Source organism: Streptomyces pseudoechinosporeus (assembly GCF_054783935.1).
The window spans coordinates 40,249-96,252 of sequence record NZ_BAAGPS010000090.1 but is presented as its reverse complement, the minus strand read 5'-3'; the positions used below and the strand labels follow the sequence as shown (position 1 = coordinate 96,252).

Annotated in this window: 51 protein-coding genes, 1 tRNA gene, 3 pseudogenes and 1 riboswitch (1 of these 56 only partly in view); of the genes and pseudogenes, 42 read left to right on the top strand and 13 right to left on the bottom strand. The window is 69.6% G+C overall.

Going from position 1 to position 56,004, the window contains the following annotated elements:
• Positions 1–508: the 5' portion of an SCO6745 family protein gene (locus ACYVO6_RS46540; protein ID WP_461072567.1), read on the bottom strand. 359 nt of this gene lie to the left of the window's left edge; the window shows 508 of its 867 coding nt (coding positions 1–508); the start codon lies at positions 506–508; the stop codon falls past the left edge of the window.
• A 149-nt stretch (positions 509–657) separates the two neighbouring features.
• On the opposite strand from ACYVO6_RS46540, the gene ACYVO6_RS46535 reads away from it, so the two are divergent.
• Positions 658–1,617, top strand: a complete 960-nt coding sequence (locus tag ACYVO6_RS46535; protein WP_461072565.1) for a GlxA family transcriptional regulator — start codon at positions 658–660, stop codon at positions 1,615–1,617.
• A gap of 84 nt (positions 1,618–1,701) precedes the next feature.
• Positions 1,702–2,337: a DJ-1/PfpI family protein gene (locus ACYVO6_RS46530; RefSeq protein WP_461072563.1), complete on the top strand. Its 636-nt coding sequence runs from the start codon at positions 1,702–1,704 to the stop codon at positions 2,335–2,337.
• On the opposite strand, the gene ACYVO6_RS46525 is transcribed toward ACYVO6_RS46530, so the two are convergent.
• Positions 2,324–3,088, bottom strand: coding sequence for an enoyl-CoA hydratase/isomerase family protein (locus ACYVO6_RS46525; RefSeq protein WP_461072561.1), 765 nt, complete (start codon positions 3,086–3,088; stop codon positions 2,324–2,326). The genes ACYVO6_RS46530 and ACYVO6_RS46525 overlap by 14 nt on opposite strands.
• 212 nt (positions 3,089–3,300) lie before the next feature.
• Here ACYVO6_RS46525 and ACYVO6_RS46520 point away from each other — a divergent pair, with 212 nt between their 5' ends.
• On the top strand, positions 3,301–3,810 hold the full coding sequence (locus ACYVO6_RS46520) for an ATP-binding protein (RefSeq protein WP_461072691.1): 510 nt from the start codon (positions 3,301–3,303) through the stop codon (positions 3,808–3,810).
• Between the two features lie 174 nt (positions 3,811–3,984).
• Here the strand turns inward: ACYVO6_RS46520 and idi are convergent, their stop codons facing one another.
• Together idi and galE are read right to left on the bottom strand one after the other, a co-directional pair.
• Positions 3,985–4,578, bottom strand: coding sequence for an isopentenyl-diphosphate Delta-isomerase (idi, locus tag ACYVO6_RS46515; protein WP_461072559.1), 594 nt, complete (start codon positions 4,576–4,578; stop codon positions 3,985–3,987).
• A gap of 363 nt (positions 4,579–4,941) precedes the next feature.
• Complete coding sequence (gene galE / locus ACYVO6_RS46510) at positions 4,942–5,913, bottom strand: UDP-glucose 4-epimerase GalE (RefSeq protein ID WP_461072557.1); 972 nt, start codon at positions 5,911–5,913, stop codon at positions 4,942–4,944.
• A gap of 291 nt (positions 5,914–6,204) precedes the next feature.
• Here galE and ACYVO6_RS46505 point away from each other — a divergent pair, with 291 nt between their 5' ends.
• The 18 genes from ACYVO6_RS46505 (at position 6,205) to ACYVO6_RS46420 (ending at position 26,478) form a co-directional block, all read left to right on the top strand.
• Positions 6,205–8,013: a DUF5941 domain-containing protein gene (locus ACYVO6_RS46505; RefSeq protein WP_461072689.1), complete on the top strand. Its 1,809-nt coding sequence runs from the start codon at positions 6,205–6,207 to the stop codon at positions 8,011–8,013.
• Complete coding sequence (locus ACYVO6_RS46500; RefSeq protein WP_461072555.1) at positions 8,010–8,762, top strand: phosphocholine cytidylyltransferase family protein; 753 nt, start codon at positions 8,010–8,012, stop codon at positions 8,760–8,762. The genes ACYVO6_RS46505 and ACYVO6_RS46500 overlap by 4 nt, the downstream gene beginning before the upstream one ends.
• Positions 8,750–9,814, top strand: coding sequence for an iron-containing alcohol dehydrogenase family protein (locus ACYVO6_RS46495; RefSeq protein ID WP_461072553.1), 1,065 nt, complete (start codon positions 8,750–8,752; stop codon positions 9,812–9,814). Before ACYVO6_RS46500 ends, ACYVO6_RS46495 begins: the two co-directional genes overlap by 13 nt.
• Positions 9,792–10,571 carry a CDP-alcohol phosphatidyltransferase family protein gene (locus ACYVO6_RS46490; protein ID WP_461072551.1) on the top strand — a complete coding sequence of 260 codons (780 nt, stop codon included), beginning with the start codon at positions 9,792–9,794 and terminating at the stop codon, positions 10,569–10,571. Before ACYVO6_RS46495 ends, ACYVO6_RS46490 begins: the two co-directional genes overlap by 23 nt.
• A complete protein-coding gene (locus ACYVO6_RS46485; RefSeq protein WP_461072549.1) occupies positions 10,568–11,452 on the top strand; it encodes a glycosyltransferase family 2 protein in 885 nt (294 codons plus the stop codon). The genes ACYVO6_RS46490 and ACYVO6_RS46485 overlap by 4 nt, the downstream gene beginning before the upstream one ends.
• 95 nt (positions 11,453–11,547) lie before the next feature.
• Positions 11,548–12,477 (top strand): ABC transporter permease, encoded by a 930-nt coding sequence (locus tag ACYVO6_RS46480; protein ID WP_461072547.1) that lies wholly within the window; start codon positions 11,548–11,550, stop codon positions 12,475–12,477.
• Positions 12,470–13,252: an ABC transporter ATP-binding protein gene (locus ACYVO6_RS46475; RefSeq protein ID WP_461072545.1), complete on the top strand. Its 783-nt coding sequence runs from the start codon at positions 12,470–12,472 to the stop codon at positions 13,250–13,252. The genes ACYVO6_RS46480 and ACYVO6_RS46475 overlap by 8 nt, the downstream gene beginning before the upstream one ends.
• 391 nt (positions 13,253–13,643) lie before the next feature.
• Positions 13,644–14,528 (top strand): squalene synthase HpnC, encoded by an 885-nt coding sequence (gene hpnC, locus ACYVO6_RS46470; RefSeq protein ID WP_461072543.1) that lies wholly within the window; start codon positions 13,644–13,646, stop codon positions 14,526–14,528.
• Positions 14,525–15,475: a presqualene diphosphate synthase HpnD gene (gene hpnD / locus ACYVO6_RS46465; protein WP_461072541.1), complete on the top strand. Its 951-nt coding sequence runs from the start codon at positions 14,525–14,527 to the stop codon at positions 15,473–15,475. Before hpnC ends, hpnD begins: the two co-directional genes overlap by 4 nt.
• The gene (locus ACYVO6_RS46460; RefSeq protein WP_352368468.1) at positions 15,475–15,615 is read left to right on the top strand and encodes a DUF6380 family protein; all 141 of its coding nucleotides are present in this window, start codon (positions 15,475–15,477) and stop codon (positions 15,613–15,615) included. The genes hpnD and ACYVO6_RS46460 overlap by 1 nt, the downstream gene beginning before the upstream one ends.
• Positions 15,612–17,039, top strand: coding sequence for a hydroxysqualene dehydroxylase HpnE (gene hpnE, locus ACYVO6_RS46455; protein WP_461072539.1), 1,428 nt, complete (start codon positions 15,612–15,614; stop codon positions 17,037–17,039). Before ACYVO6_RS46460 ends, hpnE begins: the two co-directional genes overlap by 4 nt.
• A gap of 59 nt (positions 17,040–17,098) precedes the next feature.
• A complete protein-coding gene (locus ACYVO6_RS46450; protein WP_461072537.1) occupies positions 17,099–18,172 on the top strand; it encodes a polyprenyl synthetase family protein in 1,074 nt (357 codons plus the stop codon).
• A 111-nt stretch (positions 18,173–18,283) separates the two neighbouring features.
• Positions 18,284–20,290 carry a squalene--hopene cyclase gene (shc, locus tag ACYVO6_RS46445; RefSeq protein WP_461072535.1) on the top strand — a complete coding sequence of 669 codons (2,007 nt, stop codon included), beginning with the start codon at positions 18,284–18,286 and terminating at the stop codon, positions 20,288–20,290.
• Positions 20,290–20,919: a phosphorylase family protein gene (locus ACYVO6_RS46440; RefSeq protein WP_461072533.1), complete on the top strand. Its 630-nt coding sequence runs from the start codon at positions 20,290–20,292 to the stop codon at positions 20,917–20,919. Before shc ends, ACYVO6_RS46440 begins: the two co-directional genes overlap by 1 nt.
• A gap of 5 nt (positions 20,920–20,924) precedes the next feature.
• Positions 20,925–21,947: an adenosyl-hopene transferase HpnH gene (hpnH, locus tag ACYVO6_RS46435; RefSeq protein ID WP_189324563.1), complete on the top strand. Its 1,023-nt coding sequence runs from the start codon at positions 20,925–20,927 to the stop codon at positions 21,945–21,947.
• 4 nt (positions 21,948–21,951) lie between these two features.
• The gene (gene ispG / locus ACYVO6_RS46430; RefSeq protein ID WP_461072531.1) at positions 21,952–23,109 is read left to right on the top strand and encodes a flavodoxin-dependent (E)-4-hydroxy-3-methylbut-2-enyl-diphosphate synthase; all 1,158 of its coding nucleotides are present in this window, start codon (positions 21,952–21,954) and stop codon (positions 23,107–23,109) included.
• Positions 23,110–23,137: 28 nt separating this feature from the next.
• Positions 23,138–25,075, top strand: a complete 1,938-nt coding sequence (dxs, locus tag ACYVO6_RS46425; protein ID WP_461072529.1) for a 1-deoxy-D-xylulose-5-phosphate synthase — start codon at positions 23,138–23,140, stop codon at positions 25,073–25,075.
• Positions 25,072–26,478: an aspartate aminotransferase family protein gene (locus tag ACYVO6_RS46420; protein ID WP_461072527.1), complete on the top strand. Its 1,407-nt coding sequence runs from the start codon at positions 25,072–25,074 to the stop codon at positions 26,476–26,478. The genes dxs and ACYVO6_RS46420 overlap by 4 nt, the downstream gene beginning before the upstream one ends.
• A 15-nt stretch (positions 26,479–26,493) precedes the next feature.
• On the opposite strand, the gene ACYVO6_RS46415 is transcribed toward ACYVO6_RS46420, so the two are convergent.
• A complete protein-coding gene (locus tag ACYVO6_RS46415) occupies positions 26,494–27,291 on the bottom strand; it encodes a tyrosine-protein phosphatase (RefSeq protein ID WP_461072525.1) in 798 nt (265 codons plus the stop codon).
• Positions 27,292–27,483: 192 nt separating this feature from the next.
• On the opposite strand from ACYVO6_RS46415, the gene ACYVO6_RS46410 reads away from it, so the two are divergent.
• The 4 genes from ACYVO6_RS46410 to ACYVO6_RS46395 all read left to right on the top strand — a co-directional run bounded on the left by ACYVO6_RS46410 (position 27,484) and on the right by ACYVO6_RS46395 (position 32,806).
• Entirely contained in the window at positions 27,484–29,583 is a 2,100-nt protein-coding gene (locus tag ACYVO6_RS46410) for an alpha-galactosidase (RefSeq protein WP_461072687.1), read from the top strand.
• Positions 29,584–29,884: 301 nt separating this feature from the next.
• Positions 29,885–30,048, top strand: a riboswitch (cyclic di-AMP (ydaO/yuaA leader).
• A gap of 2 nt (positions 30,049–30,050) precedes the next feature.
• Entirely contained in the window at positions 30,051–30,977 is a 927-nt protein-coding gene (locus ACYVO6_RS46405) for a M23 family metallopeptidase (protein ID WP_461072523.1), read from the top strand.
• 204 nt (positions 30,978–31,181) lie between these two features.
• A complete protein-coding gene (locus ACYVO6_RS46400) occupies positions 31,182–31,898 on the top strand; it encodes a DUF6250 domain-containing protein (RefSeq protein WP_461072521.1) in 717 nt (238 codons plus the stop codon).
• Between the two features lie 122 nt (positions 31,899–32,020).
• Positions 32,021–32,806, top strand: coding sequence for an SGNH/GDSL hydrolase family protein (locus tag ACYVO6_RS46395; RefSeq protein ID WP_461072519.1), 786 nt, complete (start codon positions 32,021–32,023; stop codon positions 32,804–32,806).
• Positions 32,807–33,224: 418 nt separating this feature from the next.
• Here the strand turns inward: ACYVO6_RS46395 and ACYVO6_RS46390 are convergent, their stop codons facing one another.
• The gene (locus ACYVO6_RS46390; RefSeq protein ID WP_461072517.1) at positions 33,225–33,845 is read right to left on the bottom strand and encodes a TetR/AcrR family transcriptional regulator; all 621 of its coding nucleotides are present in this window, start codon (positions 33,843–33,845) and stop codon (positions 33,225–33,227) included.
• A 40-nt stretch (positions 33,846–33,885) separates the two neighbouring features.
• Positions 33,886–35,079 carry a glutamate dehydrogenase gene (locus ACYVO6_RS46385; RefSeq protein ID WP_461072515.1) on the bottom strand — a complete coding sequence of 398 codons (1,194 nt, stop codon included), beginning with the start codon at positions 35,077–35,079 and terminating at the stop codon, positions 33,886–33,888.
• Positions 35,080–35,393: 314 nt separating this feature from the next.
• Between ACYVO6_RS46385 and ACYVO6_RS46380 the strand changes: the two genes are divergently transcribed.
• From ACYVO6_RS46380 to ACYVO6_RS46355, 6 genes are all read left to right on the top strand, one after another.
• Entirely contained in the window at positions 35,394–36,608 is a 1,215-nt protein-coding gene (locus ACYVO6_RS46380) for an MBL fold metallo-hydrolase (RefSeq protein WP_461072513.1), read from the top strand.
• Positions 36,609–36,963: 355 nt separating this feature from the next.
• Positions 36,964–38,991 carry a sensor histidine kinase gene (locus tag ACYVO6_RS46375; protein WP_461072511.1) on the top strand — a complete coding sequence of 676 codons (2,028 nt, stop codon included), beginning with the start codon at positions 36,964–36,966 and terminating at the stop codon, positions 38,989–38,991.
• Positions 38,992–39,068: 77 nt separating this feature from the next.
• Complete coding sequence (locus ACYVO6_RS46370) at positions 39,069–39,518, top strand: roadblock/LC7 domain-containing protein (RefSeq protein WP_461072509.1); 450 nt, start codon at positions 39,069–39,071, stop codon at positions 39,516–39,518.
• 2 nt (positions 39,519–39,520) lie between these two features.
• Positions 39,521–39,892: a DUF742 domain-containing protein gene (locus tag ACYVO6_RS46365; protein ID WP_033326991.1), complete on the top strand. Its 372-nt coding sequence runs from the start codon at positions 39,521–39,523 to the stop codon at positions 39,890–39,892.
• On the top strand, positions 39,870–40,469 hold the full coding sequence (locus ACYVO6_RS46360) for a GTP-binding protein (protein WP_461072507.1): 600 nt from the start codon (positions 39,870–39,872) through the stop codon (positions 40,467–40,469). The genes ACYVO6_RS46365 and ACYVO6_RS46360 overlap by 23 nt, the downstream gene beginning before the upstream one ends.
• The gene (locus ACYVO6_RS46355) at positions 40,466–41,074 is read left to right on the top strand and encodes a GAF domain-containing protein (RefSeq protein ID WP_461072505.1); all 609 of its coding nucleotides are present in this window, start codon (positions 40,466–40,468) and stop codon (positions 41,072–41,074) included. Before ACYVO6_RS46360 ends, ACYVO6_RS46355 begins: the two co-directional genes overlap by 4 nt.
• A gap of 40 nt (positions 41,075–41,114) precedes the next feature.
• Here ACYVO6_RS46355 and ACYVO6_RS46350 read toward each other — a convergent pair whose 3' ends face one another.
• The gene (locus tag ACYVO6_RS46350) at positions 41,115–42,998 is read right to left on the bottom strand and encodes a DUF2264 domain-containing protein (RefSeq protein WP_461072503.1); all 1,884 of its coding nucleotides are present in this window, start codon (positions 42,996–42,998) and stop codon (positions 41,115–41,117) included.
• 197 nt (positions 42,999–43,195) lie between these two features.
• Between ACYVO6_RS46350 and ACYVO6_RS46345 the strand changes: the two genes are divergently transcribed.
• Positions 43,196–43,555: an MmcQ/YjbR family DNA-binding protein gene (locus ACYVO6_RS46345; protein WP_461072501.1), complete on the top strand. Its 360-nt coding sequence runs from the start codon at positions 43,196–43,198 to the stop codon at positions 43,553–43,555.
• 18 nt (positions 43,556–43,573) lie between these two features.
• On the opposite strand, the gene ACYVO6_RS46340 is transcribed toward ACYVO6_RS46345, so the two are convergent.
• Both ACYVO6_RS46340 and ACYVO6_RS46335 read right to left on the bottom strand, forming a co-directional pair.
• Positions 43,574–44,491, bottom strand: a complete 918-nt coding sequence (locus tag ACYVO6_RS46340; protein WP_461072499.1) for a transketolase family protein — start codon at positions 44,489–44,491, stop codon at positions 43,574–43,576.
• 65 nt (positions 44,492–44,556) lie between these two features.
• Entirely contained in the window at positions 44,557–45,258 is a 702-nt protein-coding gene (locus ACYVO6_RS46335; protein WP_461072497.1) for a transketolase, read from the bottom strand.
• A 138-nt stretch (positions 45,259–45,396) separates the two neighbouring features.
• Between ACYVO6_RS46335 and ACYVO6_RS46330 the strand changes: the two genes are divergently transcribed.
• From ACYVO6_RS46330 to ACYVO6_RS46320, 3 genes are all read left to right on the top strand, one after another.
• Positions 45,397–45,470: transfer RNA gene (locus ACYVO6_RS46330), tRNA-Pro, on the top strand.
• A 1,327-nt stretch (positions 45,471–46,797) separates the two neighbouring features.
• A complete protein-coding gene (locus tag ACYVO6_RS46325) occupies positions 46,798–47,334 on the top strand; it encodes a DUF2637 domain-containing protein (RefSeq protein ID WP_461072495.1) in 537 nt (178 codons plus the stop codon).
• A 536-nt stretch (positions 47,335–47,870) separates the two neighbouring features.
• Positions 47,871–48,749 carry an FAD-dependent oxidoreductase gene (locus ACYVO6_RS46320; protein WP_461072493.1) on the top strand — a complete coding sequence of 293 codons (879 nt, stop codon included), beginning with the start codon at positions 47,871–47,873 and terminating at the stop codon, positions 48,747–48,749.
• Here the strand turns inward: ACYVO6_RS46320 and ACYVO6_RS46315 are convergent.
• Positions 48,718–49,446 (bottom strand): GNAT family N-acetyltransferase, encoded by a 729-nt coding sequence (locus tag ACYVO6_RS46315; RefSeq protein ID WP_461072491.1) that lies wholly within the window; start codon positions 49,444–49,446, stop codon positions 48,718–48,720. The two genes, ACYVO6_RS46320 and ACYVO6_RS46315, sit on opposite strands and share 32 nt — an antisense overlap.
• A gap of 508 nt (positions 49,447–49,954) precedes the next feature.
• Here ACYVO6_RS46315 and ACYVO6_RS46310 point away from each other — a divergent pair.
• From ACYVO6_RS46310 to ACYVO6_RS46295, 4 genes and pseudogenes are all read left to right on the top strand, one after another.
• On the top strand, positions 49,955–50,188 hold the full coding sequence (locus ACYVO6_RS46310; protein WP_461072489.1) for a hypothetical protein: 234 nt from the start codon (positions 49,955–49,957) through the stop codon (positions 50,186–50,188).
• A gap of 23 nt (positions 50,189–50,211) precedes the next feature.
• Positions 50,212–50,466, top strand: a pseudogene (locus tag ACYVO6_RS46305) (serine hydrolase); the annotation flags it as partial.
• A 457-nt stretch (positions 50,467–50,923) separates the two neighbouring features.
• Positions 50,924–53,170, top strand: a complete 2,247-nt coding sequence (locus tag ACYVO6_RS46300; protein ID WP_461072487.1) for a xanthine dehydrogenase family protein molybdopterin-binding subunit — start codon at positions 50,924–50,926, stop codon at positions 53,168–53,170.
• A gap of 45 nt (positions 53,171–53,215) precedes the next feature.
• Positions 53,216–53,712: pseudogene (locus ACYVO6_RS46295) on the top strand ((2Fe-2S)-binding protein).
• Here ACYVO6_RS46295 and ACYVO6_RS46290 read toward each other — a convergent pair.
• Together ACYVO6_RS46290 and ACYVO6_RS46285 are read right to left on the bottom strand one after the other, a co-directional pair.
• Positions 53,681–53,800, bottom strand: a pseudogene (locus ACYVO6_RS46290) (MASE1 domain-containing protein); the annotation flags it as partial. The pseudogenes ACYVO6_RS46295 and ACYVO6_RS46290 sit on opposite strands and share 32 nt — an antisense overlap.
• A 46-nt stretch (positions 53,801–53,846) precedes the next feature.
• Positions 53,847–54,368 (bottom strand): ISAs1 family transposase, encoded by a 522-nt coding sequence (locus ACYVO6_RS46285; protein ID WP_461072485.1) that lies wholly within the window; start codon positions 54,366–54,368, stop codon positions 53,847–53,849.
• Between the two features lie 105 nt (positions 54,369–54,473).
• Here ACYVO6_RS46285 and ACYVO6_RS46280 point away from each other — a divergent pair, with 105 nt between their 5' ends.
• From ACYVO6_RS46280 to ACYVO6_RS46270, 3 genes are all read left to right on the top strand, one after another.
• Positions 54,474–54,920 (top strand): YybH family protein, encoded by a 447-nt coding sequence (locus ACYVO6_RS46280; RefSeq protein ID WP_461072685.1) that lies wholly within the window; start codon positions 54,474–54,476, stop codon positions 54,918–54,920.
• Positions 54,917–55,876 carry an alpha/beta hydrolase gene (locus ACYVO6_RS46275; RefSeq protein WP_461072483.1) on the top strand — a complete coding sequence of 320 codons (960 nt, stop codon included), beginning with the start codon at positions 54,917–54,919 and terminating at the stop codon, positions 55,874–55,876. Before ACYVO6_RS46280 ends, ACYVO6_RS46275 begins: the two co-directional genes overlap by 4 nt.
• A 25-nt stretch (positions 55,877–55,901) precedes the next feature.
• On the top strand, positions 55,902–56,004 hold a 103-nt coding region (locus tag ACYVO6_RS46270; RefSeq protein ID WP_461072683.1), incomplete at its 3' end, for a hypothetical protein.

The window sequence follows — 56,004 nt, the reverse complement described above, 5'->3', positions numbered from 1 at the left end:
GGTGCCCGTCTCCGCGGTGCTCGCGCAGCAGCGTGGCCGCGTGCCACAGGGCGAGGTGCGGTTCGTCGGGCACGGGCAGGTCCGCGTGCGCCGCGTACAACGGGCGCGCGGTTCGTACGCAGGCCTCGGTCGCCCGCAGCGCGAGCTGAGCCGCCTCGGCCATCTCCCGGGACCCGATCGCCTCGTCACCGAGCAGCCGCCGCAACGTCGCGTCGGCGGCACGCGCGCGTGCCGCGAGCACGTCCTGCGGCGACGCAGTGCGCCACACCTCGGGTACGTGCTTCGCCACCAGCTCGTGGCGGAAGTTGTAGAACGTCGCGGTCACCACACCCGCACCCACCGTCCCCATGGCCGCGGCCCGTGCCGCGAAGTACGCGGCATCGCGGTCGGCGACGCCGAGAGCGGCCAGTTCCCGCCCCAGGTCCGGCGAGAAGTAGTGCGCGGAGTGAAGCGGATTGAGGACGTTGTGGCAGCGCCGCCCGGCGCGCTCCTGCAGAGCACTGGTCATGGGCCGCAGGGTACCGACTGGTCGGTACAAACGGAATGCGGGGCGTCGATCCCCGTCGGCCGACTCGGTCGGCAAGGCCCTTCGACATGGCAGGAAAGGTGGGGTGCTCGTCATTGCGGCCGTCGCATCGCAGGCCAAGAATCGAGCACATGGCACCCCGAACCGTTCTCGTCGTCCTCTTCGAGGGCATCCAGAGTCTCGATGTCACGGGCCCCGTGGAGGTCTTCGCGGGCGCCGAGACCGGCCGCCCCGGGACGTACCGCATCCGCACGGCCACTCTGGACGGCGCCCCCGTGCGCGCCACGAGCGGCCTCACCCTGGTCCCGGACCACGCCCTCGCCGACGCACCCGTCCCGCACACCCTGCTCGTCCCGGGCGGCAACGGCACCCGGAACCCGGACCCGGACCTCGTCGCCTGGCTGCGTGAACACGGCCCGCGCGCGGAACGCCTGGTGTCCGTCTGCACCGGCGCGCTCCTGCTCGCCGCCGCGGGCCTCCTGGACGGCCGCCGGGCGACGACTCACTGGGCGTCCTGCGACGCGCTCGCCCGCGACCACCCGGCGATCGACGTCGACCCGGACCCCATCTTCGTACGCGACGGGAACGTGGCCACCTCGGCGGGAGTCACCTCCGGCATCGACCTCGCCCTCGCGCTCGTCGAGGAGGACCTCGGCCGGAAGACCGCCCTGGCCATCGCCCGCCATCTGGTCGTGTTCCTCCGACGCCCGGGAAACCAGGCGCAGTTCAGCGCCCAGCTCGCCGCGCAGACCGCCCAGCGCCAACCGCTCCGCGATGTCCAGCAGTGGATCAGCGAGCACCCCGGCGAGCAACTGACCGTCGAGTCGCTCGCCGCCCGCGCCAACCTCTCCCCGCGCCACTTCGCTCGCGCCTTCCAGACGGAGACGGGCATGACCCCGGGCCGGTACGTCGACCGCGTCCGCCTCGAACACGCCCGGCGTCTCCTGGAGGACACCGCCGACGGCATCGAGGAGATCTCCCGCACCTGCGGCTACGGCACCCCGGAGGCGATGCGCCGCGCCTTCCTACGGACCCTCGGTGCGGCCCCGGCGGAGTACCGCCGCCGCTTCCGCCCCGTGCCCGCCGACTGAAGCCACCGGCTGAGCTGACTCACTGAGCTCACCGGCCAACTCGTCGAACCCGACAGCCCGATCGACCCGACCGAAAGGACTCCGATGCAGATCGCCATCGTTCTCTTCGACCGCTTCACCGCCTTGGACGCCGTCGGCCCGTACGAGACCCTCGGCCGCCTCCCCGACGCGGAGACCGTCTTCGTGGCCGAGCAGACGGGCCCCATCCGCACCGACACGGGCGCCCTCGCGATCACCGCCGACAAGACCCTCGCCGAGGTTCCGAGCCCCGACATCGTCGTGGTCCCCGGAGGGCCGGGCCAGTTCTCGCAGATGGAGAACGAGACGCTCCTCGACTGGCTGCGCACCACCGACGCCACCAGCACCTGGACGACGTCCGTGTGCAGCGGCTCCCTGCTGCTGGCCGCGGCCGGACTGCTCGACGGCCGCCGCGCCACCTCCCACTGGCTGGTCCTCGACTTCCTCAAGCAGTACGGCGCCGAGCCGACGGGGGACAGGGTCGTGATCGACGGGAAGTACGTCACCGCGGCCGGGGTCTCCTCCGGCATCGACATGGGGCTCACCCTGGTCGGCAGGATCGCGGGCGACGAACACGCCCAGGCCGTACAGCTGTTGACGGAGTACGACCCGCAGCCGCCCTACGACGCGGGGTCCCCGCAGAAGGCGCCCGCGCATCTCGTCGAGGAGTTCCGCACCAACAGCCGCTTCAGCCTGGTGTAGTTCGGCCTGAGGCAGTCCAAGTGAAGTCCGGCTGACGGCGCTCCAGAAAAGCGGCGACGCCCTCCGCGGTGTCGCCGCTGCCGCGCGCCTGCTCGGCCCAGTACGCCTCCCGGTCCATGCGGCCGTCCGCGAACTCCTTCGCCGCGGCCTGCGTCAGCTGCGAGCGCGTGGCCAGTACGCGCGTGAACTCCGCGACCCGCTTGCCGAGTTCGCCCTCCGGCAGCACCTCGTCCACCAGGCCGGTCCGCAGCGCCCGCTCCGCATCGATCAACTCGCCCGAGAACAACAGGTACTTGGCGGTGGCGGGCCCCACCAGCGACACCAACCGCCGCGTGGACGAAGCCGCGTACACGATCCCCAGCTTCGCCGGAGTGATCCCGAACAGCGCGCCCTCGTCCACGAACCGCAGATCGCACGCCGCCGCGAGCTGGCATCCGCCGCCCACGCAGTGGCCGCGCACCGCGGCGAGCGTCGGCTTGGGAAAGGCGGCGAGCGCGTCCTCGGCGCGTACCGCCAGCCCTTGCGCCTTGTCGGCGGAGCCCCGCAGCGTCGAGATGTCGGCCCCGGCGCAGAAGGTCCCGCCTTCACCGGTGAGCACGAGCGCCCGTACGGCGGGATCGGCGGCCAGTGCGTCGAGCAGCGGTGGCAGCGCCGCCCACATGCCGGCCGTCATGGCATTGCGCTTCGCCGGATGGTGGATCACGACGGTGGCGACCCCGTCGGTGACGCTGTGCAACAACTGCGGCTCCATACGCCGGATGCTATCCGTACGCGTACAACCCGAAGAGTTCCGAATTCGGCACAAGAAGGGCAGGGAGCTGTCGCGCGGACCGTCGGTGTCGTACGAGGTCGGTCAGGAAACGCCGATTTTCGCTGACTTCTGTTCAGCTCTTGGGTATGCACCGCTGCGTTACCAACACTCGACATGTGGTGACAATCGAGCGCAAGGGTGGCGACCGGACGATGGACGACCATGGGCGGGGGCCCGGCCCACGCCCTGAAGGCGGCGGGGACACGAACGCCGGCAGAAGGCCGCCCGAGCCGCTGCCGTACGAGGGAGTCTGGCGGTTCACCGCTCCCTCCGTCGACGCCTCGGTGCCGCAGGCGCGGCACGCCGTCCGCGATCTGCTGGCCCGCCAGGGCGTGCCGGCCTCGGACGACCTCGTCCAGGGGCTATTGCTGATCGTCTCCGAGCTGGTGTCCAACGTGGTGCGGCACGCGGCGCTGCTCTCGCCGATGCTCGCCGTGGAGGTCGCCGTCGGCGCCGAGTGGGTGCGGGTCTCCGTCGAGGACAACCACCCCTACCGCCCGACCGCCCTGGAGGCCGACCACGCCCAGACCGGCGGCCGGGGCCTGCTCCTGGTGACCGAGATCACCAAGGAGGCGGGCGGCGTGTGCGACGTCGAACACACCGCGACCGGCGGCAAGGTCATCTGGGCCGCCCTGCCTCTCAAACCCGCGCCGGTGAGCTAAGCGGGTTTGCCGAAATCCGCTGCAGTACCGCACCCCGTCAGGGGCGCGGGGCGGTATCAATGTGCGGCTCCGCCGCGATGGGGGTCCCCCCGCTCGAGCGCAGCCGAGAGTGGGGGAGCGACCAGCCACCGACGGCCCGCACCTTTCGAACCGCATTTCCAGCGGAGCGTTTTGTCACCAGCCCGCGGTCGGGCCCGTCATCTCCCTTACCGCCGGGCGGGCCGCGTCCAGGACCGTCATGAACCAGGCGGAGAACGGGTCCCTGGCGTGCCGTTCCGTCAGCTCGGCGGCCGTCACGAAGGCTGTCGTGCCGACCTCCTCCGGGTCCGGCCGTGGCGGCGACTGGATCATGCCGACGAAGAGGTGGTTGAACTCCTGCTCCACCAGACCGGAGTGCGGGTCCGGGTGGTTGTAGCGGACCGTGCCCGCCTCGGCGAGCAGTGACGGCGAGACACCGAGTTCCTCGTGCGTGCGTCGCGCAGCCGCCGCGAAGGGCGCCTCACCGGGATAGGGGTGGCCGCAGCAGGTGTTGGACCAGACGCCGGGGGAGTGGTACTTGCCGAGCGCGCGCTGCTGCAACAGCAGCCGGCCCCGCTCGTCGAACAGGAACACCGAGAACGCCCGGTGCAGCTTCCCGGGCGGCTGATGCGCGGCGAGCTTCTCCGCGGTACCGATCGTCGTGCCGTCCTCGTCGACCAGTTCCAACAGGATCGCTTCGGGGGAGCCGTTCGGCGAGGTGTGCGTCGCGGTGCCACGTGTGATCGGCATACCCATCCTTCGCATCGGTCTACGAGCCCCAAGTCTGCCGTACTGAACCGGCACTCCTGACACCACGCGGTGTCCCGCTTGTCCGGTTCCGCCGCGCGGTCGAACTAAAGCGCTCCGCTGGAAATGCGGTACGAAGCTGCGGGTCCGTTGTGGCTGGTCGCTCCCCCACTCTCGGCTGCGCTCGAGCGGGGGGACCCCCATCGCGGCGGAGCCGCAAATTGATACAGCCCCGCGCCCCTGNNNGCGCCCCTGGAAGGGGCGCGGTACGGCACCAACCGCTCCCCACGCGCGCGTGCCGCCTCCAGCACAGCACGTACGACGGCCGCTCCGGCGCCCTGCTGCGCGAGTAGCCGGAGTGCGTAATCAGCCGCCGTGGCGGAGCCGCCAGCCCTGCCACGCCGACTCCACCATCTCGTGCACCCCGCGCCGCGCCGTCCAGCCCAGTTCCTCGGCGGCCAGCGCGGCCGAGGCCACCGCGCGCGGGGCGTCGCCCGGGCGGCGCGGCTCGACGATCGCGGGGCGGGTGTCGCCGGCGACCTCGCCGATGAGCGTCACGAGCTCGCGTACCGAAACACCCTCACCGCGGCCGATGTTCACCGTCAGATCGCCCGCCGCGCCGGCCTCGGCCAGCCGCCGGGCCGCCGCGAGGTGTGCCTCGGCGAGATCGGCGACGTGGATGTAGTCACGTACGCAGGTGCCGTCCGACGTCGGATAGTCGGCGCCGAAGATCCGCGGGGCCTCGTCGCGGGTGAGCCGGTCGAAGACCATCGGGACGACGTTGAAGACGCCGGTGTCGGCCAGTTCGGGTGCCGCCGCGCCCGCCACGTTGAAGTAGCGCAGGCACACGGTCGCGATGCCGTGCGCCCGGCCCGCCGCGCGCACCAGCCACTCACCGGTGAGCTTCGTCTCGCCGTACGGGCTCATCGGGGCGCAGGGGGTGTCCTCCGTGATGAGGTCCACATCCGGGTTGCCGTAGACCGCCGCGGACGAGGAGAAGAGGAAGCGCTCGATGCCCGCCTCGGCGACCGCTTCGAGGAGGGTGGCGAGGCCGCCGACGTTCTCCTGGTAGTAGCGCGTGGGCTGGGCCATGGACTCGCCAACCTGTTTGCGGGCGGCGAGATGCACCACTCCCGTCACCGTGTGTTCAGCGAACGTCCGCTTCAGTAGCTCGCCGTCGAGCGATGAGCCCTGAATGAGAGGGATGTCCGACGGTAGCCGGTGGGGAACGCCGGCCGAGAGATCGTCGAGCGCGATGACCCGCTCTCCCGCATCGGCCATGATCCGCGCCACATGCGCACCGATATAGCCGGCTCCGCCGGTAATCAGCCATGTCATGGTCCTTCACCCTATGCCGGACGGATCGGCTCCGGTGCGGGCCGGGATTCTTGCCCTGAAAAGCGCCGTTCTGGGACCGTGATTTGGGGTGCGGGGCCCTGATCCTTGATGATGATCGCAGCGGACGCGGCATACAGATCATGCTGATCGGGCCGTGAACAGGCGGTGAACGGCAGCTTCCCATCATCCGATAGCCTCTGCCGACACGCCGCCCGGGGCCCCGCCCGGGGCGCCCCCATCGCGCACATGCCCGGCGCCACGGACGCGTCGGAACCCAGGGAGTGAGTTCGTCTGTCGACCGCCATCCTCACCGGTCAGCCGGTCCCCGGATCGTCGCTCGAGGGCGATCTGCGGTCGCTCGGCTTCGACGTGCGGGTCGCCTCCGACGCGGCCGGCGCCGAGACGCTCCTCGCCGCCGTACCCGCTGACCAGCGGGTCGCCGTCGTCGACGCCCGCTTCGTGGGCCACGTCCACGCGCTGCGCCTCGGGCTCACCGACCCCCGTTTCGCCGCCGCCGCGATCCCCGGCGCGGTGACCGTCCGCCCCGCCGCCCGTCCCGCGCTGGACCGCGCGCTGCGCACGGCCGCCGGTGACGCCTCGAACGGCTCCGTGGTCGTCGGCATCGTCGCCGACCGCGTCGCCGAGCTGCTCGACACCGAACTGCACCGCCCCGAACTCGGCGAACTCGTCGCCGAGGTCCCCCGCGACCCGCAGGCCCGCAACGAAGCCCGGCAGGCCGTGGCCGCCCTCGACGACGAGGCGATCAGGCTGCGTACGGCTGTGAAGTCCCGCGACGGCTTCTTCACCACGTACTTCATCAGCCCGTACTCCCGCTATCTCGCCCGCTGGTGCGCCCGCCGCGGTCTGACCCCGAACCAGGTCACCACGGCCTCACTGCTCACCGCGCTCATCGCGGCGGGCTGTGCGGCGACAGGTACCCGCGCCGGCTTCGTCACCGCCGGACTGCTGCTGCTCTTCTCCTTCGTCCTGGACTGCACGGACGGACAGCTCGCCCGCTATTCGCTGCAGTACTCGACGCTGGGCGCCTGGCTCGACGCGACCTTCGACCGCGCCAAGGAGTACGCCTACTACGCGGGCCTCGCGCTCGGCGCGGCCCGCGGCGGTGATGACGTATGGGCCCTCGCCCTCGGCGCGATGGTTTTGCAGACCTGTCGACATGTCGTCGACTTCTCCTTCAACGAGGCGAATCACGACGCCACCGCCAACACCAGCCCCACAGCAGCCCTTTCGGGTCGGCTCGACAGCGTCGGCTGGACCGTCTGGCTGCGCCGGATGATCGTCCTGCCGATCGGCGAGCGCTGGGCGATGATCGCCGTCCTCACGGCGGTCACCACTCCGCGTATCACCTTCTACGCGCTGCTCATCGGGTGCGCGTTCGCGGCGACTTACACCACGGCGGGCCGCGTTCTGCGGTCCCTGACGCGCAAAGCCCACCGCACCGACCGGGCGGCGCGGGCGCTGGCGGACCTTGCGGACAGCGGCGCGGTCGCCGAGCTGCTGGCAGGGCTGTTGAAGAAGCTGCCCGCCAAGCCGCCGTTCGGAGCGCGTGTTCTCGTCGCGCTGCCCGGCGCTGTGATCCTCGTCGCCGCCGCCTGGCTTGAGCCGTACGGCAGTTGGCTGCCCGTCCTCGCCGCCGGCCTCTACACGCTGACCTCGGCCGCGGCCGTCGCCCTGCCCCTCAAGGGCGCCCTCGACTGGCTTGTTCCACCCGTGTTCCGTGCGGCCGAATACGTCACCGTCCTGGTACTGGCAGCCAAAGCCGAAGTAAACGGAGTCCTTCCAGCGGCTTTCGGGCTGGTGGGCGCCGTCGCCTACCATCACTACGACACGGTGTACCGCATCCGCGGCAATGCCGGCGCGCCGCCGAACTGGCTGGTGCGGGCGATCGGCGGGCACGAAGGCAGGACGCTGCTGGTCACCGTTCTGGCCGCGCTGCTCGCCGCCACTGATTTCAAGGTCGCGCTCACGGCGCTCGCCGTGGCCGTGGCCCTCGTGGTGCTCGCCGAGAGCATCCGCTTCTGGGTGACCGCCCACAAACTTGGCGCACCCGCCGTACACGATGAAGGAGAACCCGCATGATCGGCCTCGTGCTGGCGGCTGGCGCCGGACGGCGTCTGCGCCCCTATACGGACACCCTGCCCAAGGCGCTGGTGCCGGTGGGCCCGGAAGGCAACGAGGACAGCATCACCGTGCTCGACCTCACCCTCGGCAACTTCGCCGAGATCGGCCTGACCGAGGTCGCGATCATCGTCGGCTACCGCAAGGAGGCCGTCTACGAGCGCCGCGAGGCCCTCGAGCAGAAGTACGGCGTCAAGATCACCCTCATCGACAACGACAAGGCCGAGGAGTGGAACAACGCCTACTCCCTGTGGTGCGGCCGTGACGCCATCAAGCACTCGGTGATCCTCGCCAACGGCGACACCGTGCACCCGGTCTCCGTCGAGAAGACCCTGCTCGCCGCCCGCGGCGACGGCAAGAAGATCATCCTCGCCCTCGACACGGTGAAGTCCCTCGCCGACGAGGAGATGAAGGTCGTCGTCGGCCCCGAGGGCGGCATGACGAAGATCACCAAGCTGATGGACCCGGCCGAGGCGACCGGTGAGTACATCGGCGTCACCCTCATCGAGGGCGAGGCCGCCGACGAGCTGGCCGACGCCCTGAAGACGGTCTTCGAGACCGACCCGCAGCAGTTCTACGAGCACGGCTACCAGGAGCTCGTGAACCGCGGTTTCCGCATCGACGTCGCCCCCATCGGCGACGTCAAGTGGGTCGAGATCGACAACCACGAGGACCTTGCCAAGGGGCGTGTGATCGCGTGCCAGTACTGACGAGGCTCATTCCTTCGCCCGTCGTCGTCGACATCAACGCCGGTGCCCTGGACGACCTGGCGGTCGTGCTGGCCGATCAGCGGATCTCCGCCTCCGGCAAGCTGGCGATCGCCATAAGCGGGGGTTCGGGACAGGCGCTGCGCGAGCGGCTCGAGCCGGTCCTGCCCGGAGCCGACTGGTACCCCGTCGCCGACGGCACCATCGATTCGGCGGTGAAGCTTGCCGACGACATCAAGGGCAAGCAGCGCTACGACGCCGTGGTGGGACTCGGCGGCGGAAAGATCATCGATGTGGCGAAGTACGCGGCGGCACGAGTCGGGCTGCCCATGGTGGCCGTGGCCACCAACCTTTCCCACGACGGACTGTGCTCGCCGGTGTCCATCCTGGACAACGACAACGGCCGCGGCTCCTACGGAGTACCGACGCCGATCGCGATGGTGATCGACCTCGACATCATCCGCGAGGCTCCCATCCGCTTCGTACGCTCCGGCGTCGGCGACGCGATCTCCAACATCTCGGCGATCGCCGACTGGGAGCTCTCGCACAAGATCCATGGGGAGCCCGTGGACGGGCTGGCGGCGGCGATGGCCCGGACCGCCGGCGAGTCGGTGCTGCGACACCCGGGCGGCGCCGGGGACGACGAGTTCCTCACGGTGCTGGCCGAGGCCCTGGTGCTCTCCGGCATCGCGATGTCGATCAGCGGTGACACCCGGCCCTCCTCCGGGGCCTGCCATGAGATCAGCCACGCCTTCGACCTGCTCTACCCGAAGCGGGCCGCGAGCCACGGCGAGCAGGTTGGTCTGGGAGCTGCCTTCGCCATGCACCTGCGCGGCGCCCACGAGCAGTCCGGCTACTTCGCCCAGGTACTGCGCAGGCACGGTCTGCCGGTGCTGCCGGAGGAAATCGGGTTCAGCGTGGACGAGTTCGTCAGGGCCGTCGAATACGCGCCGCAGACCCGGCCGGGCCGTTTCACGATCCTCGAGCACCTCGACCTGTCCACCGACCAGATCAGGGACGCATACGCCGACTATGCAAAAGCCATCGGTAGCTGAGCTCCGGCCGGTCGTGCACCCCCCGGGTGTGAAGGACCGGCGGAGCGGCGAGCACTGGGCCGGCCGGCTCTATATGCGCGAGCTGTCGCTGCGTATCGACCGGCACCTGGTGAACACGCGGGTCACGCCCAACCAGCTGACCTACCTGATGACCGTCTTCGGCGTCCTCGCCGCCCCGGCCCTGCTGGTGCCGGGCATCCCGGGCGCAGTGCTCGGCGTGCTGATGGTGCAGCTCTACCTGCTGTTCGACTGCGTCGACGGCGAGATCGCCCGCTGGCGGAAGCAGTACTCGATCGCCGGGGTCTACGTGGACCGCGTCGGCGCCTACCTGTGCGATGCCGCGGTCCTTGTCGGCTTCGGACTGCGCGCCGCCGACCTGTGGGGCTCCGGGCGGATCGACTGGCTGTGGGCCTTCCTCGGCACCCTCGCCGCCCTCGGCGCGATCCTGATCAAGGCCGAGACCGACCTCGTAGGCGTCGCCCGGCACCAGACTGGCAAGCCGCCGGTCCAGGAGTCGGCCGCCGAGCCGCGTTCCTCCGGGATGGCGCTGGCCCGTAAGGCCGCCGCCGCGCTGAAGTTCCACCGGCTCGTCCTCGGCGTCGAGGCGTCCCTGCTGATCCTGGTCCTGGCGGTCCTGGACACGGTCAGGGACGACCTGTTCTTCTCGCGGCTCGGCGTCGCCGTGCTGGCCGGCATCGCGATCCTGCAGACCCTGCTGCACCTGGTGTCCATCCTGGCGTCGAGCAGGCTGAAGTGACGTCCGCCATGAAGGTCGGCGCGGTGATCATCACCATGGGCAACCGCCCCGACGAACTCCGCGCCCTCCTCGACTCGGTCGCCAAGCAGGACGGCGACCCGGTCGAGGTGGTCGTGATCGGCAACGGCTCCCCGGTCCCGGAGGTCCCCGAGGGCGTCCGTACCGTCGAGCTGCCCGAGAACCTCGGCATCCCCGGCGGCCGCAACGTCGGCATCGAGGCCTTCGGCCCCGGCGGCACGGATGTCGACATCCTGCTCTTCCTGGACGACGACGGCCTGCTCGCCCGCAACGACACCGCCGAGCTGTGCCGCCAGGCCTTCGAGGCCGACCCGAAGCTCGGGATCATCAGCTTCCGCATCGCCGACCCCGACACCGGCTCCACCCAGCGCCGCCACGTCCCGCGCCTGCGCGCCGCCGACCCGATGCGCAACTCCCGCGTCACCACCTTCCTCGGCGGCGCCAACGCGGTCCGTACGAAGGTCTTCGCCGAGGTCGGCGGGCTGCCCGACGAGTTCTTCTACGCCCATGAGGAGACCGACCTCGCCTGGCGCGCCCTCGACGCCGGCTGGATGATCGACTACCGCGCGGACATGGTGCTCCACCACCCCACGACCGCCCCCTCCCGGCATGCCGTCTACCACCGCATGGTGGCCCGCAACCGCGTCTGGCTCGCCCGCCGCAATCTGCCCGCCCCGCTGGTCCCCGTATACCTCGGCGTCTGGATGCTGCTCACCCTCGCCCGCCGCCCCTCGCGACCTGCGCTGAAGGCCTGGTTCGGCGGCTTCAAGGAGGGCTGGACCACCGCCTGCGGCCCCCGGCACCCCATGAAGTGGCGTACGGTATGGCGCCTGACTCGACTGGGCCGCCCACCCGTCATCTGACAAGCTCGGTATCTGAGAGCATTCGGCGGTACCCGGCCCTGGCTCCTGCCTCGGCCCGACCAGGCTGCGCACATTGAGGACGAAAGTTTCCATCTGTGAGTGAGACAACGCATGACGGGTCAGTCGCGGTGAGTGCCCCCCCGTCGCCCGATGACGGGCTTTCCGCGGCGGACCTCGCCGCCAAGTACGGGCTCTCCGTGAGCGGTGCCCGGCCCGGACTCGTCGAGTACGTCCGCCAGCTCTGGGGACGGCGTCACTTCATCCTCGCCTTCTCCCAGGCGAAGCTCACCGCCCAGTACAGCCAGGCGAAGCTCGGCCAGCTGTGGCAGGTGGCGACGCCCCTGCTGAACGCGCTCGTGTACTTCCTGGTCTTCGGGCTGATCCTGGGGGCCGACCGCGGCATGGGCCGTGACGTCTACATCCCGTTCCTGGTGACCGGAGTCTTCGTCTTCACCTTCACCCAGAGCTCGGTGATGGCCGGAGTGCGGGCGATCGCCGGAAACCTCGGCCTTGTCCGTGCGCTGCACTTCCCGCGCGCCGCGCTGCCCGTCTCCTTCTCGCTGCAGCAGCTCCAGCAACTGCTCTTCTCGATGATCGTGCTGTTCGCGGTGGCGATCGGATTCGGCAGCTACCCGAGACTGTCCTGGGTGCTGATCCTCCCGGTCCTTGTCCTGCAGTTCCTCTTCAACACCGGTCTCGCGATGATCATGGCCCGGATGGGATCCAAGACCCCGGACCTCGCGCAGCTGATGCCGTTCGTGATGCGTACGTGGATGTACGCGTCCGGTGTCATGTTCTCCATCCCGGTGATGCTGAAGGACAAGCCCGCCTGGATCGCCGACATCCTCCAGTGGAATCCGGCCGCCATCTACATGGACCTGATGCGCTTCGCGCTGATCGACGGTTACGGCCGAGAGAACCTGCCCCCGCACGTCTGGGCGGTCGCCCTCGGCTGGTCCCTCCTCGTCGCCGTCGGCGGGTTCGTGTACTTCTGGAAGGCGGAGGAGCGGTACGGCCGTGGCTGAGCAGATCACCGACACCCGGATCCCCACCGTCATCGCGGACGACCTGCACATCGTCTACCGCGTCAACGGCGCCAAGACCGGCAAGGGCAGCGCCACCGCCGCCCTCAGCCGCATACTCAAGCGAGGCGGCGAGGAGCGCGGCGTGCGCAAGGTGCACGCCGTGCGCGGCGTCTCCTTCATCGCCTACCGCGGCGAGGCCATCGGCCTGATCGGCTCCAACGGCTCCGGCAAGTCCACGCTGCTGCGCGCCATCGCCGGACTGCTGCCCGCCGAGGAGGGCAAGGTCTACACCGACGGCCAGCCCTCGCTCCTCGGCGTGAACGCGGCCCTGATGAACGATCTGACCGGCGAGCGGAACGTCATCCTCGGCGGCCTCGCGATGGGCATGTCCCGCGAGCAGATCCGCGAGCGCTACCAGGAGATCGTCGACTTCTCCGGCATCAACGAGAAGGGCGACTTCATCACGCTGCCCATGCGGACGTACTCCTCCGGCATGGCCGCCCGCCTGCGGTTTTCCATCGCCGCCGCCAAGGACCACGATGTCCTGATGATCGACGAGGCGCTCGCGACCGGCGACCGCTCCTTCCAGAAGCGCTCCGAAGCCCGCATCCGCGAGCTGCGCAAGCACGCGGGCACGGTGTTCCTCGTCAGTCACAACAACAAGTCGATCCGGGACACCTGCGACCGCGTCCTGTGGCTGGAGCGCGGCGAGCTGCGCATGGACGGCCCGACCGACGAGGTCCTCAAGGAGTACGAGAAGTTCACCGGCAAGTAGCCCTGGCCACACCCTCCCGACCCCGCCGGAACGCTTCGGCGGGGTCCCTCGTGCAAGGTTCGAGCAGGGGACGATCAAGCCGGGCAAAGAGGAAGCCAACTCTGGTTCGCCGCAGGAAGCTTGACGCCAATCGGTGCGTTGTTGTGATGTGCAGGACACCCAGGCGAAGCGCGGAACGTTGTACAACGTAAGCTGTACCGGTGCTTATTCGCGGCAAGTAGGGCCATAATGCGCGAGACCGGCGCCGGGCGCAGGCGCGGACGTCCGGGTGGCGTGTCCGAAATGGGCGCTTATTGGGTCAGCGGTGTAGAACGGGAGACGTGACGGCAATGGCTACGGAAACTCTCCAGCTCCGCGAAGCGTGTGCCGTCCCCGTGCCGGGCAGCGAGCGGTGACGGCAGCCGGCACGGCGCGCGCCACCCTCGACAAGGCCGCGTACGAGAACTTCCCCGTGGCCCCCTTCTTCCTGCCCAGGGCCTGGCGCACCGACCTCATGGCCGTGTACGGCTTTGCCCGTCTCGTCGACGACATCGGCGACGGCGACCTGGCCCCCGGCGGAGCCGACGCCCGTCTGCTCGGCGTGTCCCCCGAGCAGGCCGAGGACCGTCTGGTCCTCCTCGACGCCTTCGAGGCCGACCTCCGCAGGGTCTTCGAGGCGACCCCGCGCCACCCGCTCCTGCGCCGCCTCCAGCCGACGATCCGCCGTGCCGACCTCAGCCCCGAGCCGTTCCTCGGTCTGATCGCGGCCAACCGCCAGGACCAGCTCGTCAAGCGGTACGAGACGTACGACGACCTGCTCGCCTACTGCGAGCTGTCCGCCAACCCGGTCGGCCGCCTCGTCCTCGCCGTCACCGGCACCTCGACGCCCGAGCGGGTGCGCCGCTCCGACGCCGTCTGCACGGCGCTCCAGATCGTCGAGCACCTCCAGGACGTCAGCGAGGACCTCGGCCGCGACCGCGTCTATCTGCCCGCCGAGGACATGAAGCGCTTCCATGTCCAGGAGGCGGATCTCGCCATGGCCACAGCAGGCGCATCGGTGCGCGCGCTGGTTGCGTACGAAGCAGAACGCGCCCGGAACCTCCTGAATGAAGGCACCCCCCTCGTGGGTAGCGTCCACGGCAGGCTGAGGCTGCTGCTCGCCGGATTCGTGGCAGGGGGGAAGGCGGCAATCCACGCGATGGTCGCCGCCGAATACGACGTACTTCCCGGCCCGCCCAAACCCGGCAAGCTCCGGCTGCTGCGCGAGGCGGGCATGACTCTGCGAGGAGAGGGGTGATCCGGACCGTGGAGTCTCCGTCACACGTGTCCGCACCGGTACTCGCCGCATACAGCTACTGCGAGGCAGTGACCGGACAGCAGGCCCGTAACTTCGCGTACGGCATCAGACTCCTGCCGACGCACAAGCGCCGAGCGATGTCGGCGCTTTACGCGTTTTCGCGACGTGTCGACGACATCGGCGACGGCGCGCTCGCGCCCGAGGTCAAGGCGGCCCGCCTGGAGGACACCCGGGCGCTGCTCGCCCGGGTCCGGGACCGCTCCGTGGCCGAGGACGACACCGACCCGGTCGCGGTCGCCCTCAGCCACACCGCGGACCACTTCCCCATTCCGCTCGACGGCCTCGACGAACTCATCGACGGCGTCCTGATGGACGTACGCGGCGAGACTTACGAGACCTGGGACGACCTGAAGGTCTACTGCCGCTGTGTGGCCGGGGCGATCGGGCGGCTTTCGCTCGGCGTGTTCGGCACGGAACCGGGGGCGCGCGGAGCCGAGCGCGCGCCCGAGTACGCCGACACACTCGGCCTCGCGCTCCAACTCACCAACATTCTCAGGGACGTTCGCGAGGACGCCGAGGGCGGGCGGACCTATCTGCCCGCGGACGACCTCGCCAAGTTCGGCTGCTCGGCCGGATTCAAGGGAACCAAGCCACCAGAGGGCTCCGACTTCGCGGGCCTGGTGCACTTCGAGGTGCGCAGGGCCCGCACACTTTTCGCGGAGGGCTACCGCCTGCTGCCCATGCTGGACCGACGCAGCGGCGCCTGCGTCGCCGCGATGGCCGGCATCTACCGCCGCCTGCTCGACCGCATCGAGCGCGATCCGGAGGCGGTTCTGCGCGGCCGTGTCGCGCTGCCCGGACGCGAGAAGGCGTACGTCGCCATGCGCGGCCTCTCCGGCCTCGACGCCCGGCATGTCTCCCGCCGGACCGTCAGGAGGCGCGCCTGATGGACACTCTGGGCCAAGGTGACACAACTCCCGGGAAACGGTGCGCAACCCTCCGGTCTGCGACAGCGTCCCTGACTTCAACGGCCTGCCGCGCACCGCTCCATCGCCACGGCACGGCCGCGGGGGAGGGCGCACGATGAGCGACACCACACAGGCCGAGGGATACGACGCGGACCGACCAGGCCGCCCCGAGAGGGAGGCGGTCGTGGTCGGCGGCGGGCTCGCCGGCATCACCGCCGCGCTGGCACTCGCCGACGCGGGCGTACGCGTCACGCTGCTCGAAGGCCGGCCACGACTCGGCGGGCTCGCCTTCTCCTTCCAGCGCGGCAAGCTCACCGTGGACAACGGCCAGCATGTGTACCTGCGCTGCTGCACGGCGTACCGCTGGTTTCTCGACCGTGTCGACGGAGCCGAACTCGCACCGCTCCAGGACCGGCTCGACGTGCCCGTACTCGACCTGGCGAAACGGGCAGGCAGCCGGCTCGGCAGACTACGACGCGACGCGCTGCCCGTACCGCTGCATCTCGGACGCAGCCTCGCGACCTACCCGCATCTCTCGCTCGCCGAGCGCGCCAAGGTCGGACGTGCCGCGCTCGCGCTCAAGGCACTCGACCTCGCCGACCCGGCCCTCGACACCGAGGACTTCGGCAACTGGCTGACCCGGCACGGTCAGTCGGCGCGTGCCGTCGAAGCACTGTGGGACCTCGTCGGGGTCGCCACCCTCAACGCGGTGGCCGGCGACGCCTCGCTCGGACTCGCCGCGATGGTGTTCAAGACCGGTCTGCTGTCCGACCCGGGCGCGGCCGACATCGGCTGGGCGCGCGTCCCGCTGGGCGAACTGCATGACCAGAGGGCGCGCAAGGCGCTCGACTCCGCGGGCGTCCGTACCGAACTGAGAACACGCGTCACCTCCATCTCCCCACACGAGAACGGACGTTGGCGGGTTCAGGTTCCCGGCGAGACACTCCACGCCGACGCGGTCGTCCTCGCCGTCCCCCAGCGCGAGACCCACGATCTGCTGCCCGAGGGCGCGCTCGACGCCCCCGAGCGGCTGCTCGCGATCGGCACCGCGCCCATCCTCAACATCCATGTCGTGTACGACCGCAAGGTGCTCAGTAAGCCGTTCTTCGCCGCGCTCGGCACCCCCGTGCAGTGGGTCTTCGACCGGACCGAGGCATCCGGCCTCTCCGAAGGCCAGTACCTCGCACTGTCGCAGTCGGCCGCACGGGACGAGATCGACGCACCCGTCTCGGAGCTGCGCGAGCGCTATCTGCCGGAGCTGGAGCGGCTGCTGCCGGGCACGCGCGGCGCCGAGGTACGGGACTTCTTCGTGACCAGGGAGCGCACTGCGACGTTCGCCCCCACCCCAGGCGTCGGGCGGCTGCGGCCCGGCGCCCGCACCAAGGCACCCGGCCTCTACCTGGCCGGAGCGTGGACCGCCACAGGGTGGCCCGCGACCATGGAGAGTGCGGTCCGCAGTGGCGTGAGTGCGGCCGGTGCCGCGCTGAGCGCCCTGGGCCGGCCTCGCGATCATCTCTTCGAGCTCTTCGAGGAGGCGGCGTGACGCTCTACCCGAGCAGAGCAGGCTCCCGCACCCCCCGTATCGCAACTAGAGGAGAGACTGTGCCCACTGTGCCCCCGGCATCAACGCCCGCTCGAGTGACCTCGGTGGACGTGACCGCGCTCCTGGAGCGCGGCCGGACCCTGGCCACACCGGTACTGCGGGCGGCCATCGACCGCCTGGCCCCTCCCATGGACACTGTCGCCGCCTACCACTTCGGCTGGATCGACGCCGAGGGCAACCCCGCGGACGGCGACGGCGGCAAGGCCGTACGCCCCGCGCTCGCCGTCCTGTCCGCGCAGGCCGCCGGAGCCGCACCCGAGGTGGGCGTGCCGGGTGCGGTCGCCGTTGAACTGGTGCACAACTTCTCGCTCCTGCACGACGACCTGATGGACGGCGACGAACAGCGCCGCCACCGCGACACCGTATGGAAGGTGCACGGCCCCGCCCAGGCCATCCTCGTCGGCGACGCCCTGTTCGCGCTGGCCAACGAGATCCTCCTGGAGCTCGGCACGGCCGAGGCGGGCCGCGCCACCCGCCGCCTCACCACCGCCACCCGCGCACTGATCGACGGCCAGGCGCAGGACATCTCCTACGAGCACCGCGAGCGGGTCACCGTCGAGGAGTGCCTGGAGATGGAGGGCAACAAGACGGGCGCCCTGCTCGCCTGCGCCTGCTCCATCGGCGCGGTACTCGGCGGCGCCGACGACCACACCGCCGACACCCTGGAGAAGTACGGCTACCACCTCGGCCTCGCCTTCCAGGCCGTGGACGATCTGCTGGGCATCTGGGGCGACCCGGAGGCCACCGGCAAGCGGCCCTGGAGCGATCTGCGCCAGCGCAAGAAGTCCCTGCCGGTCGTGGCCGCTCTCGCGGCGGACGGACCGGCCTCCGAGCGGCTCGGCGAACTGCTCGCCGAGGACGCCAAGGCCAGCGACTTCGAGAACTTCTCCGAGGAGGAGTTCGCCGCGCGCGCCGCGCTCATCGAGGAGGCGGGCGGCCGCGAGTGGACCGCCCAGGAGGCCCGCCGCCAGCACACGACCGCCATCGACGCCCTGGACTCGATCCCGATGCCGGACCGGGTACGGGCCGAGCTGGTGGCGCTCGCCGACTTCGTCGTCGTACGAAAGAGATGATCACTATCGGTCGAACAAGCCTCGCGTAGTCGCCGGCCGGTGCCGCGGGAGAACGAGCACCGGCCGACGGCGGACCCACAGCAGACGTCACCACTGCACGAAGGGGAAGCCATGACAGCGACGACCGACGGAAGCACCGGGGCCCTGCCGCCCCGCGCAGCCTCGGCCAGCGAAACCCGCACGACGACTCCCGTGGCGGCCGGGAGCCTGGACGTTCAGGATGCCGCCCAGCGCGCGATACAGCGCGCCACCGATTTCCTGCTCGCCACACAGGACGCCCAGGGCTGGTGGAAGGGCGACCTCGAGACGAACGTCACGATGGACGCCGAGGACCTGCTGCTCCGCCAGTTCCTGGGCATCCTCGACGAGAAGACCACGTACGCCGCAGGGCTCTTCATCCGCGGCGAGCAGCGTGAGGACGGCACCTGGGCCACGTTCTACAGCGGGCCCGGCGAACTCTCCACCACCATCGAGGCGTACGTCGCGCTGCGGCTGGCCGGTGACAGCCCGGACGCGCCGCACATGGCGAAGGCCTCGGCATGGATCCGTGAACAGGGCGGCATCGCCGCGTCCCGCGTCTTCACCCGGATCTGGCTGGCCCTGTTCGGCTGGTGGAAGTGGGACGACCTGCCCGAACTCCCGCCGGAGCTCATCTACTTCCCCAAGTGGGCGCCGCTCAACATCTACGACTTCGGGTGCTGGGCCCGGCAGACCATCGTGCCCCTCACCATCGTCTCGGCGAAGCGCCCGGTACGGCCCGCGCCGTTCCCGCTCGACGAGCTGCACACCGACCCGCGCAACCCGAACCCCGTCAAGCCGCTTGCTCCGGCGGCGAGTTGGAACGGCGTCTTCCAGCGGCTCGACAAGGCGCTGCACGCCTACCACAAGGTCGCCCCGCGCCGGCTGCGCAGGGCCGCGATGAACACCGCGGCCCGCTGGATCATCGAGCGGCAGGAGAACGACGGCTGCTGGGGCGGCATCCAGCCGCCCGCCGTGTACTCGGTCATCGCGCTGCATCTGCTCGGCTACGACCTCCAACACCCGGTGATGCGGGCCGGGTTGGAGTCCCTGGACCGATTCGCCGTATGGCGCGAGGACGGCGCCCGGATGATCGAGGCCTGCCAGTCACCGGTGTGGGACACCTGCCTGGCGACCATCGCGCTCGCCGACGCCGGCCTGCCCGCCGACCATCCGCAGCTGGTGAAGGCCGCGGACTGGATGCTCGGCGAGGAGATCGTACGGCCCGGCGACTGGGCCGTACGCAGGCCCCAACTGCCGCCCGGCGGCTGGGCGTTCGAGTTCCACAACGACAACTACCCCGACATCGACGACACCGCCGAGGTCGTCCTCGCGCTGCGCCGCGTCAAGCACCACGACCCGGAGCGCATCGAGAAGGCCGTCGGACGCGGGGTGCGCTGGAACCTCGGCATGCAGTCGAAGAACGGCGCGTGGGGCGCCTTCGACGTCGACAACACCAGTGCCTTTCCCAACCGGCTGCCGTTCTGCGACTTCGGTGAGGTGATCGACCCGCCGTCCGCCGACGTCACCGCGCACGTCGTGGAGATGCTCGCCGTCGAGGGGCTGTCCCACGATCCCCGCACCCGCCGGGGCATCGAGTGGCTGCTCGCCGAACAGGAGGCGAACGGCTCCTGGTTCGGCCGCTGGGGCGTCAACTACGTATACGGCACAGGGTCGGTGGTGCCCGCGCTGGTCGCCGCCGGACTGCCCGGATCACATCCGGCGATCCGCCGGGCCGTCGACTGGCTGGAGACGGTGCAGAACGAGGACGGCGGCTGGGGCGAGGACCTGCGCTCCTACCACGACGTCGCCGAGTGGAGCGGCCGGGGCTCCTCCACCGCCTCGCAGACCGCCTGGGCCCTGCTCGCGCTGCTCTCGGCGGGGGAGCGGGAGTCCAAGGCCGTGGAGCGCGGGATCGCCTGGCTCGCCCAGACCCAGCGGGAGGACGGCACCTGGGACGAGCCGTACTTCACGGGCACCGGTTTCCCGTGGGACTTCTCGATCAACTACCACCTCTACCGGCAGGTCTTCCCGCTGACCGCGCTCGGCCGGTACGTCCACGGCGAGCCGTTCACCGGCCCACAGGCGAAGGGGAGTTGATGGCCACGACACCACCCGCCGCCCCGCTGCTGATCGCCTGCGCGCTCGGCATCGAACGTCTCGCCCTGCGCGGCGGCGCCGAGGGCCCGGTCACCGTGCTGCGTACCGGCATGGGACCCCTGGCCGCCGACCGGGCGGTCAACCGGGCGCTCGCCGATCCGGCGCTGCGGGACGCGGCCGTCCTGGCCACGGGCTTCTGCGCCGGACTCGCGCCCGGGATGCACCCCGGTGACCTGGTCGTCGCCGAGGAGACCCGGGACGCGCGGGGCCGTACCCCGTGCGTGGGCACCGATCTGCTCGTCAAGGAACTGGTGCGCGCCGTGCCCGGGCGCACCATTCACACCGGACCGCTCACCGGCTCCGACCACGTCGTCCGCGGACACGAACGGTCCGATCTGCTCACGACCGGCGCAATCGCGGTCGACATGGAGTCGGCGGCCACACTCCACAGCGCCCTCCGCGCGGGTGCGCGCCCGGTTGCGGCCGTCCGGGTGGTCGTGGACGCTCCAGAACATGAACTCGTCCGGATCGGCACGGTGCGCGGTGGAATATCAGCTTTCCGCGTCCTTCGTGCCGTCCTTCCCGCTTTCGTCGAATGGCACCGTTCCTTGCTGCTCCCCAGGAGGTGAGCCAGATGGCCATGCCACTCCGCCAGACCATCAAGGTCGCGACATATCTCTTTGAACAGAAGCTCCGCAAGCGGGACAAGTTTCCGCTGATCGTCGAGCTGGAACCGCTGTACGCCTGCAATCTGAAGTGCGAGGGCTGCGGCAAGATCCAGCACCCGGCCGGAGTACTCAAGCAGCGCATGCCGGTGGCGCAGGCCGTGGGGGCGGTGCTCGAATCCGGTGCGCCAATGGTGTCCATCGCCGGCGGTGAGCCCCTGATGCACCCACACATCGACGAGATCGTGCGGCAGCTGGTGGCCAGGAAGAAGTACGTCTTCCTGTGCACCAACGCCATGCTGCTGCGCAAGAAGATGGACAAATTCAAGCCCTCACCGTTCTTCGCGTTCGCCGTGCACATCGACGGTCTGCGCGAGCGGCACGACGAGTCCGTGGCGAAGGAGGGTGTGTTCGACGAGGCCGTGGCGGCCATAAAGGAGGCGAAGAAGCGCGGCTTCCGGGTCACCACCAACTCGACCTTCTTCAACACCGACACCCCGCAGACCATCATCGAGGTGCTCAACTTCCTCAACGACGACCTGAAGGTCGACGAGATGATGATCTCGCCCGCGTACGCCTACGAGAAGGCACCCGACCAGGAGCACTTCCTCGGCGTCGAGCAGACCCGCGAGCTGTTCAAGAAGGCCTTCGCGGGCGGTAACCGGCTGCGCTGGCGGCTCAACCACTCGCCCCTGTTCCTCGACTTCCTCGAGGGCAAGGTCGACTTCCCGTGCACGGCGTGGGCGATCCCCAACTACTCGCTGTTCGGCTGGCAGAAGCCCTGCTATCTGATGAGCGACGGGTACGTCACCACGTACAAGCAACTCATCGAGGACACCGACTGGGACGCCTACGGCCGGGGCAAGGACCCGCGCTGCGCCAACTGCATGGCGCACTGCGGCTACGAGCCGACCGCCGTCATGGCCACCATGGGCTCCCTCAAGGAGTCGTTGCGGGCCGCCCGTGAGACCGTCTCCGGAAACCGCGGGTGACGCCATGACCGCAGTTTCCCTGGGGGTCCCCGAGCTGCCGGTCCGGCCGATCGCCGAGCGCCGGAAGAGCCGGCAGATCCAGGTCGGGACCGTGGCCGTGGGCGGAGACGCACCCGTCTCGGTGCAGTCGATGACGACGACGCGTACGGCGGACATCGGTGCCACGCTGCAGCAGATCGCCGAGCTGACGGCGTCGGGCTGTCAGATCGTCCGGGTGGCCTGTCCGACGCAGGACGACGCGGACGCGCTGCCGGTGATTGCCCGGAAGTCGCAGATCCCGGTGATCGCGGACATCCACTTCCAGCCGAAGTACGTGTTCGCGGCGATCGAGGCGGGCTGTGCGGCGGTGCGGGTGAATCCCGGCAACATCAAGCAGTTCGACGACAAGGTGAAGGAGATCGCGCGGGCCGCGAAGGATCACGGCACGCCGATCCGGATCGGGGTGAACGCGGGCTCGCTGGATCGGCGGCTGCTGCAGAAGTACGGCAGGGCCACCCCGGAGGCGCTGGTGGAGTCCGCTCTGTGGGAGGCCTCGCTGTTCGAGGAGCACGACTTCCGGGACATCAAGATCTCGGTGAAGCACAACGACCCGGTGGTGATGGTCAACGCCTACCGGCAGCTGGCCGCCGCCTGCGACTATCCGCTGCACCTGGGGGTGACGGAGGCCGGTCCCGCCTTCCAGGGCACCATCAAGTCGGCGGTGGCCTTCGGGGCGCTGCTCTCCGAGGGCATCGGGGACACCATCCGGGTGTCCCTGTCGGCGCCGCCCGCGGAGGAGGTCAAGGTCGGCAACCAGATCCTGGAGTCGCTGAACCTGCGGCAGCGCGGTCTGGAGATCGTGTCCTGCCCGTCCTGTGGCCGGGCCCAGGTGGACGTCTACAGGCTGGCCGAGGAGGTCACGGCCGGTCTGGAGGGGATGGAGGTGCCGCTGCGGGTCGCGGTGATGGGCTGCGTGGTGAACGGGCCGGGCGAGGCGCGGGAGGCGGACCTGGGGGTCGCCTCCGGCAACGGCAAGGGACAGATCTTCGTGAAGGGCGAGGTCATCAAGACGGTGCCCGAGTCGAAGATCGTGGAGACCCTGATCGACGAGGCGATGAAGATCGCCGAACAGATGGAAGCGGACGGCGTCGCGTCGGGGGAACCGGCCGTCACCGTGAGTTGAACAGCACGGACCGAGAGGGGGCCCTAGCGTGACGATTCTGGAAACCATCCGGGGACCACGCGACCTGAAGGCGCTGTCCGAGGCGGAGATCAACCAACTGGCGGACGAGATCCGGGAGTTCCTGGTGCACGCGGTCGCCCGCACCGGCGGTCATCTCGGGCCCAATCTGGGGGTGGTGGAACTTTCCATCGCCCTCCACCGGGTCTTCGAGTCACCCGTCGACCGCATCCTGTGGGACACCGGACACCAGAGCTACGTACACAAGCTGCTGACAGGACGTCAGGACTTCTCCAAGCTGCGCGGCAAGGGCGGTCTCTCCGGCTACCCGTCACGCGAGGAGTCCGAGCACGACATCATCGAGAACAGCCACGCGTCCACCGCGCTCGGCTGGGCCGACGGGCTCGCCAAGGCCCGCCAGGTGCAAGGGGAGAAGGGCCATGTCGTCGCCGTCATCGGGGACGGCGCGCTCACCGGCGGCATGGCGTGGGAGGCGCTGAACAACATCGCCGCCGCCAAGGACCGGCCGCTGATCATCGTCGTCAACGACAACGAGCGCTCGTACTCGCCGACCATAGGCGGACTCGCCAACCATCTCGCGACGCTGCGGACCACCGACAGCTACGAGAAGGTGCTGGCCTGGGGCAAGGACGTACTGCTGAGCACGCCCATCATCGGGAACACGGTCTACGAGTCGCTGCACGGCGCGAAGAAGGGCTTCAAGGACGCGTTCGCGCCACAGGGCATGTTCGAGGACCTGGGACTGAAGTACGTGGGTCCCATCGACGGGCACGACGTCGGGGCCGTCGAGTCAGCGCTGCGGCGCGCGAAGCGGTTCCACGGGCCGGTCCTCATCCACTGCCTCACCGAGAAGGGGCGCGGTTACGAACCCGCGCTCGCCCACGAGGAGGACCACTTCCACACGGTCGGCGTGATGGACCCGCTCACCTGCGAGCCGCTCTCGCCCTCCAACGGGCCTGCCTGGACCTCGGTGTTCGGCGACGAGATCGTACGGATCGGGGAGGAGCGCGAGGACGTCGTGGCGATCACGGCGGCCATGCTGCACCCGGTGGGCCTGGCGAAGTTCGCGGAGCGGTTCCCCGACCGGGTGTGGGACGTCGGCATCGCCGAGCAGCACGCCACGGTGTCCGCGGCCGGGCTCGCGACGGGCGGACTGCATCCGGTCGTCGCGGTGTACGCGACCTTCCTGAACCGTGCCTTCGACCAGCTTCTGATGGATGTCGCGCTGCATCGCTGCGGAGTGACCTTTGTGCTCGACCGGGCCGGAGTCACGGGAGTTGACGGGCCGTCACACAACGGCATGTGGGACATGTCCATCCTGCAGGTCGTGCCGGGGCTGAGGATCGCCGCACCGCGTGACGCCGACCAACTGCGGGCCCAGCTGCGGGAGGCGGTGGCCGTGGATGACGCGCCGACGCTGATCCGCTTCCCCAAGGAGTCGGTGGGACCCTCGATCGAGGCGGTCGACCGGGTGGGCGGCCTGGACGTACTGCACCGGGGCGACCGGCCCGAAGTGCTCCTGGTCGCCGTCGGTGTGATGGCGCCGGTGTGCCTCCAGGCGGCCGAGCTGCTGGCAGCCAGGGGCGTCAACTGCACGGTGGTCGACCCGCGTTGGGTCAAGCCCGTCGATCCCGCGCTGCCTCCGCTCGCCGCCGAGCACCGCCTGGTCGCCGTCGTCGAGGACAACAGCCGGGCCGGCGGCGTGGGCGCGGCGGTCGCTCTCGCGCTCGGCGATGCCGAAGTCGACGTGCCCGTACGGCGGTTCGGGATTCCGGAGCAGTTCCTCGCGCACGCCAAGCGCGGGGAGGTGCTGGCCGACATCGGTCTCACACCGGTCGAGATCGCGGGACGGATCAGCGCGGGTCTGGCGACCCAGGAGGCGAGCCTGGCCGTCACGGAGGCCGAACTCGCCGCCAAGGAGCACATGTCCAAGGAGAAACAGGAATGACCGCGGAGCCCTTTTCGCAGTCCGGGGACTTCGACCTCGGCAAACTACTCGCCGGGCGGGCAGGTGAACGCTACGAGCTGCACGCCCGGCACCTCAATCACCAACTTCCGCGCATGCTGCACACCATCGGCTTCGACAGGTACTACGAGCGGGCCGAGGGCGCGTACTTCTGGGACGCGGAGGGCAACGACTACCTGGACATGCTCGCCGGGTTCGGGGTGATAGGCCTGGGGCGTCATCACCCCGTCGTCCGTAAGGCGCTGCACGACGTCCTCGACGCCTCGCTCGCCGACCTCACCCGCTTCGACTGCCAGCCCCTGCCGGGACTCCTCGCCGAGCAACTCCTCATCCACAGCCCGCACTTGGACCGGGTGTTCTTCGGCAACAGCGGTACGGAGGCTGTCGAGACGGCGTTGAAGTTCGCCCGGTACGCGACCGGGAAGCCACGCGTTCTCTATTGCACGCACGCCTTCCACGGGCTGACCACCGGCTCGCTGTCCGTGAACGGCGAGTCCGGTTTCCGCGACGGCTTCGCACCGCTGCTGCCCGACACCGCGGTGCCGCTCGGTGATCTGGACGTACTGGAAAGGGAGTTGAAGAGGGGCGACGTCGCCGCGCTGATCGTCGAACCGATCCAGGGCAAGGGCGTGCACGAGTCGCCGCCCGGATATCTGCGCGCCGCCCAGGAGCTGCTGCACCGGCACAAGGCGCTGCTCATCGCGGACGAGGTGCAGACGGGGCTTGGCCGGACCGGCGACTTCTACGCCTACCAGCACGAGGGCGGCGTCGAGCCGGACCTGGTGTGTGTGGCGAAGGCGCTGTCCGGCGGCTATGTGCCCGTGGGTGCGACCCTCGGCAAGGACTGGATCTTCAAGAAGGTCTACTCGTCGATGGACCGCGTCCTCGTGCACTCCGCGAGCTTCGGCGCCAACGCACAGGCCATGGCCGCCGGGCTCGCCGTGCTCTCGGTGATGGAGAACGAGGATGTCGTCGCGAACGCCCGTGCCATGGGAGAGGAGTTGAAGTCCCGGCTCGCCGCGCTCGTGGACAATTACGAGCTGCTCAGTGAGGTACGCGGCCGGGGGCTGATGATCGGCATCGAGTTCGGCAGGCCCAAGTCGCTGAAGCTGCGCAGCCGTTGGACCATGCTGCAGGCGGCACGCAAGGGACTGTTCGCGCAGATGGTGGTCGTACCGCTGCTCCAGCGGCATCGGATCCTCACGCAGGTCTCGGGCGATCACCTGGAGGTGATAAAGCTGATTCCTCCGCTGATCATCGGCGAACGGGACGTGGACCGGTTCGTGGACGCCTTCACCGACGTGATGGACGACGCCCACAACGGCGGTGGGCTGATGTGGGACTTCGGCAAGACACTCGTGAAGCAGGCGGTGGCCAACAGGTAGGGGGCCGGTGGGCGGTCAGTCGAGGAAACGCTCCCGCAGCCGCTCCCGCGTCTTCGGGGTCACGCGAAGGCCCTGCTCCAGGTAGGTGTCGACGCCGCCCCAGGTCTCCTCGATCGTGTCGAACGCCGCCGTCAGGTACTCGGCGCGTGCGTCGAAGAGGGGGCTGAGCAGCTCCATCACCTCGGGGGAGTACGCCGAGGACGCGGAGCTGCTGCGCCGCACCTTGTAGCGGCGGTGGGGGGCGTTCGACTTCAGGTAGTCCGCCACGATGGCCTCGCGCTCGACGCCGAGGGCGAGGAGCGTGACGGCTATGGACAGGCCCGCGCGGTCCTTGCCCGCCGCGCAGTGCATGAGTGCAGGCACGCTGTCCTCAGCTATCGCGTGCAGCACTCGCGAGTGCTCGGGAGTGCGCTCCTTGATGATCGATCGGTAAGACACGATCATCCGGTTCGCCGCCTTGCCGTCCGCGAGGATCGAGCGCAGCTGGTCCAGATCGCCGTCGCGGACCATCGTCCAGAACTCGGCGCCATGTGCCGGATCGGTCAGCGGCAGGTTCACATTCCGCACGCCCGGCAGCTCGACGTCCTCCCCCTCCAGCTTCTTGTCCGCCTCGTTGCGGAAGTCGAAGATCGTGTGCAGGCCCAGCGAGGCGAGGAACGCGGCGTCCTCCTCGGTCGCGTGCGCGAGATGGCCGCTGCGGAACAGCAGTCCGGGCGCCACGCGTCGGCCGTCCTCGGTCGGCAGGCCGCCCACATCGCGGAAGTTGCGCACTCCGGTCAGCTCGGGCTCGGTCGACGGGACCTGCTGCGTCACGGGGGCTCCTCCCAGTCGGCGGCCGACGCTGTTGTCGGCGGGGCGCGCTCTCGACGATACGACATGCGTTCGTGGGCCAATCAGTTGTCCACAGGCGGTGCCGGTCGGTTGTCCACAGGCGGTGCCGGCGAGGCGCCGGCGCCTGCGATGATGTTGTGCTTGAGCGAGCTTGTTCGGATCTGTGAGGACTTGATGGTGGAGATCGGCAAAGACGGTCGTACGTGGTTGCTTTCGGGGCCCACGAGCAGTTATGCCCTGCGGCTCACGGACGAGGACGAGCTGCTGCATCTGCACTGGGGCCCACGCATCGCGCTCGCGGATGCCGAGGCGCTGGCCGCCCGTCCCGGGCCGGAGTACCGGGGCTTCGAGTCCCCGCTCGACGGGCACGAGGAGTACCCGGTCGAGGGCGGCCCCCGTTTCGTACGGCCGGCGCTGTCCGTGCGTACGGACGAGCGACGCGGCACGGAGTGGCGCTTCGAGGCGTACGAAGTGGATGAATCCGATGGATCGGATGGGGTCGAACTGCGGCTGCAGTTCTCCGACTCCGGGCTCGGCATCACGCTGCACTACCGGATGCGCTCCGCCACCGACGTCGTCGAGCGCTGGGTGACCCTCGCCAACGAAGGGCCCGCCCTGGAGGTCCTGCGCGCCGACTCGGCGACCTGGACACTGCCGGAGCGCGAGGGCTGGCGGCTGTCGCAGACGCACGGGCGCTGGGCGGCCGAGTCCCAGCTCGTACGAACGGACCTCACCTACGGTGAGCAGGTCATCGGCAGCCGGCGCGGGCACACCGGGCATCAGCATCTGCCGTGGGTCGCGCTGGACGTCGAGGGTGCGGCGACCGAGGAGCACGGCGAGGTGTACGGGTGCGCACTCGCGTGGTCCGGTTCGTGGCGGATCGCCGTGGCCCAACTCCCGGACGCGCGCGTGCAGATCACCGGTGGCGCTGGGTACGACGACTCCGGGCTGGTGCGGCTGGAGCCGGGGGAGAGCTTTGTCACGCCGGTCTTCGCGGGGCTGTGGAGCGATGGCGGCTTCGGCGGGGCGAGCCGGGCCTGGCATGCGTACCAGCGGGCGTATGTGATCCCGGACGCGGACCAGGACCGGCCGGTGCTCTACAACTCCTGGGAGGCCACGGAGTTCGACATCTCGGAGGAGCAGCAGCGGGCGCTCGCGCGGCGGGCGGCGGCGATGGGCGTGGAGCTGTTCGTGGTCGACGACGGCTGGTTCGGAAAGCGGACCAGCGACCGGGCCGGGCTCGGGGACTGGACGCCCAACCCCGACCGCTTCCCGGCTGGCCTCAAGCCCCTGGCGGACGACGTGCACGCCCTGGGCATGCAGTTCGGGATCTGGGTCGAGCCGGAAATGGTCAATGCGGACAGTGAGTTGTATCGAGCGCATCCTGACTGGATTCAGTATCAACCAGGACGAAAGCGTACGGAGCTTCGCAATCAGCTCGTACTGAACCTTGCGCGCGACGACGTCCAGGAATACCTGTGGGAGCAGCTTCACGGGCTGCTCTCCAGCGCTCCGATCGACTATGTGAAGTGGGACTTCAACCGCTGCTTCACGGACGCCGGCTGGCCCGGAGAGGCGTATCCGCAGCGGCTGTGGGTCGACCATGTGCACGCCCTGTACGGCCTGTTGGACCGGCTGCGGGCCGCGCACCCCGGTGTCGCCTTCGAGTCCTGCTCGGGCGGTGGCGGCCGGATCGACCTCGGTGTCATGGCGCGTACGGACCAGGTGTGGACCTCGGACAACACCGATCCGCTCGACCGGCTCGCCATCCAGCACGGCTTCAGCCAGATCCACCCGGCGCGGGCCATGGCCGCCTGGGTCACCGACAGCCCGAACAAGCAGCTCAATGGACGCGTGAGTTCGCTGCGCTTCCGCTTTGTGAGCTCCATGGCCGGAGTGCTCGGGGTCGGTGGCGACCTAACCGAGTGGAGTGACGAGGAGCTCGCCGAGGCGCGGGACTGGGTGGCGCTCTACAAGCAGATCCGGCCCGTCGTGCAGCGCGGCGACCTCTACCGGCTGCGGGCGCCGGAGGGCGGACTGAGCGCCGTGCAGTACGTCCATGAGGACCAGGCCGTCGTCCTTGCCTGGCTCCAGGCTCAGCATTACGGCGAGCCCGTAGCGCCCGTACGACTGCGGGGACTCGATCCGGCGGAAACGTACGAATGCCCCGAAACGGGCGAAGTGTACAGAGGTGCCGTGTTGTTGCATCACGGACTGCGGACCGGCTTGCGCGGTGACCTGGATGCGGCAGTTTTCCGTCTGCGTCGCATCTGAGAGTTGTGTCCGTATTGGAGTGCCTTCATTCCAACTCGCTCTGGAATAGGCACTCCTGAATCAGTGATGCGTGAGCAGCGTCATATTCGTGACAGTGTGCTGTCGCCATGTTCATGTAATTCAAGTGTGTTTACAGGGGATTTCAGGAAGGCGGAAGACCGGTGATTCACGGAGGGTGACGGCGATTTCGGTCAAGGATCAAGAGAACGGGGCACATAGGCAACCCAAAGCTTGTCCCTGTGCGTCTTGGTCGCTTACGTTCGCCACCAATCCGGACGGACGCCTAATCCTGCCGCCGCCCGGAATCCGCACACCGATCCGTACACGGCAGGAGCGGGGGACCCACAGGTACAGCGCCTGTTCTGGTCTCCGGAACAGGCTTGGGGTAAAGCCGCGCGAAAGCGCGGCCGGGCATCTCCAGCTCGCACCCGACAGCTCACCTCGTAGGCGCCGGAGAGGAATTCGTCATGCCCGCGAAGGGTAAGCACCGCCGCCCGAAGTCCGCGCGTTTCACCCGCTCGATCGCCGTTGCCTCAACCGGTGGCGCCGCGCTCGCACTTCCGCTGCTGGGAGCGGCCGGCGCACATGCCGCTACTCCGCAGAGCGCGCCCGCGTCTGTTTCCAACAAGGCCGAATCCGTTTCCCAGAAGGCTGTTGAGTCCGCTCCTGTCGCCGCTCAGAAGAAGACCGCGACCAGGACGTACGAAGTGAGGGCGGGCGATTCTCTCTCGAGGATCGCCCGCGAACAGAATGTCAGCGGTGGCTGGAAAAAGCTCTACGAGGACAACCGCCAGGCCGTCGGCAGTGAACCGGGGCTCATTCACCCGGGCCTGAAGCTGACGATCGGCAAGAAGGCCGCCGCGCCTTCCGGTGGCAGCGAGGCCAAGGCGCCGAAGGCGGCCGAGGCTCCCAAGGCGGCCGAGGCTCCCCAGGTGTCCGCGAAGAAGGCCCCGACCGCCAAGGCGGCCGAGGCGCCCAGCAGTTCGAGCGGCTTCACCATGCCGGTCGAGGGTGCGACCGTCAGCACCCCGTACAAGATGTCGGGCAGCATGTGGTCCAGTGGCTACCACACCGGTGTCGACTTCGCGGCCGCGACCGGCACTTCGCTCAAGGCCGTGGGCGCGGGCACGGTTGTCTCCGCCGGCTGGGGTGGCGCGTACGGCAACCAGGTCGTCATCCAGCTCAGTGACGGCCAATACGCCCAGTACGCCCACCTTTCGTCCCTTTCCGTCTCGGCTGGGCAGTCCGTGACCGCGGGTCAGGAGATCGGCCTCTCCGGCGCGACCGGCAACGTCACCGGCCCGCATCTGCACTTCGAGATCCGCACCACGCCGGACTACGGCTCGGACGTGGACCCGCTGGCGTTCCTGCGCTCGCACGGCGTCTCCGTCTGACGCCACCCGCGCACCGCCGCGAGCGGATCGCGTTTCCTTCTCACGCCGAAGGCCGGACCCCTGATCCCCGGGTCCGGCCTTCGGCTTGTCCGCAGGGGTCGACAGCGGCAGCGGCCAGGCGTCAAAGTGATCTGCGGCAAGCGCTTTCTACAGACCCGCGCGAGACCCGCTCGCCCCGTCGTACGCCAGTCAAGGAGACGCTTCATGACGACCCGCAGAGCCTTCGGAGCCCTGGCCGCCGGTGCCGCACTCGCGGCCCTCGCCCCCGCGCACACCGCGAGCGCGTCGGCGGATCACCGCCGAGGACGGCTCATCGCCCGCGACGGCTTCCGGCACGGACTGGGGCAGTGGGCAACGGAGTTGCAGGACGGTGGCAGTGTCACCGCTTCCCGTGGCGTCATGGAGATCGATGTGCCGAGCGGCGCCACGGTCTGGTTCAAGCGGAAGCTCGCGGGACCGTATGTCATCGAGTACACCGCCACACCTGTCTCCGCTGGCGGTGTCAACGACCGGGTGTCGGACCTCAACAACTTCTGGAACGCGGTCGACGTCCGCTCCCCGGACGACCTCTTCGCCACCGAACGCGGCGGCGCCCTCGACGAGTACGACTACCTCAAAACGTACTACTCGGGCTACGGCGCCAACTACAACACGACCACGCGGCTGCGCCGTTACGTCGGCCAGGCGGGCGTCCGGCCGCTGATCTACGACTACACGGAGCCCCTGCTGGTGGTGAACCGGCCCCACCGCGTCCGGATCGTCTCGCACGGCTCGACCGTCCAGTGGTGGAACAACGGGCGGCTCGTCTTCGACTACGCCGACCCGGAGCCGTACACGAGCGGGCACTTCGCGTTCCGGACCGTGTGGAGCCATTTCCGGATCACGGACTTCCGGGTGTGGGCGCTGCGTATTCCGAGTTGACCGAGACTTGACGCGTGGCTTATCTCACCGCCCGTCAACCCTTTCCTACGGTCGCGTAGCTCACACCGAAAGGTGAATCATGGGCCGACGTGGCAAACGATTCGAAGAATGACAGCAGATCAGTGATCGGGTCGTACGTGGCGGTGGGGGACAGCTTCACCGAAGGCGTTGGCGACCCCGGCCCCGACGGGGCGCTCGTCGGCTGGGCCGACCGGTTCGCGGTGCTGCTCGCCGACCGGCGGCCCGAGGGCGACTTCGACTACACCAACCTCGCCGTACGCGGGAAGCTGCTCGACCAGATCGTCGAGGACCAGCTTTCGCAGGCCAAGGAGCTGGCGCCGGACCTGGTTTCCTTCTGCGCGGGCGGCAACGACATCCTGCGGCCCGGCACCGATCCCGACGAGGTCGCCTCGCGCTTTGAGCGTGCCATCGCCGAACTCACGTCGGCAGTCGGCACGGTGCTCGTGACCACCGGCTTCGACACCCGTGATATGCCCGTGCTCAAGCACTTGCGCGGCAAGATCGCCACATACAACGGGCATGTGCGGGCGGTCGCCGACCGGTACGGGTGTCCCGTACTGGACCTGTGGTCGCTGAAGACCATCCAGGACCGGCGTGCCTGGGACGACGACCGACTGCATCTGTCGCCGGAGGGGCACACCAGGGTTGCACTCCGCGCCGGGCAGGTTCTCGGGCTGTCGGTGCCCGCCGATCCGGAGCAGCCGTGGCCGCCGTTGCCGCCGCGCGGGACACTTGAGGTACGGCGCGATGACATTCACTGGGCGCGGGAGTATCTGGTGCCTTGGATCGGGCGGCGGCTTCGGGGGGAGTCGTCTGGGGATCGGGTGGTGGCGAAGGGGAGTTTGTCGCCGGACGACATCAAGATGCGGATGCGCTCCGCTGTTTGAAGGTTGACTACGGGGTGGTGCGTTGGGGTTCATTGTCGGCTGCGGGTTCGCTCCGCTGGGTGAAGCGGGGCGACTGCACTGCGCGGTCGGGTGCGGGTGCTCTGTGGCTGGTCGCGTAGTTCCCCGCGGGTGCCTCCGGCGGGTGCGGGTGCGTGGTGGTTGCTCGCGCCGTTCCCCGCGCCCCTTAGGTGCGTGGTGGGTCGGGGCCGTGGGCCGGTGCGTCAGCCCGTCGCAGGCCGGGCATACGGCCCTGGCCTGGTACAGGGTCCTGGTTTCCTGAGACCGAACCTAAGCGACGGGCATACGACGCACCGGCCCACGGCCCCTCCCGCCGGGGGGAGAGTGCGGGCGCGTTGGGGTGCGGGCTTGTTCGGGGCCCGGGCTTTTCCGGGGCGCGTGGAGGCGCAGGCCTTTGCTTTTAGGGGCGCGGGGGTGTCAACGCCTCGTGGTTCAGGCCAAGTTCGTGGGCCAGGGCCTCGTCTGCCCACTTTTGGGTGCGGGCGCGGGATACCGCACCCTCATACGCCGTCATCTGGACGGCCAGGCCGTCCAGGAGCGCGGTGAGGCGTAGGGCCGTGTCCATGGGGGCTGGGCAGTGGAACTCGCCGGCGGCCACGCCCTCCGTGATGACCTCGGCCAGCGCGGCCTTCCACTGGCGATCGAGGTCGCGTGTGACGTCCCGCAGTGCGGGGTCGCGCAGAGCTGCTGACCAGCCTTCGATCCACAGGCGCCAGCCCTTGGCCTGTCCTGTCGGTGCGTACCAGCGGACGGCCGCTCGCAGTCGGCGCAGCGCCGTTGTGCGGCGGGCGAGGAGCTTGCGCAAGTGGGCCAGGTCGCCGTCGGCCGCGTATGTGAACGCGGCGGCGACCAGCTTTTCCTTCGTCGAGAAGTGATACAGCACCAGTGCGTTGCTCACCCCGAGCGCGGCGGCCACGTCGGCGATCCGTACCGCCGCCACACCCCGCGCCTCGATCTGTTCGACGGCGGCCCGCAGCAACTCCTCCCGCCGCTCCTGAACGCTCAACCGAACCCTGGCCACGCCCGCAACCCTACACACGGGGTCGGACAGGCATACGGCGTCACCGATACCACCCGAACCGTTCGGAAATCACCGGCAGTCGGTCCGCGACGATCGCGTGCGCGGCCGCCCGTGGTGTCGTGCCGTCGGCCTCCGCGCGCGTGAGCATCTGATCGACAAGGGACCGCATGGAGCGTCGCGTGTACGCGAACGCCTCGTCGGCGTCGGCCCCGATGTCGCCGAACAGCGTCCACCACCACCAGGCGTTGGTCCCGGAGTTGACGACGACGTCCGGCAGGACGGTGACACCGCGCGCGGAGAGCAGTTCCTCCGCCTCGGGCAGTACGGGCATGTTCGCGGCCTCGACGATCCAACGAGCCGTGATCCGCGCCTGGTTGACGGTGTCGATCGCGTACGAGACCGCCGCCGGCACCAGCACCTCGGCCTCGGCGGACAGCCAGGCGTCGCCCGGGAGTTCGAGGTCGGCCGGGCGAAGTGCCGCCGAGCGGTCGACCGTTCCGTACGCGTCACGGGCGGCCAGCAGCGCCTCGACGTCGAGTCCCGCCGGGTTGGCGATCGTGCCCTTCACGTCGGCGACCGCCACGATCGTGAGTCCCGCGCGCGTGAGGAACCGTGCCGTGGCCCCACCCATGGTGCCCAGACCCTGCACGGCCACCCTTGTCCCCGCGTACGGCTGTTTGCTGCGGTCCAGCGCCGCGAGGACGGACTCGGCCACCCCGCAGCCGCCGGCCAGTTCGTCGAGCCCGATGCCGTCCACCTCGACGGCGAAGGCGTCCGCCAGCCGCCGCCGAGCCGTCGCCTCGTCGTCGAGCAGCGGGTACACGGCCTGGATGGACGAGACAAGTCCCGCCTCGGCGGCGGCCCGGTCGACGACATCCTGGGTGAGGCCGAGGTCCTCGCCGGTAGTCCAGAAGTTCTCGATGTACGGGCGCATGGCGCACAGATAGCGCACGAGAATCCCGTACGCACCGGGGTCCTGGGGATCGCAGTCGATGCCGCCCTTCGCGCCGCCCAGTGGGATGTAGCGGCCCTCGGGGTTGTAGTGCAACGCCTCCTTCATGGTCATGCCACGCGCGAGGCCGGTGACCTCGTCCAACGTGCAGCCCGCCCGCATCCGCAGCCCGCCGCTGGAGACTCCGCGCACCAGTCGGTCCACGACCAGGTGCCCCTGGCGGCCGGTGACGTGGTCGGTCCAGGTGAGCGTCATCAAGGGACTGCTGTCCAGGGCGGTCATGGGGGTCTCCTCGGGAACGGGGAATCGGGAGCCGGGAACAGGCAGCGGAGTCGGAGCGTTTGAGCAGCGTGGGACCGGGTGCCCAGAGTGGGCCCGGTGCCGGTCGGGGCCTGTCGTTGCTGAATAACCAGTCAGTATCGAAAGGGTTGTGCGGCTCTGTCAACGTGCTGAATGGATCTTCAGTACAGGCCGACGTCGTACGTGGTGGATCTCGCCGTGCCCGGCGCGGACACCGCCCTGTCATACGCCCGACCCGGCGCTGTCAGAGGCGGCGACCATAATGGAATGTCAGACCGACTCCACCTGGAGGTGCCGTGACCGGTTTCCGTCCCCTGAGCTCCGGGCTCCGTGCTCTGCGGCCCGCCGCCTTCGGCGCGGATCCGAGCGGTGAGCGCATGGAGCGCATCCGCAGATCGCCGAACTTCGCGGACGGCGTCTTCCGGAATCCGGAGGGTGCCCCCCGGCCCGACGGTGCCATGCGCGAGTTCGCGCAGGCCTTCTTCCGCAAGGAAGAGCGCGTGCGCCGCGCCCCGGCGGGCACGGTGCCGGTGCACGCCACGACCCTCGCCGACCTCGCCAGGCCCCCGGCCCACGGACTGCGCCTGACGTGGATGGGGCACTCCAGCGTGCTCGCCGAGATCGACGGCCACCGGGTGCTCTTCGACCCCGTCTGGGGCGAGCGCTGCTCCCCGTTCGCCTTCGCCGGGCCCAAGCGGCTGCACCCCGTGCCCCTGCCGCTGGCCGCGCTCGGCCCGGTCGACGTGGTCGTCATCTCGCACGATCACTACGACCACCTCGACCTGCCCACCATCAAGGCCCTGGCCGATACGGACACGGTGTTCGCGGTGCCCCTCGGCGTCGGCGCCCACCTGGAGCACTGGGGCGTCTCCCCGGACCGGCTGCGCGAGCTGGACTGGAACGAGACGACGAAGGTCGGCGGTATCTCCCTGACCGCCACGCCCGCCCGCCACTTCTGCGGGCGCGGCCTGCGCAACACCCAGCACACCCTCTGGGCCTCGTGGGCCGTCGCGGGTGATGAGTACCGGATCTATCACAGCGGTGACACCGGGTACTTCGCCGGATTCAAGGACATCGGCGCCGAGCACGGTCCCTTCGACGCCACGATGATCCAGATCGGTGCTTATTCCGAGTTCTGGCCTGATATCCACATGACGCCCGAGGAGGGCATGCGCGCCCACCTGGACCTTCAGGGCGAGAAGCCCAGCGGTGTGATGTTGCCGATCCACTGGGCGACCTTCAACCTGGCGACGCACCCCTGGGCCGAGCCGGGCGAGGGGACGATCACCGCCGCCCGCGCGGCCGGTGCGCGGATCGCGCTGCCCCGCCCCGGCGAGCCCTTCGAGCCCACGGCCGAGACCGTGCCGTCCGAGCCCTGGTGGCGCGGCGTGGCCCTCACACCGGTCGGCGGCTGGCCCGTCGTCGAGAAGTCGGCCGACAAGGCGGTCGCCGATACGCCGGGTGACACCGCGGAGGACACCGGAGAGCCGGAAACCGTCCCGGCCGGGTGATCGGGACATAAGCGAGGACGGTCGGCGAGGGCCGAGGGGCAATGTGCTCCTCGGCCCTCGCCTTTTTGTGCTGACCGTTTCTGACCAGGTCTGATCGATCCGATCGCGCACGGGAATGCACGTACGAGGGGCTTATCGGTCTGTCGTACGAACGCTCATACCAGAGCGGGACGATGCCCGCCGGACTTTGTCAACTGCCCACCGAGTGTGATGCGCTGGCGACTACTGTGAGTGGCCGCCGGGCGACGCAGGGCCGGATTTTCGGCGTGCGCGAACGGCACCGCGATGGCGCATGCCCGACTCGCAGATCCGCGGGAGCCGCAACGGCCCCGACATATCCAGTACGAGGACGTCGATGTCTCACCTTCGCGCACCGGCCGCACGCGCAGACCGCCGCGAGGGCGGGCGCCACGGGCGACCGGTCGCCCGCACCGCCCCCTCACTGCCCGAGACCCATATACGGCCCCAGCTCCTGCGTCTCGCGGTCCTGCCACCCATCGCGGTGGCCCTCAGCGCCAGCGCCGCCGTGCTGTTCACCGTCCGCTCGACCATGGCCAGGCCCAGTCTCACCCTGTGGATCGTCCTCGGCGGAGCCGTCGCGGTCGCCCTCGCGGGCATCGTGATCGCCGCCGTGGCCGCCAATCGTGCGGCCAGGTCCGTACGCGAGCGGGTCGGTACGCTGCGCAGTGCCAGCGCCCGTGATCAGGCCGAACTGCGCGGCCTGGTCGAGGCCCTGCGACGCGGCGACGGGCCGCCCGCGCGGCGGAAGCGCGGTGAACTGGCCCCGGACGCCGACGAGTTCGACCTGCTCGCCGACGACCTCGCGCGCGCTCACGACGGCGCCTTCAGCGCGGTCGTCCAGGCCTCCCAGCTGTCCAGCCAGGCGGGCAGCGAACAGAAGGTGGAGGTCTTCGTCAATCTGGCCCGGCGACTTCAGTCCCTCGTGCAGCGCGAGATCTCGGTCCTGGACGAGCTGGAGAACGAGATCGAGGACCCGGACCTGCTCAAGGGTCTCTTCCACGTCGACCACCTCGCCACCCGCATCCGCCGCCACGCCGAGAACCTCGCCGTGCTCGGCGGCGCCGTCTCCCGCCGTCAGTGGAGCAAACCGGTCTCCATGACCGAGGTGCTGCGCTCCGCCATCGCCGAGGTCGAGCAGTACTCGCGGGTCAAGCTCGTGCCGCCGATCGAAGGCACCGTGCGCGGTCACGCCGTCGCCGACGTGATCCATCTGCTGGCCGAACTCGTCGAGAACGCCACGGTGTTCTCGGCCCCGCAGACGCAGGTCCTGCTGCGCGCCAACCTCGTCACCTCGGGGCTCGCCGTCGAGGTCGAGGACCGCGGACTCGGCATGCCGCCGGCCGAACAGAACAAGATGAACACCCTGCTCACCGACCCGGACCAGGTGAACGTCGCGAGCCTGCTGCAGGACGGCCGCATCGGGCTGTTCGTGGTCTCGCAGCTCGCGCGTCGGCACGGCATCGCGGTCCGGCTGCAGACCAATATCTACGGCGGCATCCAGGCCGTACTCGTCATGCCGCAGGGGCTCCTCGGCGCGGAACCCGAGCAGTCGGGGGCGGGGCGTCCGCGGACGGTGGTGTCGGAGGCCGGTACGCCGGCCGATGGCGTTCCCGTGTACGGCACTTCGGTTCAGGGTGTTCCGGTACACGGGACGCCGGTGCAGGGGAAGCCCGGGCACGGGACGGCGGCTCCCGCCGGCGTTTCGGCTCATGGTGACGCGGTCCCGGGCACGCCCGTTCCGGCGCAGGGTGTCGCGTTGGGCGTCCCCGGCGACGTATCGCATGCACAGCGTCAAGAGACGACTGCGCGTCAGGAAACGACGGCGCACGGACACCGTGGCGAGAGGGCCGCGGCATCGCGGCAGCAGCGCGATGACGCGTCGGCCGGGACGACCGTGGTGAGCGGCGGCCGTTCGGTGCCGCTTCCTGTGCGCGGCGCCGAGGCGCGGCCCAATCCGGCGGAGGCGGTGCCCGGCATCCGCTCCGACGACCGGCGGATCGTGATCGAGAACATCGCGAAGACGCTCACCTCGCCGACGGCGCGGGGCGGTGCGGTGCGCGGCACCATGGGCAAGCCCCAACTGCCCAGACGGCGCGCCCAGGAGCACATCGTGCCCGAGCTGCGCGAAGGGCCCCTGCCCCGCCCGGAGTCCGAGTTCCTCGTCGGTCACGACCCCGGCCTGATGGCGGCCTTTCAGCGGGGCATCGGGCTCGCCGAGGCCCAGCAACGGGACGCGGCGCGCAGGGACGCCGCACCCGGGAGCACGCACGAATCACCCGAGGCGCACGCCGCGCGCGAGCCGGCGCCCGCGCCCACTCATGACTTCACCGCCCGACACGACGGAAGCACACCAGCCGGATGATCAACGCCACCCCCACTTCCACGTCCACCCACACCTCCGCTCCCACAGACGCACGTACTTCAAGGAGTCGATCCCCCATGGCGAGCGATGTGCCGACCGCCCATGTATCCGATCTCGACTGGCTGATGAGCGGCCTGGTGCAGCGCGTCCCACACACCAGGAGCGCGGTGCTGCTCTCCTGCGACGGCTTGGTGAAGTCGGTCCACGGCCTCGACCCCGACAGTGCCGACCACATGGCGGCCCTCGCCTCCGGGCTGTACTCCCTGGGACGCAGCGCGGGCGTCCGCTTCGGGGACGGTGGTGACGTACGCCAGGTCGTCGTCGAACTCGACTCCACCCTGCTGTTCGTGTCCACCGCGGGCTCCGGCACCTGTCTCGCCGTGCTCGCCGGACGCGAGGCCGACGCGGCCGTGCTCGGATACGAGATGGCGATGCTGGTCAAGAGCGTCCGCCCGTATCTGATGACCGCACCCAGGCAGTCCCCCGTCGGGCAGTCCCCCGCCGAGCCCTCGGCGATGAGGCCTTGAACGTGACCGCGGCCGGGGACGGGCCCTGGCTCGATGACGCGGCCGGACGCCTCGTACGGCCCTACACGGTCAGCAACGGCCGGACCCGGCCCAGTACCGCGCTCGATCTTCTGTCGCAGATGCGGGCCACCGGAGCCACCCCGCTCGGGTACCTCGGCCCCGAGCACAACCAGGCGCTCGAACTGTGCCGGGTGCCCGTCTCGGTCGCCGAGGTGGCCGCACATCTGAAGCTGCCGGCGGCGGTCACCAAGGTGCTGCTGGCCGACCTCGTCGACTGCGGGGCGCTGTCCACGAAGCCCCCGGCCTTCCCCCACAACCCCACTGACCGGTCCCTTCTGGAGGCAGTGCTCGATGGACTACGACGACAGCTCTGACCCCTTCCCCACCGCACTGAAGATCCTGGTGGCGGGAGGGTTCGGGGTAGGAAAGACCACCCTTGTCGGCGCGGTGAGCGAGATCGCGCCGCTGAGTACGGAGGAGTTACTCACCACGGTCAGCGCCTCGACCGACAACCTCGACGGCATCGAGAACAAGGTCGAGACGACCGTCGCGATGGACTTCGGGCGCATCACGCTCGATCCGGAACATGTGCTGTACCTGTTCGGTACGCCCGGACAGGAGCGGTTCTGGTTCATGTGGGACGAGCTCTGCGAGGGCGCGCTCGGCGCGGTCATCCTCGCCGACACCCGCCGCCTGGAGGAGTGTTTCGCCGCCGTCGACTTCTTCGAGCAGCGCGGCCTGGGATTCATCGTCGCCGTCAACGAGTTCGACGGCGCCCACCGCTACGACCCGGAGGAGGTGCGGGCGGCCATCGACCTCGACCCGGAGATCCCCATCGTGCGCTGCGACGCGCGGATCTCCAGCTCAGGGGTGCAGACCCTGCTGACCCTCGTCCGCCATCTGATCGCCCACGCGCCCACGCGCGCCCCCAGTTACGGAGCCCGCACATGAGGTACGACCCGCCGCGCCCGGCCGGTCGGCTGCTGCTCACCCCCGAGGACAAGGACGCCCCCGCCCGTACGCGGCGGCTACGCCGGCTCGGTCTGGGGGAGCGGGCCGAGCCGGCCTTCGACGCCTTCGCGGACCGGCTCGCGGAGATCGCCGCGGCGCCGTACGCGATGGTCAACTTCATCGACGAGAACGGGCAGTTCTTCGCGGGCCTGCACACTCCGGACAGCATGGGCACCGGCTGGGGCACGGGCTCGCGTGAGCGGTCGGCCGTGATCGCCGCCGCGGACGGTACGGAGTATCGCTTCGGTCGCCACATGGCCCGCGACCACGGCTTCTGCCCCCATGTGGTGGTCCGGGGGAAGGCGCTGGCCCTGGAGGACGTCCGCGACTATCCGCGGTTCGCCGGGAATCCGGTCGTCGACGAGATCGGCATCCGCTCCTATCTGGGCGCCCCGCTCATCGACCGCACGGGCTTCGTGCTCGGCACGGTGTGCGTCGAGGATGTCGAGCCGAGGCCCTGGGGGATGGCGGGCCTGGAGACCATCAAGGCGATGGCGGCGGAATTCGTCGAGCAGATCGAGTTGCGGGAGAGCGGCGGGTTCTGAGGGGCGTTCAGGCCTCGGGGGCCTTCAGTAGGAGGGGCCTTCAAACGGAAACGGTGTCCCCTTCGGGGAAAGTGATCCGGACTTCGTGCTCTTCCACCGCGCAGGACACCGACTCCCGCAGCACTTGGGGATGTACCGCGTCCCGCGTCAGCGCGAGCAGCGTGACGTACACACCGCGGCCTCCCGGACGACCGGCCGCACACCGCACGTACGGGGTCGCCGAATGCGGGCCCAGGGCGTTGGCCTCCACCGCGCGTGCGATGCCCGCGTCCTCGTCCCAGCCGTGCAGCGCGACGACCGCACTGGTCAGCCCGTCCGCGGTCCGTGCCAGCGCCCAGCCCGAGCCCCGCTCCGCCGTGGGCCGGGCCTCCGCGGCGACCGCGTAACCGCCCTCCCGCACCGCCACACCGGCCGGCGCCTGCACCCGGTGTACGCGGATCTCCCACGGGCCGCGCAGCACACTCGTCGTCTCGATCGGGAACTCGGCGTCGCTGCCCGGCAGTTGAGCGTGATAGCGGGAGGACGCCGTACGCCCGGAGCAGTGCAGCGGAAGAATCAGGCGTCGGCGGGAGGCGGTGCCGTCCGGGGCGAGGAGTGCGATGTGTCCGTCCACCGTGCGCTCCCAGGCATGCGCGCCCGCCTCGGGAGCGGTGGCCGAGGAGTACCCGAACTTCGCGTAGTGCGGGTCGTCCTCGGGGGCCCGGTCGGGGGAGTTGTGGTCGCTGCCGTGGTTGACGAGGCGGACGATGCCGTCGTGCTTTGTGCCGTGCAGCAACCAGCCGGGCGCCGGAAGCGCGGTGTACTGGTCCGACTCCTCGACGGGGAGCGGCAGTTCACGCTCCGTCCACACCGGGTGGTCCGCGGGCAGCAGCAGCCCGAGGAAACCTTTGCTCGCCCAGTACGGTGACGCGGGCCCCGAGTACGGCTGCGTCATCGGCAGGAACGTGCCGTACCAGCCGAGCGGCAGCAGTCCCCGTTCGTCGGGCACCCCGCGCTCCACGAAGTGGCTCACCGCGCCGGAGGCCAGCCGGCGCGTGAGCCCCGGCGCCAGCGGAGTGCAGCCCGCGAGGGCGCCCAGCCACACCGGGGCCGTGGTGGCGAAACGGTACGTCAGGGAGCGGCCCTGGAGCACCGGCGCGCCGTCCGCACCGAAGAACTGCGGGTAGACGGCCAGGAATTGGGCGAGCCGGTCGCGGTAGACCCGGCCGCGGCCACCGCCCTCGCCGCCCGTCATCCGAGACCACAGCAGCGGGTACAGGTGCATGGCCCAGCCGTTGTAGTAGTCGAAGGCGCGCCCCTCGCCGTCGCTGTACCAGCCGTCGCCGACGTACCAGTCCTCGATGCGGTCGAGCCCGGCGTCGATGTCGTCCTGCCGGTACGGAGCGCCGACCGAGGCCAGGAACTGCTCGGCCACCACCTGGTACAGCCGCCAGTGGTCGTCCCAGGTACGGCGGCCGACGAAACCCCACAGCCAGTCCACGACCCGCTCCCGCACCTCGCCGTCCAGGCGGTCCCAGATCCAGGGGCGGCTCTCGTGCAGTCCGACGGCGATCAGGGCGGCCTCGGCCATCTGCTGGGAGCAGTCGGTGAGTTCGGGCCAGGCTTCGCCGCTGTCGCGGTCCGTGCCCGTTGTCAGACCCCGCGCGTACCGTTCTATGAGACGGGGATCCACCTCGCCGCGCGCTCCCGCGATCCGGAAAGAGGCCAGCAGAAATGACCGTGCGAAACCTTCAAGACCGTCCGACACCACACCCGACCAGGAGGTTCTGCCGGGCAGCCGATACTGCGCCAGGCCCGGCGTCGCATAGGGAACCAGCGCCTCCAACTGCCGGTCGGCGAGCGCCTCCCAGTGCGCCCGCGTCCAACCGGTGAGCGGCGAGAGGACGCGGTCAGTGGGTGGCAGGGCCAGATGCGGTGCGGGCATGTAAGAGTCCTGACTCCTCGGGTCGGCGGTCGCTTTCGGGGTTCCGAGGAGGGATACGGCTGGATGGCGCGGATAGATCAATTGAGCGGTGTTCGACTGTGGCAACCGCTCGGCCTGTGCACCTCGTTGACATCGGGCAGAAGCGGTGACCTTGGCTGAGCAGGTGATTGTCAGTGGGATTGGCTACGGTGCTTGCCATGCCGGATGCCGAAGACGTACGCCGTATCGCCCTCTCCCTGCCGGACACGACGGAGAAGATCGCGTGGAGCATGCCCACCTTCCGGGTCGCGGGGAAGATGTTCGCCACGCTGCCCGAGGACGAGACGTCCATCGCCGTGCGCTGCCCGAAGGAGGAGCGCGACGAACTCGTTCTGGCGGAGCCAGGGAAGTTCTGGATCGCCGACCATGAGGCGGGCTTCGCCTGGGTGCGTGTCCGGCTCGCCGCACTGGAGGACGACGGCGAACTGCGGGACATCCTCGCGGACTCCTGGCGCCAGGCCGCTCCGTCCCGACTTCTCGACTCCTACCCGGAGTTGGGCCTTCCGGCAGCCGACTGAGGGGGTTGTCGCTGCCGATCACAACCCCACCCGTACCCCGGCCCCCAGGAACTGTCTGATCCGCTCCCGCAGGGAACCCGCGTCCAGCCCGTGTGCGGCCACGTGCTCGTCGATCCGGCCGTAGCGGCGCAGCTCACGGCGGCCGACGCCGAGGCCGAGTACCCGGTGCGGGAGGTCCGCGAGGGCGTCGTTGACGGCGGAGGTCGACGTGCCCGCCAGGTACGGCTCGACAAGGACGACATCGGTGCCGGCCGTCTCCGTGGCGCGGCGCAGGCCGGCCGCGTCGAAGGGCCGTACCGTCGTCGCGTACAACACGGTGACGTCGAGCCCCTCGGTGGCCGCGAGCACCGCGTCGAGCATCGGCCCGACGGCGAGGACGACACCGGCGCGCCCCTCGCGGACGGTCAGAAATCGCGACCCGTCGACCGGCAGGGCCTCCGCGTTGGACTGCACCGACAGCCGTACGTACACCTTGTCGTCGCCCGCCGCGACCGCGTGCCGCAGCAGCGTCTCCGCCTCGTCCGGGTGGCCGGGGACGTGTACGGTCCAGCCGTCGAGTGTGTCGAGCAGCGCCACATCGCCGGGTGCCATATGGGTGTACCCGCCCGCGGGCCAGTCGAAGGAGGCGGCGGCGCTGACCAGCACCGCGCCCACGCCCTGGTGCCCGAGATCCAGCTTGACCTGCTCGAAGGGCCGCTCGACCAGGAAGCTGGCGAAGGTGTGCACCACGGGTCGCAGCCCGGTCAGTGCCAGGCCGGCACTGGCTCCGACCAGCAGTTGCTCACGGATGCCGACGTTGATCACCCGGTCCGGGTGCCGGATCCGGGCCTCCTTGAAATCGGCCATCCCGATCTCGGCGAGAACCACCGCGACGCGCGGATCCTCGTCGAGCAGCCGTGAGACTACGGGGGCGAAGCGGTCACGCATGGTGTCCATGTCGGAACTTCCCTTCTGTGGTGGTGGTTGAGGGATCCGGTGGTACTGCCTGAGGGATCCAGTTCTCAGGCAGACTTGGGCTCGACCCGGGCGATGACCACCCGCGGCCATCCGGGATGCGGCGCGGTGAACGCTTCGTACAACGCCTCGTGGTCCCGCCCGTCGACGCTCTCGACGGACCAGCCCGCGGCCTCGAACCGCGCGGCGATCCCACCCGGCCGGGCATAGCTGGCGGAGGAGTTGTCGATCACCACGGTGTGCAGCCGGTCGAGCCCGGCAGGGCCGGCGTACGCGATCGCCTCGTGGTTGCTGCCCTCGTCCAGCTCGGCGTCCCCGACCAGCACCCACACGGCGGGCTCGTGCAGCCCTTGGGCCCGCAGCCCCAGCGCCGTCCCGACCGCGATCGGCAGCCCGTGCCCGAGCGAACCGCTGCCGATCTCGGCGCCCGGCACCAGCACCCGGTCCGGATGGTGACCGAGGGGCGAGTCGTACGAGCCGAACCCCGGCAGCCACTCCACCGGTACGAAGCCCTTGGCGGCGAGCACCGCGTAGTACGCCATCGGCCCGTGCCCCTTGGAAAGCAGGAACCGGTCCCGCTCGGGATCGTCCATTCGCCCCGGCGTGACCCGCAGGACCCGGTCGTAGAGCACCCAGAGCGCGTCGAGGGTGGACGTGGCCGCGGGTCCGTGCTTCTCGTCCCCGCTCATCAGGCTCAGCAGCCCGGACAGGTCCTCGTATGTGTATCGCCGTTCCGCTGTCTTGGTCATACCGACGATCGTGCAACCTCAAGCAAGATTGAGGTCAAGCGGAGTCGCTCGGCGTAAAGGCGTGCGCGATCACCGGTCGGAGTGCGGTATTGTTTCCCTGCACGTTCGATCAGGGAAACCCCAGGTCACAACGGGCATCGGGACGTGGCGCAGCTTGGTAGCGCACTTGACTGGGGGTCAAGGGGTCGCAGGTTCAAATCCTGTCGTCCCGACAGCGGAATTCCGCGTTGTCACAGTTCAGGGGCCATCTTCGGGTGGCCCCTGATGCGTGTTCGGGCGCGGATTGGGAGCCCTCGTCCGCTCCCCGTGCTCCCATCGCTCCCAAGCGATCCGGGCGGCGTCAATCGGTGGTTGACCGCGGGTCGCCCGATCCGGTCGAGGTCCGGTTGCTCCCACCGCCGGGGCCTGCTGCTCCCAGCTTTTTCCGGTCAAGGGGGCGAGCTGCTCCCATCCGCTCAAGTGGGGTCGTGGGAAACGTCCTCTTTGCCCTCCAGTAAATGTCCCCTTGACTGCGAGGGCTCCCGGACCAGGTGGACAACGCATCGAGGTCTTGAACGCTCTCGTAGGTGTCTGTGCAGGTCGGAGGGGTGGCGTCGGGGGTGCGCCCCGTCGTATGTGTCCCCATGGCCGAGGGCAAGGAGCGGTAGGCAGCCGTTGTGCGCCGTAGGTGGCTGGTCTCGGGGCGGGGCGAAGAAGCGAGGGGCTATGGTCTGGGGCTGGCTTGGCCGGCTGGTCAGGCGGGCGACCTCGGTGAGGTGGAGGGCGGAGTCGGCTGGCGCTGCTCGTACGTGGTGCACACGGGTCGCCGCGCATGGCTCCGTCGGGCGGTGGTTTAGCTCAGGAGGTAGGGCATGGACCGCAGGCTCGGGTCCCGGGATGAGCCGCGACCGAGGCCTGATCGAGCTGTACCCCTGCGAAAACGGAGATTCAGTGCAAGTGACGGCCGCCGTGCGTCTGTCGAAGACCGCTTCGATTGATGGCGATGACGTTGTGGAGTTCCGCTTCAACGTTTAGTGCCTGCGGTAGCAGATCGTTTTTGATCTGGCAAACATGCAGGTCAAGCGGGGTCGGGCCGTTTGTGGTCTGGCCCCGCTGCGTTTCCCGTGCTGGATCGGTGCTGGATATTCCTGATGGCGTGTCAGCTGAAGGGGTGCTGGATCGCGGTGCATTCCGGGCTCGGCGGGCGGCGGCTGAACCCGTGTCGTGACGTAACGCCAGAACGTCGAACCCCGGCCCGACGGCCGGGTGGCGGGGTTCGCCGGGCGGGACGGCCACGTGGCGCGCGATGCAGCCAGCCTGGCGGCCGGCTGTCGGTGGGCGCGGGCGGGACCGGGCGATGGCGAGGCTTGGCCGCAGGTTCGAGTCCTGGGCGGGGCGCGTAGCAGAAGGATGGCGGGGTGAGCTGGGGGTTTCAGCGGGGCAGCTTGTCGTTGAGGGGAGTTTTTGCCCTACGGCGCGGGGGGGAGTGGGGCGGTGAGGCGGCCCGTCGGACGGCTCGGAGCCGATCTGGAGATGTGGGTTCGGCGTACGGGAGCCCTGGTGGTCGCGGGGGTGGCCGCGTATGCCTCGTATGTCCATCAGCGTGAGTTCGCGCTGCAGGGCGGGGCAGATCGCGTCAGTGCATCTCTGTGGCCGCTTTCGGTTGACGGTTTGCTGCTGTTGGCGACGGCCGGTGTCCTGAAGCGGCCAACCGTGCGCGACCGGCGCACGCGGTACGTGGTGCGGCTGGCCTTTCTGCTGGGGATCGCTGTCTCCCTCGCAGCCAACATGGCCGCGGCGCCCGCCCTGGCGTGGAAGCCGGTCCTGGTGGCGGGGTGGCCGCCGGTGGCACTTCTTGCCCACCACTCTGGCGATCAGACCGAGCGAGCGGTTGCGGAGCCACTCGAGGACGAACGTGCCGGAGTCGGTGATCCCCTCCTTGCGCGCGCCCGGCAAGTGGACGCTCGGCACCGGGAGTTGCATCAGCGGCCCGTCTCGGCTGAGTCGCTGCGCAGGGAATTGCGTATCGGCGCGGCGCGGTCGAGGGAGTTGGTGGCGGTGGTGCGTGCGAGCAGCAATGGACACGGTCATGGTTGAGTGCCACGAGTACAGCCTCTGACTGCCCCACGTCGCTGTTTGTGCACCTATGAGGGCTGGGGCTGTCAAGGCACACAACACCCCGGCCCAGCGTGTGCTGTGAGGGCCCGCGCGGGGGTGATCACTGTTATGGACAGGGGTGTTGGGCCGTGGTCCCCCGAGTCCTGGTCGTGCGGAGAGGGACTCGCACGCACCTATTCGATCCCGGCCCGGACGGCCGGGATCATGACCTTCCTTCGGGGGCCGGGCTGCTCATTCAGGTCAACGAGCGCGGCGTGGTCGGCTCATGCACAAACGCGGGCTCACCCGGGGCTTGTCGTCCCGTCCGTGGGGGGTGGTCGTCATGCCGTGGTGCACGGCTCCTTTGGCTGCTGTCCACACGTCACGTCGACGGTCCCTGTGCCACGTCAACGGTTCCTGTGTCACGCCGACGCGAAGTAGCCGCCGTATGAGCGGCACCGACCAGCCAACGGGTCTGCGAAGTGAACAGCTCTGGAGCCCAGGGCACCGACCGACGCAGGGAAAGAGAACGCTCAATGGTGCACACGTTAGTGCTGGGCGCTGGCCCGACGGGCCTGATGACGGCGATGATGCTGGCCGTGGACGGACATCGGGTCACGGTGCTCGACCGTGATCCCTCCCCGCCGAAGGGCGGGGCCGCGGTGATACGGAGCGGCTGGAAGCGGCCCGGCGTCCACCAGTTTCCGCAGGCCCACCTGCTTCTGCCGGGCGGCTACCACCTGCTGGCGGCCGAGTTCCCCGCGGCGGTGGAACGCCTCATCGACCTGGGAGGAAGCCGGCACAACCAGATATCCGGGGCCTGGGACGTGGGAGAGACCGGCGGCCCGCGGCCGGGCGACGACCGTTTCGAAACCGTGGCTGCCCGGCGGCCGGTGCTGGAGGCGGCCCTGCTGGCCGAGGCGGAGCGGACTCCGGGCATCACCGTGCGACGCGAGGCACAGGTCACCGGACTGCTCACCGGGAGGGCCCGGACTGCGGGGCCCCCGCACGTGACGGGTGTGCTGATCCGGGGCGGTGAGCAGGTGGAGGCGGACCTCGTGGTCGACGCGTCCGGCCGCCACTCGCAGGTGGCCGCGATGCTGGCCGGCATCGGTGCCACACCGCACGAGGAGCGGGCGGAGGCGGGCTTCCGCTACTACACCAGGTACTTCCGCTCGGCCGACGGCATGACACCCCGTCCGACACCGTCGCTCATATGCCACCACAACAGCGTCACTCATGGCGCCGCGAGACACCCTGGGCCGTGCGACGCGGCCGACAAGAGCCCCGCAGAACTGGACTGCACACCGGCCCTGCGGCAGCGGACCAAGGGCCGGCGTCGTGAGCACACGACAATCCGTACGGAACCATGCGTTCCGAATTTCATGGATTCCGGATGGTTTTCTCGTAGATGATGAAGTCGCACGGAGTGGCCAGCAGTGGCGCGAGGTCGGGATATTGCTCTTCAAAGGCCCCCTTGCGGATCACCCGATACCCTGCCCTTTCGTTCCACTCCGCCATGAACTGCTTAGATTCCTGACTCCAGTCACGGGGCACCAGGAGCTCGATCTGCAGGGCCTTCGCTCCTCGCTTGCGGAGCATGTCCACGGCGAATCTTCGCAGCTCGCGGCCAATTCCCATGTTCCTGTAATCGGGGTCGGCGACCAGCATTCCCGATTCCCCCGTTTCAGGGTCCAGGAGCTGCACGCGAATGGATCCCACGAGGGTGCCGCCGGTCCTGGCTACAACGATCTGGCGGGCGCGGGTCAGTTCGGTGATTTCCTCCATGCTGGTACGTGTTGCGCCTGGAAGCCACTGCCCGTCCTCGGCAACTGCGTAAACCCGGTTCACCAGATCCGCTATCTGCCTCATCAGGGTCGTTTCCGAACTGGCCTCGGATGGAAGAAGCTCTATATGTAGAGGCAGGGTGGGGGACATCACATCCAAACCTTTCGGATTCGCGAGGTCATTCATGAGGCCGCACCTCCCCAGTCGACCGGGGACCGGGCGGCGACCCGCTGCGGCACGGGTGTTCGTATGACCGGTCGACTCCTCCTGATGCTGCTCCAGAAGCTTGCTGGAGCCGTCGGGCGCGACCTCGACGATCGCCACGTAACCCTCGGACGGGTCGGTGATGGCCGCAGCAGCGTGTCGAGGATCGCGGTGTCGACCGACTCTCCTGCCACCACCGGTACGGGTACACCGTCGATGGCGGCGGAGCCGTCGTCGGATATGACCACGGCGATGGGGGGGGAGGACGGCCAGGGCGTCTCCCCGGCAGCCTCCTGTTCTTCTTCACCCAGGCTCATGCCCATTCCTTCCTGACGTTGCCGTTCGCGTGGCCTTGATCCGAGTCCGCCGAGGGACTCGGGCGGTCACACGGCAGGGCGTCACAGCGACCCCTGCGCACCACAACGAACGCAAGAGAGAAACAGTTCAACTCGGCGCTCCAGGGGGGTGTATGTGATCGGGAATGAACCGTATGGGCGCTCCTGACGTGGGGACGGCAGGGGCGGCGCTCAGGTCCCCCTCGTGCCTGGCGGCGGCCGTCCGGCCCTGTCGGCCGCGTGACCTGGACGTGGTCGGCAGGGCGTCCTTCGTATGCGCAGGGAGCGAGTGCATGACGACCATTCACGACAGGACCGCCCGTGCCTCGGAGAAGGGCTCACCTGGGCTCGGGCATGAGCCTGGACATGGGCTTGGTACGCCGGAGGACGACGCCTCGTCTGCGCAGGTGCGGGAGATCCCCGTCGGTGTGTGCAAGGCGCTCCGGCGCGCCGTCGCCGCGGGCGCGCCCGGCGCGCTGGTCAGCCTGGACACCCTGACGGCCCGCACACGTACGCCGTGGAGGTGAGCGACACGGAGTCGGGTGCGCGGATGCGGCCGGAACTGCGGTTCCACATCGGGGGTGTGGCGAAGCTGTTCGTCAGCGTGCTCGTCATGCAACTCGTGGACGAAGGCCTCGACCTGGACGCCCCTGTGCGCACCTACCTGTCCGAGCCCCTGGCAGACCGCAAGGTGACGGTGCGGCAGGTGCTCAGCCACTCCGACGGCCTCCACGACCGCACGGACGAGATGTTCACGGCCACGGTGCCCGGCTTCAAACCCGAACGCCGCCGTGTGCTGCCCGGACCGGGGTGGCGGTCCGCCGTCTCCCGTCCTGCGTCGGTGGAACCCGACAGCGGCCCGGGCGGCCCGGGCGGCCCGATCGGCGTGGTCGGAGTGAACGCCGGTTTCGCGCTGGCTGGCCGACTGCATCGGGCCCTCGGCCTACGGCCGCACCGGCACCGCGCGGGGCTACTCCGTCCACGCCTTCGCCACGGGCGACGGCAGCCACAGCTTTACGGTTATGGCGAACACGTCCAACAACCGGGTGGTCGTCAAGGCGCTGGGCACAAGCCTCGCGGCGGCGTTCGGCAGCATCGTGGACGCATCCGGTATATCCGGCTAGCCATAACACTCGCGTGGCGCACCCGGAGCACTGTGATCGGTCGCACGACCGCGACCAACCCTTCACGGTTCCCGCGTTGCCCGGATCTGCGTGCTCACAACAAACTGTCTGCTACGCGCGGACAAGGGAGATCACGCGATGGCGGAGACCACGGGCGGTGCCGACAAGCCGACTCCGAAGGCCGCTCTGGGCCGACGTACGCTCCTCACTTACCTGGTCGCCGCCCCCACCCTGACCGTGGCCACCGGCCTCGCTCCCGCCACAGCCGCGGCTGCCGCTCCCACCGCGCCGACGCCTCCTTCGCTCGCCGAAGCGGTCGACCTCGGGGATCTGTTGATCCTTGCCGGTCTGCCCACGGCTCATCTGCTGGTGCTGACCGTGGACGAGGAGGGCGCGGTCCACTTCCGGCTGCCACGAGAGGAGGTCGGCCAGGGCCTGACGACCGCTGTCGCGATGCTGGTGGCCGAGGAGATGGACGTGCCCCTTGCCGCCGTCACGGTTCATCTCGACGACGCACGGCCCGAGTTGCTGTTCAACCAGCTCACCGGCAGCTCGAACTCGATCCGGTCGCTCTACGACCCGGTCCGCCGGACAGCGGCCGCGGCCCGGGCCCGTATGGTCGGGGCTGCGGCGAGACGGTGGGAGGTGCCGGTGGACGGGCTGGTCACCCGCGACGGCGTCGTCCATGGGTCGGGCGGTCGTACGGCCTCGTACGCCTCGCTGTCCGTGGCCGCGGCGGCGAGTGAGAGCGGCGCCGTTCCCGGTCTCTCCCCCAAGCCCGAGTCCGAGCACGCGCTCGTCGGGACGCCGACCTCGCGGATCGACAGCCGCGCGATGGTCACCGGCCGGATGCGGTACACGCTCGACCTGGATGTCCCGGGCGCGCTCCCGGCGATGGTGCGACGGCCGCCGACTCTGGGCGGAACGGTGGATGCGGTCAGGAACGAGGCCACCGTACGTGCGATGCCGGGCGTCGTCGATGTGGTCGTCGTCCCCACGGGTGTCGCCGTCGTCGCCGAGACCTTCGGCCAGGCACTCGACGCGAAGGACGTGCTCGACGTCACCTGGCACGGCGGGACGGTCGACGGCCTTTCCGACACCGACATCCGCGCCGAGCTACGGGCCGCCGCACCGCCGTTCGTCCTGCCGCCGCTGCTCACCAAGCGGCTGGACGCCGAGTTCGACTTCGCGTTCGTCAGTCACGCACCGATGGAGACGAACTCCGCCGTCGCCGACGTACGGTCCGACCGGGCGACCGTCTGGGCCGGGCTGAAGTCGCCCGTCGTCGCCCAGCAGACCATCGCCGCCGCCGTCGGTCTGCCGCAGGACAAGGTCACGGTGCATGTGGTGCAGGGCGGTGGGTCGTTCGGCCGTCGGCTGTTCTTCGACGCGGCGCTGGAGGCGGCGCTGGTGTCCAAGGCGAGCGGGCGGCCCGTCAGGTTGATGTGGTCCCGCATCGACGACATGCGCCACGGCCGTATGCGCCCGGCCAGCCACCACCGGATCCGGGCCACCTACACAACGGGCTCCACGGGCCAGGTGCTCAGCTTCCGGCACCGGGTCGCGGCCGTGGAGACGGACTTCCGGCACGGGCTCGGGGAGATCCTCACCGCGTCGGGGGCGCATCTGCCGGGCGGCAACCAGGCCTTCGCCCAGACGCTGTTCTCCACCACGGTCCACTCGCCGTACGACTTCGGGCTCACGAGCCAGACCCTCGCCGAGGTCCCGCTGCGGATGCCGACCGCGTCCTGGCGCTCGGTGTACTCGGCGAACACCCGCGGCGCGGAGGAGGTCGTCGTCGACGAGCTGGCGGCGGAACTGGGGCAGGACCCGGTGGCGTTCAGGCGCAGGTTCCTCAAGACCGACGAAGACCGGGCGGTGCTGGGCCGGGCCGCCTCGGCCGGGGACTGGGGCCGTGCGATGGCGGACGGGTTCGCCCAGGGCATCGGCTTCCACGCCGAGTACAAGTCGCGCACGGCCTGTCTGGTCGAGATCGACGCCCGGGACCCGGAGTCCCCGCGCGTGACGAGAGCGGTGATCGCCGTGGACGTCGGGCGGCCGATCAACCCGCGCGGCCTCGAGGCGCAGATGCTCGGCGGGCTGACGGACGCGATCTCCACGACGCTGACCGCCGGACTGCACATCGACAAAGGGCTGCCCCTGGAGGGGAGTTACTCGCAGTTCCACTATGCGCGGCAGCGGAATTCGCCGACCGACGTGCAGGTCATCGTCATGCCCGCGCACGGCGAACCGGGCGGGGCGGGTGAGCTGGGCGTCCCGGCCGCGGTCGGCGCCATCGCGAACGCGTACGCCCGGGCCACCGGCACCCGTCCTCGCAGTTTCCCCGTCCACTTCCCCGTCGACTTCGAACCCTTCCCGCGCTGAGGCCCCCACCACAGGCCCGGCCCCACACCGCGCAGGAGCGCCCGCATGCCCCAGCACACCTTCACCGTGAACGGCACCTCCGTGACCGTCGACGCCCCCGCCGACCTGCCTCTGCTGTGGGTCCTGCGCGATCTGCTCGGCATCCGCGGGCCCAAGTACGGCTGCGGCATCGACGTCTGCAAGGCCTGCACCAGCCATCTGGACGGCGAAGCCGTCAACCCGTGCGTGGTCCCTGTCTCCGAGGCCGCGCCGGACGCCAGGTCACGACCATCGAGGGCCTCGCCGACGGAGAGCGTCTCCATCCTGTCCAGGAGGCCTGGCTGGAGCAGGACGTCCCCCAGTGCGGTTACTGCCAGCCCGGCCAGATCATGGCCGCCGTCGCCCTGCTGAAGAGGACCAGCAACCCCACCGACGCCGATATCGACGCGATCGACAACGTCTGCCGCTGCGGGACGTACTTCCGCGTCCGTGAGGCCATCAAGCTGGCGGCGGCGAAGATGGCGGCGGCCGCACCAGCGCGACGCCGTCCCGCAAGCGGCTGAGGTCCGTCCGGAACCCCACCCTGCGCAGCAGGAGATACGCGCAGAGGGGCGCCGCGGTGTTGCCGGCCAGTGTCCCGATCACCGCGGGCTGGAGCGAGGTGATCGACAATGCGGCCTTGGAGCGGGATGTCCTTTCAGGGGAGGTCTTCGAGCTGCTGGCGCAGGTTCCTCTGGCTGCGCTTGACGATCACGATGTAGTGGGCCCGCCGACCCAGGAGGTAGGCGGCGTGCTCGCGTTGGGTGTGCAGTGCGTCGCTGGTGACGACCGAGTCGGCGAGGTCGGTGAGGGTGTCCAGCAGCGGCTGGAAGCACGTGGTCTCGCCGGTCTTCTCGCCGACGTCCAATTGGGCCAGGACCAGGCCGGTGGTGTGGTCGAGGGCGGCGAGCAGGTGGATCCTGCGGCCCTTCGCCTGGGCCGCGCCACGCAGGCTCTTGCCATCCACGGCCAGGCCACGCAGCCCAGGAGTCCCGGGTTGCGCGGGGCGGTGGTCGGCGAGCCAGCGGCCCACAGCTCGGTCCAGCGCGTCGCTGTCGACGCGGGCCAGGAGGCGGCGCACTGCCGATTCCGAGGGAGTCAGCCCTCGACGCCGCTCACAGTGTTCATCGCAATGCCAAACCGCGGTGCCGTTGCGGACGCACAGGGTGGCATTTTCCATACCCCCATGATTCCGGGCTGGCTCCGGCGCGTGCCACTGCCGAGCATGGTCATGCGGGCTCGGGACACGAGCCGGAGAGGAATGGATATGTCTGACGTGGACACGATGACACAATCCCTCGAAGACCAGGTGCGCGCACAGGTCTTCGCTTGGCGGGACGCGTTCGTCTCGAAGGACGTCGATGCGATCATGTCGTTCTATGCTCCTGAAGGCTTCACCGCCTTCGACCTCATGCCACCGTTCGAATTCGGCGGGGGTGAGATGTGGCGCCGCAACTGGGAGGAGTTCTACGCCGCTTTCGACGGCCCCCTGAGCCTCGATGTCGCAGATCTGCTGGTTTACGCGCAGGGCGAGCTCGCGATCGCCCGCTGTGCCGTTCGCATGACGGGCACGATGTACGGCCGGCCGATGGACTCCTGGGTGCGCACGACCAACTGCTTCCGGCTGATCGACGGCCAGTGGCTGATGATTCACGACCACGTCTCCTGGCCGATCGACTTCGCCACGGGGAAAGCCCTGATGGATCTGGCCCCCACGGGGGCCGCCCGATGACAGAAACCCCCACTCCCGAACGCCACGAGCCGGTATCGGGTCCGGCGGCCGAGAAGATCCTCGACAGCATCGCGCGGTCGTTCGTCGATCCGCTTCGTTCGCCGGTGTTGTGGACCCCGGCGGACCGCGGTCTCGACTACGAGGACGTCTCCTTTCCTTCCGCCGACGGCGTGCCTCTCGAAGGATGGTTCATCCCGGCAGAGGGCGACGACCTAATCATCCTGAACCACCCCATGGGGTTCAGCCGCGCCGGGCAGCCAACGCACCTGGAACCGTGGCAGTCGATGTGGGGCCCCAGCGGGAACAAGATGGACGTCAACTTCATCCCCGACTACGCGATCCTCCACGACGCCGGCTACAACGTGCTCACCTACGACCTGCGCAACTTCGGACTCAGCGGATCGGCGAACGGCGGAGCCGTCACCAGCGGCCTGTTCGAGGCGCGCGACGTCCTCGGTTCCCTGCGCTACGCCCGCAGCCGACCGGACACTGCGACGATGCGCACGGCGCTGTTCAGCCGCTGCCTCGGAGCGAACTCGACGTTCGCGGCCATGCGCTCCGATCCCGGCGCCTTCGACGAGGTGCGTTGCCTCGTCGCCTGCCAACCGGTCTCCGACGTGATCATCATGGGCCGTCTCCTGGACATCGTCGGCGTGGGCAGGGCACACCTACCCGATCTGGACCACCGCGTGACGCTCGGCACCTCAGTCCCGTTCGCAGCGCGCCCCGATGCCACATGGGCGAAGCACGTCACCGTTCCCACCTACTTGTACGCCGTCCACGACGATTCACTGACCGAGCCACACGACATCGAGACGATGTTCTCGGGGTTGCACACCGAGGACAAGACACTGCACTGGGTGGAGGGCACCACCCGGCGCTGGGACGGCTACCTGGAATTCCAGCGACGCCCCCAGCTGATCCTCGACTGGCTCGAGGCGCACATGGCACGGTGACGTCCAGTGATGTCGGCCTGCCATCATGGGAAAGGTCATGGATGACTTTCGCACGAGCGAGCTGGGCGCATTCCTGCGCGCCCGCCGGGAACAGCTACCGCCCGCCGAACCCCCCGGGGGTGCGCCGT

Excerpts from the sequence above, each read along its gene's own strand:
- ACYVO6_RS46535 (WP_461072565.1), top strand. The coding sequence starts at position 658 with ATGGCACCCCGAACCGTTCTCGTCGTCCTCTTCGAGGGCATCCAGAGT.
- ACYVO6_RS46530 (WP_461072563.1), top strand. The coding sequence starts at position 1,702 with ATGCAGATCGCCATCGTTCTCTTCGACCGCTTCACCGCCTTGGACGCC.
- ACYVO6_RS46525 (WP_461072561.1), bottom strand. The coding sequence starts at position 3,088 with ATGGAGCCGCAGTTGTTGCACAGCGTCACCGACGGGGTCGCCACCGTC.
- ACYVO6_RS46520 (WP_461072691.1), top strand. The coding sequence starts at position 3,301 with ATGGACGACCATGGGCGGGGGCCCGGCCCACGCCCTGAAGGCGGCGGG.
- idi (WP_461072559.1), bottom strand. The coding sequence starts at position 4,578 with ATGCCGATCACACGTGGCACCGCGACGCACACCTCGCCGAACGGCTCC.
- galE (WP_461072557.1), bottom strand. The coding sequence starts at position 5,913 with ATGACATGGCTGATTACCGGCGGAGCCGGCTATATCGGTGCGCATGTG.
- ACYVO6_RS46500 (WP_461072555.1), top strand. The coding sequence starts at position 8,010 with ATGATCGGCCTCGTGCTGGCGGCTGGCGCCGGACGGCGTCTGCGCCCC.
- ACYVO6_RS46490 (WP_461072551.1), top strand. The coding sequence starts at position 9,792 with ATGCAAAAGCCATCGGTAGCTGAGCTCCGGCCGGTCGTGCACCCCCCG.
- ACYVO6_RS46460 (WP_352368468.1), top strand. The coding sequence starts at position 15,475 with ATGGACACTCTGGGCCAAGGTGACACAACTCCCGGGAAACGGTGCGCA.
- hpnE (WP_461072539.1), top strand. The coding sequence starts at position 15,612 with ATGAGCGACACCACACAGGCCGAGGGATACGACGCGGACCGACCAGGC.
- shc (WP_461072535.1), top strand. The coding sequence starts at position 18,284 with ATGACAGCGACGACCGACGGAAGCACCGGGGCCCTGCCGCCCCGCGCA.
- ACYVO6_RS46440 (WP_461072533.1), top strand. The coding sequence starts at position 20,290 with ATGGCCACGACACCACCCGCCGCCCCGCTGCTGATCGCCTGCGCGCTC.
- hpnH (WP_189324563.1), top strand. The coding sequence starts at position 20,925 with ATGGCCATGCCACTCCGCCAGACCATCAAGGTCGCGACATATCTCTTT.
- ispG (WP_461072531.1), top strand. The coding sequence starts at position 21,952 with ATGACCGCAGTTTCCCTGGGGGTCCCCGAGCTGCCGGTCCGGCCGATC.
- ACYVO6_RS46420 (WP_461072527.1), top strand. The coding sequence starts at position 25,072 with ATGACCGCGGAGCCCTTTTCGCAGTCCGGGGACTTCGACCTCGGCAAA.
- ACYVO6_RS46410 (WP_461072687.1), top strand. The coding sequence starts at position 27,484 with ATGGTGGAGATCGGCAAAGACGGTCGTACGTGGTTGCTTTCGGGGCCC.
- ACYVO6_RS46405 (WP_461072523.1), top strand. The coding sequence starts at position 30,051 with ATGCCCGCGAAGGGTAAGCACCGCCGCCCGAAGTCCGCGCGTTTCACC.
- ACYVO6_RS46400 (WP_461072521.1), top strand. The coding sequence starts at position 31,182 with ATGACGACCCGCAGAGCCTTCGGAGCCCTGGCCGCCGGTGCCGCACTC.
- ACYVO6_RS46385 (WP_461072515.1), bottom strand. The coding sequence starts at position 35,079 with ATGACCGCCCTGGACAGCAGTCCCTTGATGACGCTCACCTGGACCGAC.
- ACYVO6_RS46375 (WP_461072511.1), top strand. The coding sequence starts at position 36,964 with ATGTCTCACCTTCGCGCACCGGCCGCACGCGCAGACCGCCGCGAGGGC.
- ACYVO6_RS46370 (WP_461072509.1), top strand. The coding sequence starts at position 39,069 with ATGGCGAGCGATGTGCCGACCGCCCATGTATCCGATCTCGACTGGCTG.
- ACYVO6_RS46360 (WP_461072507.1), top strand. The coding sequence starts at position 39,870 with ATGGACTACGACGACAGCTCTGACCCCTTCCCCACCGCACTGAAGATC.
- ACYVO6_RS46355 (WP_461072505.1), top strand. The coding sequence starts at position 40,466 with ATGAGGTACGACCCGCCGCGCCCGGCCGGTCGGCTGCTGCTCACCCCC.
- ACYVO6_RS46350 (WP_461072503.1), bottom strand. The coding sequence starts at position 42,998 with ATGCCCGCACCGCATCTGGCCCTGCCACCCACTGACCGCGTCCTCTCG.
- ACYVO6_RS46345 (WP_461072501.1), top strand. The coding sequence starts at position 43,196 with ATGCCGGATGCCGAAGACGTACGCCGTATCGCCCTCTCCCTGCCGGAC.
- ACYVO6_RS46340 (WP_461072499.1), bottom strand. The coding sequence starts at position 44,491 with ATGGACACCATGCGTGACCGCTTCGCCCCCGTAGTCTCACGGCTGCTC.
- ACYVO6_RS46335 (WP_461072497.1), bottom strand. The coding sequence starts at position 45,258 with ATGACCAAGACAGCGGAACGGCGATACACATACGAGGACCTGTCCGGG.
- ACYVO6_RS46320 (WP_461072493.1), top strand. The coding sequence starts at position 47,871 with ATGGTGCACACGTTAGTGCTGGGCGCTGGCCCGACGGGCCTGATGACG.
- ACYVO6_RS46310 (WP_461072489.1), top strand. The coding sequence starts at position 49,955 with ATGACGACCATTCACGACAGGACCGCCCGTGCCTCGGAGAAGGGCTCA.
- ACYVO6_RS46300 (WP_461072487.1), top strand. The coding sequence starts at position 50,924 with ATGGCGGAGACCACGGGCGGTGCCGACAAGCCGACTCCGAAGGCCGCT.
- ACYVO6_RS46285 (WP_461072485.1), bottom strand. The coding sequence starts at position 54,368 with ATGGAAAATGCCACCCTGTGCGTCCGCAACGGCACCGCGGTTTGGCAT.
- ACYVO6_RS46280 (WP_461072685.1), top strand. The coding sequence starts at position 54,474 with ATGACACAATCCCTCGAAGACCAGGTGCGCGCACAGGTCTTCGCTTGG.
- ACYVO6_RS46275 (WP_461072483.1), top strand. The coding sequence starts at position 54,917 with ATGACAGAAACCCCCACTCCCGAACGCCACGAGCCGGTATCGGGTCCG.